Origin of the sequence: Corynebacterium sp. KPL2734 (assembly GCF_040225595.1) — a bacterium.
Lineage (GTDB): Bacteria > Actinomycetota > Actinomycetes > Mycobacteriales > Mycobacteriaceae > Corynebacterium > Corynebacterium rhinophilum.
This window is the reverse complement of the sequence record NZ_JBEHFO010000010.1, coordinates 1-55855: the sequence shown is the minus strand read 5'-3', so window position 1 is coordinate 55855 and position 55855 is coordinate 1. Positions and strand designations below refer to the sequence as shown.

The window sequence follows — 55855 nt, the reverse complement described above, 5'->3', positions numbered from 1 at the left end:
ACGCCAGGGCCGAAGCCCTCGGCCATCAGGTCGGCAGCCTTGCGCTGGGTGGTATCGGGATTCGAGGTGGTATCGGCAGGCAGCGCCAACTCCATGTGGAGCACGGGGGCGGTCATGGCGCCGAGGGAGAGGACGACGAGGGCCATCGCCAAGCCGGGCACCTTTTGTACCAGTCGTACCCAGCGATGGCCCATGGTTGGGCCGCGGCGCACCTTTCCCTTGCGGGAAGGGTTGCCGGCCACGCCGGGGATGCGGCCGCTAAACGCCTTGTCCCCCAAAAGCCCGAGCATCGCGGGGATCAGCGTGAGGGAGACAAGGACGGCGATAGCCACGGTTGCCGCGGCGGAAAGCCCCATGGCGGTGAGGAATTCGATGCGCGCAATGAGCAGGGCAAAGAGCGCGGTAAAGACGGTGGTTCCGGCAAAGACCACGGAAGAGCCCGCCGTTCCTGCCGCCATACCGGCTGCTTCTGGGGCGGACATGCGGGCCCGCTCGGCACGGTAGCGGGACAGGATAAACAGCGCATAGTCGATGCCCACCGCCAGGCCAATCATGATGGCCAGCACCGGCGTCATGTTGTTGAGCTCTATCCAGTGCGTGGTAATCAGCATGCCGCATGCACCCAGGCCGACCCCGATGACGGCGGAAATCAGCGGCATTCCAGAAGCGACCAGGGAGCCAAAGGTAAAGATGAGGACGAGGAAGGCCACGCCAAGGCCGATGATCTCGGAAGTGGAGTTAACCCGAATCTCATCGCCAAACCCGGCGCCGCCGGCCTCGACGGTAAGCCCCTGCTGCCTGCCGATGTCCATCGCTTCCGTCACGATGTCCTTATCGGCCTGATCCACGCTATAGGGCGATTCGGCATCGAAGTTGAAGGTGGTATAGGCAATGGTCTCGTCTTCGTTGACCATGGCGAGGTTATCGGCATCGGCACGCGCGGATGATTCCGGCAGCCCCATCTCCGTGAACTGATGGATAACCTCATCCTGCAGCCGCGGCGAAACCTCAAGCGGGTTGCCAAAGCGCATGGTATCGCCCATCTCCAGGTTGTCCTCGAGGTGGGAAATGACCGCGTTGATGGCCTTTTCATTGGCTGGATCCGAGAGCTTTTGGCCCTCCGGGGCCTGGAATACCAAGTTCACCGATGGGGAGTTGGCGGGGTTTCCGCCTTCCGGGAAAAGGTCCATCGTCTTGTATGTGGCATCGATGGACGGGGTGCCTTTGATAGCGAACTCGCTCGTCATCGGTTTCATCAACAAGGCGGTAGCGCCGCCGGCGGCAGCAAGCAGGACCACCCAGGTGACGATGACTTTCCATTTATTGAGGAATGACCAGCGCCCGAGCCGGTAGAGGAGTTTAGCCACGGGAAAATGTACCTTCGCATTCGCGTAGTCGGACGGATTTAACTTCGCCCTAGTGTAGTTGCCGTGCCCCTTATTCCCTATTACTTAGCCGCCGTGCAGCCCGTATTCACAGACGATGCCAAGGCGGCGGACCAAAAAGAACCGTGGCCATTTAATGTAGTCAAGGACTAGATCGGGTGGCCATGGCGGAGCGGCGTAGACAATGCAGCCGCGAGAGAGCGCTCGCTGTTTAAACGAACTTCGACAAGCTCAGACCAGGAAGGACGAGGTCAGAGAAGAAAGCGCTGATTTTCTTTACCCGCTCGATAATAGCCGCGATGGTCTCGCCTAGTGTGCCGAAGGAAGAACCGTGGAAAGAAGAACCATCGGCTGCAGTGTTGTCGCCCGAAGGCTTCTTTTCTGGGGTTACCTGGTCAGATGGTTTAGGGTTTTCGGAGGCACCGTCGAATGCCACGGTGAGATCCGAGTTGGCATCGTCAAGCGGTTGCCCCACCGGGTACTTGCCCAAGAAGATGTCGGAGCCCGTCTGGGTCAGCGAGGTGGGGGCATCAGTTGTGGCATAGGTCTTTCCGGTTTCCGGTACCAAGGACTCAGTTAGCGTGAAGGTAGAGATTGCGGCGTCATTGCCGGACAATTCGACCGGCTTGTTCTTAAGAGGGCCCGAGGCGCCCGTAAGCTTATAGTCCGCAGTGATGGTGGCGTTTTGGCCTGCTACTTCTACCTTGATATCCGAGAATGTGAGATCGACACCGTAGGAACCATTAGGGCCAAAGCCTGGATAGCCCTGAATGTGCACGGTTCCCTGAGTGCCAATAGTGCCGTTTCCCTCAGCATCCAGCGTGGTGTGGGCCGCATCGACCGGGAAGGTGAAGTCCTTTCCTATCTTCTCCGCACCGTCGGTGGTATTGATTACGCCTTTGGCAAGCGGGCTGGTGTCCACGTGGTGAATGAAAGACTCCTTGATGGGCCAGTTCAATTGGCCAGATTCCACGGCGGGGACAGTGGCTGGAGCCTCATCGGCAGAGGCTACTGGGGCGGTGACGGCGCCGAGTGCAACCGCTCCAACGGCGATGACGGATATTGTTTTCATGAATTTCTCCTCTTGAGAGCAATGGTGAAGCTTTACCTAAAGAATTAGGCGAGCCTTACCTTAATTGTAAAATTAGAAAAAGTAAATCAGTGGCGCTTATCAAGCTCGGCGAAGATCCCCGAGTTGAAAGCGAATGCGCGCTGCGCCTCCGAGAGCAAAGCCTCGCGCTGTTCCGCAGTCAGCATCAGGCCATCTAGGCGTTTGCGGTACCCCTTGCGATACGGCGGAATCTTGCCAATGGCACTGAAGTCATAAAAGTTCAGCGCCTCCTGTTCGATGTCATAAAGGGCGCCGAGGCGCGCGGCAATCACCTGACCGCCGGAGACGTCACCGAGATACCGGACATAGTGATGGGCCACCACTTCTACCGCGCTGCCGGATACCTCTTCTAGGCGGGCAACGTAGGATGCTGTCGCCGGCAGGATCCGGATCTTTTCACGCCAGTCGCCGCCGACGAGCTCCGCCAGATCCGCCTCCAGAGCAAAGCGCCGCTCAAGGCGTGGATCGGCCACCGCACCGGCGATTGGAGTATGTGCCACACTACGGACTGCGCGCTCCAGAGATTCATAGACAAACCACAGCTGACCGCTTAAATCGGCGGCGGCCTCAGCACTCAACTGGCCTGACATGAGTCGCTGCATAAACGCCGAGCCCTCCGCATTCTCATGGGCGTGGGCGGTCTCCTCGCGCAATGCGACGGATAACGGTTTCTTAAGCGTCACAGTCACTGACTTCCTCCAAAGTAATGATTACCTAATGTCTCAATATAAATTTAAGGTTAGGCAATCCTTATTTACAAGGTTTGTGGGAAGAAATCAACCAAAAGAACTAACTCCCTACCCCACCGCCTGCGGTGCGCGCGGCTTCGGGATGCGGCTGCCGACACCGCCCGCGCCGCTGACCCCCTATTATCGGATCAGCAGCTTGTTATCGGTGGAGTAGAGCACGCACGCTCTCAAGGGCGCCCGACTTTATAAACGCCTGCCCAAGGATGGCGAACATGCTGCCAATGGTTGCCACGCCCAAGATGTAGTTCCACACCTTAGCGAAGCTAGAACCGGTGGGAGTGTCCTTCTCTGGCTTATCAGTTCCCAGCTTCTTAGACTCCGAAGTCTCAGGGCTCTTCGGAGTCTCCGGCTTCTTCGGCGGTGCCGGGGTCTGTGAGGTCGCTGGTGGCTGCGGAGCTGGATTGTCCTTCGGTGGCTGACTTTGTGGCTGCTCTTCCTTTTCCGGCGCAGCTACCGGCGGCTGCGGAGCAGGTTCGTTCTGCGGCATTTCTCCCTTCTTTTGGCCACAACCAGGAGAAACCTTGAGGGTTAGGTGGGCATCATCAAGCTCAGGCTTGTTCTCTGAGCTATACATGCCCATGAAAAGTTGGTCTACGCTCTCGATTTTTCCATCTTTTGTCCCCTGCTGCTCCTTGTACCGCACATCGCTGGCGGAAAGGGTCAGCGTGTCTCCCTCCTTGGTCCATCGCGCCGTGCCGTGGCCAAAGATCCCATCCCCAGTGCGCTTATTAGCGTCGATGTGGTCGTCCACGGTGTATTGAAGCATATTCTTACCCTCTACGTGATAGACCTCGTAGCCGGAACCGAGCTGGGCTTCATTACCGGAGGTCTTGATGAAAGGTGCCACAACCGTGGAATGTAGAGCTCCGTGGTGACCGGTGAACGTTATCGAAGAGTCTTTGCTCTCGATATTGGACGACACCACATTGCCCTCCTCATCTACCGTTACCGTAGAGGTTTCAGGATCGACCTCGAAGCCGAAAGAGAAATCCTTCCCCTTAGGATCACCGGTTTGCGTCACTGGGCCGCTAGTGGACCAATCACCAGCAGCGAAACCGGTTTTGAGGTAGGACCGCCACGAGTGCTTAATACCCCAGTTCAAGGACCCGAATTCGATGGTGCAGGTTTCTTCCGCTGAAGCGTGTGGCACGGTGAGCACGGTCGCCGCGAGAGCGGTGACCACTACTTTCTTAAACATGGAAATCCTCCAATTTATGCGAGAAGAGTGGGTTAATGGTGGGCGTGGCACGCTGTGGATGTACCTGCAGCCCATCGACGGATATCGGCCAGCCATACACTTGAGACAATGTGGGCCTGGTAAAGACCTCATCTACGCGCCCTTGGGCTGCTACTCCCCCGCACGACAGACATACGAGATGATCGCAATATGCTGCTGCCGCGTTGAGGTCGTGCAGCACCACGAGGACGGCGACGCCTGCCTCGCGAGCAAGGGCTTTCACTGAGCCCAGCAGTTGTTCTTGGTGCCGGATATCCAGCGCGGCCGTTGGCTCATCGAGCAAGATAATCGGGGTGTTTTGAGCAAGCACCCGTGCGAAGGCCGCGCGGGCGCGCTCACCACCAGACAACGTGCTGATGTCTCGGCCCGCTAGGTGCGCGACGCCGGCGGCATCGAGGGCAGCGTCAATAAAGTCATCGTCGAGGTCTGCGTAGGCAGTTCCTTCCCACGGGCGGCGCCCCATCGCAACGACATCGCGGACAAGGAATTCGAAGGACACCGAGACGTCTTGGAGCATCACCGCACGCGTGCGCGCGAGCTCTCGCGCTGGCGCCTTGGGCGATAACCCACCCACGGTGATCTCACCGGAATAGTCGATGTCCCCAGCCACGGCAGCTAGGACGGTGGATTTGCCGGCGCCGTTCGGACCGATAAGTCCTGTAACTTCGCCCGCTTGAGCGGTGAAGGACACCTGGTCCACGAGGGTGTGCTCCCCCGCGCGAACGGTTAAGTCTTTAGCGTTTATCATCAGTGCACCCCTTTGCGCATCATGCGGCGCAGCAAGATGAAGAACGTTGGCCCACCCACCAGGGCGGTGAAAATGCCGATGGGAAGATCCGCAAAAGGAATCATCGTGCGCGCTGCCACGTCGGCGAAACCTATGAGTACAGCGCCGCCAAGGGCGGAAGCCGGCAACAGGATACGGTTTTCTGGTCCGACGATGCTGCGCAGCAGGTGGGGAACGATAAGTCCCACAAAGCCAATGAGGCCGGCGAAGGAAACGGCCGCGGCGGTCAGCACTGCCGATGCCACGATCGCCACGATGCGCAGCCGCGGCACGTTCACGCCGGTATGTGCGGCGGCGCGCTCGCCGAGCGCGAGGACGTCCAACTGCTTGCCTAGGCGCAATGCCACTGCGAGGCCAACCACCACGATGGGCAGTACCGCCCAGACGTGTTTCCACTGCGAGCCGTTGAGGGAGCCCATCTGCCAGAAAATGATCGCTTCGCGGTTGGCGGTCGGCGCCAAGTACACCATGAAAGAGATGATGGCGTTGCATACCGCATTGATGGCGATGCCGGTGAGAATCAGGTGCACCACGGCAACCCGTCCGTTGTGGCGCGCAAGCTGATAGATAATGAAGGTAACCAGCAGCGCGGTAAGGAAAGCTGCGGCGGGAACGGTAAAGGTACCGAAGAGTTCGATATTAAAGACGATGACCACGGCCGCACCAACGCCCGCACCAGAGGTAACACCGATAATGGATGGTTCTGCCAAAGGGTTGGCGAACACCGCCTGCATCAGCGTGCCGGCCACGCCCAAGGCCGCACCCACCACGAGCCCCAAGACCAAACGCGGTAGGCGAATGTCCCACACCACGCTTGCGGTCAAGGAATCCTCCGCGTGCCCAGCTGCCAAAATGGGAAAGAGATCAGAGAGCGGTACATAGTACTGCCCCAGCACGACGGAGATGAGCGCCGCGAGCACGGTGAGGATCCCCAGAAGTGCGAATACCCAAGTGCGCTGCGTGCGTCGACGCGCGAAGGTGTCCGTGCCCTTACTCATTGTCCGGGTCATACACAGCCTTTGCCAGCTTCACCAGCGTTTGTCCTGTCATGGGACCAAATGCCAACGATTGGCCGTCCGGGATGGTCACGATGCGCTTCTTCTGGCCGGCGGTGGTCTGAGCAACGCCGGGCCGCTCCAGCAAGCCGTCAATGCCGCCGGTGGATTCCAGGCCATTAGTCATCATGATGATCACCTCTGGATTGATGCGCGCCAGCGCCTCAGCATTAGCAGGTTCTGCATGGGAAAGGTTGTTTTCTGCAGCCAGATCCACGCCGCCGATGCCTTCTATCAGGTCTTGCGCACCGGTACCGTCACCCATGATGAAGAAGACGCCGCCGTTTCCGCGCGCATAGAGAAACGCCATGCGCATCGGATCATCGGGAACCAACTCTTTGATGGCGTCCTTTGCCTCGTCGATTTCCTTGGTAGATCGTTCGGCTAGCTCGCGTGCTTCGTCGGGCAAGCCGAGGGCATCGCCAAGCGTGGTGATGTCCTCGCCCACCGAACCGATGGTGCGCTCAGGTTCCATCACCACGGTGGTGACACCCGCCGCGCGGATTTGATCGATGGCATCGCGCGGGCCAATGGAGTGATCCACAATGACGAGCGTCGGCTGCAGCTCCAGCACCGCCTCCACGTTGATATTGTGGCCGCCTTCGGTCACCACCGGGAGATCCGCCAAGTTGGGCTCGGTAGAAGAAACTGTGCGGCCGACGATATTATCCGCAAGCCCCAAGCCGCTAAGAGTCTTGGTATAGGTGCCATAGATATCCAACGCGAGGATGCGGGAGGCATCGGTGACAGTGACGTCATTACCATCGGCATCGGTAAGCTCCACCGGAAGCGCCGGCTCTGCCTTATCAGTAACCGACTCGATATCGTCAAAATCCTTGACATCGCTGACACCTTCAAAGGATCTGGGGTCCGAGAGATCGGCGGGATCCGGTAGCTGATCGGTATAGCTTCCCTGCACACCGCACGCGGTAAGGCTGAAGATGCACAGGAATGGCACGAGGAAACGAAGAACGAGTTTCACGGCAATCTTTCTAAGAGTTGTTCATGACAAGCCGGCTGGTGGAGCCTCCGGCGATGATCAATCCGACGATGAAGAGCAGTAGATAGGTGGTCGGGTTATCTAGGCCCCCGCCGGGAGACGTCGCGGACTTGACCTTGAATTTGTTCGGTCCGTCCTCGTATCCCTGCCCCGAGTCACCGGCTAGCGCTGAGTCCCCGGCTGCGGCATGCGCGCCGCCTTTGGAACCAGAGCTGCCCTTTCCGTTTCCGCCCGCGCCTGATCCGTCGGATCCGGAACCGGAGCTAGAACTGCCGCCACCGGATACGGCGCCGCAATCAGCGCTTCCGCCCAAGGTGGCGTGGAAGCTCAGCGGATCCAACTGGGTGCCTGGTTCATAGAACTCAGCGAGTGCCTGGGCACCGGCTTCAGAAAGCGATACCGCAGCTTCACCGAACACTTCGTCCGTGCCGACGTCGAGGGAATTAAAACTCAAGGTGCCAATAACAGTGCGCCCAAAGTCTTTCTTCTTGCCTTCCATATTGGAAGAGCGCACGTCAGCGATAAGCTCGCCAGAATTGCCGTTGAAGGTGATTTCCAGATTGGCGATGTTGAGATCCAGCTTGCCGTGGTGCCCGGTGAACTGCATGCTTCCGCCATATTGCACGGAGCCCGCGCCATCTTTTACGGCACCGGAGTTACCCGTGAATTGGAAACGTCCATTGTCATAGCCAACACCAGAGAGATCCCATCGGCCTTGGGCAATGGATCCGGTGATATAGGACTGGAAGGATTTCTTTAACCCCCACTGAGCAGTGGCTTGCGTAACCCCAGTGGCCTCACAGACGGCATCGCCCCCGCCAGATGCTTCCGCACCTGAATTACCTGAGCCCGGGGCACCGGAGTTCGCAGTTCCAGAGTGCGCAGGACCAGATCCCGCTGCTTTGCCAGTTCCTGAGGCACCGCCGCCTCCGCCCGAACCAGAGTTGCTCGGTGATGAATTTCCCGCTGCAGAGTTAGTAGAAGCCGAGTTTCCTCCAGTGGAGTTCGACGTACCCGAAGCAGAACCATCCGAATTCGAGTTCGATCTCCCCCGATTGTTGAAAGACTCCAACTCATCCAGGAACGCCTGGGTATTGCCCATGAACGTGGTAATCCCGTTCATCGTGTCATTGGTTTCAGACAGGGTGTCCATGGCTTCCTTATTAAAGCCCGTGAAGGAACCCGTAATGGACGTCAAGGGACGCTTCTCACCGGAACCGGAGCCAGATCCGGAACACGAGCCATCAAGCGCAATGCTGCCAGAGGACGGATCTAAGGCTTCGCCCGGCTGGTAGAAGCCGGTAAATAGCTTGGCCCCGCCAGAGGTTAGAGCGGTAGATCCAGACAAATCAACCTTCCCGGCACCATCTTTGACGGGGTTGGCCAGATTAATGGTGGCGATTACCTCATCATTGCCTTGGATCTTTTTACCGCGGCTGAGTTCTTGGCGGTTCATCTCATAGGAGACGTAGTCCACGGAAATCTGCGCCTGCTTTCCAGAGGCCTTGACCTTGAAGTCCGACATCGTCATGTCCAAGACTCCATCGTGGCCGGTAAAGCTCAGCGTTCCATTGAACGGAATCGTAACGTTCCCACCAGACGCATCGGGCTTTCCTGGAGTAAAGACGAACGCACCATCGCCTCGTTCGTCGCCCGTGAAGCCAATGCCGTTGGCACCCCATCCACCGTGGGCGATATTGCCTTTGACGTAGCTGCGGAATGACTGCTTGATGCCCCATTTCCATGTGCAGGATTCATCTGCGTGGGCAACCGGGGCAGAAGACAAAAGTGGGGCGAATGCCGCGACGAGGAAAGCAGCGACGATGATGCCGAACGCCGACTTCCACAGTTTTCCAATCATGTTGAGAACCTTGTTTTCGTGCCTAAAAATGATATAGGCTAAGCTTGCCTAATTGAAGTAAGTGTATCCTGACCTAACTTCTATTGATTGTCAATAAACCACCCCCCTATAAGAAACAAAAATGCACAACGACCCCCGTAAAGACATCTTCAACAGCATCTATCCAGATGTCGATCCCACACAGAACTTCCCACTCACGATCGGTGAACGCTTATCCTTAGCGCTTTCCGTCGGCGTATTTATGTTCGGCGGCGTAAGCGGCAGCCTGCTCATTGCCGGTATTGGCTTGGCCTTTGTGGTCGCCTGTTCCTTGGCACTTGCACGTAAAACGCCGCGCCGCATCCGTGCGGAGGCGCGCAGCCGATTCCCCCGGGAACCGTGGGCCGAACAACCCAGCCTCCTCGTGCCCGCCGTATGGATCGTCATCGCAGTAATCGCTGCCCTGGCGTGGTGGTTCACCCCCGTGAAATACCTCGCGTGGAGCGCGGGCGCCATGGCCGTCATCGCTGCCGTCGTGACGTGGTTCCTCCCCACCCTACAGCGCCGCCGCACGCGGGCTGCGCGCGCAAAGCACGACGCTTAAGCCAACCCAAAGCCCAAAGCCACCCCGTTGGAGAAAACAAAAATAGGCCCCGACCTGCATTAACAGGTCGGGGCCTTGCGCGGTGGCGGCGGGATTTGAACCCGCGGTTGGGGGTTACCCAACAATCGCTTTCGAGGCGATCACCTTCGGCCGCTCGGACACGCCACCGCGTTCCAGATTACGGGAGGACCCCCGATGCAACAAAATCGCCGCGCCAGCATTAAGCCAGCGCAGCGATTTCGCTATGAAGGGACTATAAAATTAGTCCTTCTTCAGGCCACCGATGATGTCGTTGGCCTTGTCCTTGATGCTGTCAGCAGCATCGGACAGCTTGTCCTTAGCCTCGGAGGCGACCTGGTCGGCCTTGCCTTCGTTGGCTACGTCTTCGTTACCGGTTGCCTCGCCGAAAGCTTCCTTTGCCTTGCCTGCGAGGTCGTCCTTCTTGTTTTCCAAATCGCCCATTTTCTCTCTCCTTAAATGAGTCGGATACTGTGTGACTGCAACTATACTCACTTTTCGCGCAGTGTGGTGAAAAATTTTTCCAGCAACGCCACGCAGTCTTTTTCGAGGACGCCACCGCGGACCTGAGGGGTAAAGGGCGCGGTGGGGGCGCGCAGGACATCGATAAGCGAGCCGCACGCACCCGTCTTCGGTTCAAAGGCGCCAAAAACCAGCGAGCTCACCCGGGCGGATTGCAGGGCGCCGGCGCACATGGCGCAGGGCTCTAAGGTGACCACGAGCTCGCAGCCGGTCAGGCGCCAGCCATCGCCGTGGATGCGCACCGCCTGGCGGATGGCCTCGACCTCGGCGTGGGCGGTGGGATCGCGCAATTGCTCGCGGCGGTTGACACCGGTGGCGAGCTCGCGACCGGCGGCATCATAAAGCACCGCCCCAACCGGCACATCCCCGGCGGGGGTCTGGCGCGCCACCGCGAGGGCGCGCTGCATGCGTTTCTGCGCGCGCTGCAGGGGCTTAGGCGTTATCAATGACGTCTTCTAGCTCATCCCCAAAGCCCAGGTCGCCGGCGATGCGCAGGAGCATATCGGAGGGCCAATCGTCCTCATCATCGATGATGTAGCCCACCTGATCTTCGGATAGGCCCAGGTCAGCGAAAATATCGAAGTCGCCCTCACCGTAGGGGTCAGCCTCTTCCGGGTCCACGTCTGGAATCTCGTAGTCATTGAGTTCCATGAAATCCGCGGCAAAGTCATCATCAACGCCATAGGTGGCGTCTGAAATTAGCATTTTCACCCCGCCGGGCACGGGCCGCACGGCAATGAAGTAGGCGTCCTCTACGCAGAGAAGGGCGAAAGCTGCGCCTTCAGAGCGCAGGGAGCGCACCGCGGTGATGGAGGTTTGCGGGTCCTCAAAGTCATCATCGAAGCTGCGCACGACCCATTGTCCCTCGTTGCGGGCGACGGTAACCGCGAAAGAGTAATTTTCGTTGCTCATACCTCGTGAGATTAGTCGTGTTGTGCCACAATTGTCACCGTGAGTTCTCAAGATGTTCAACGCCCCATCTGCATTATCGGCCTCGGCCTCATCGGTGGTTCCTTGCTGCGCGATCTCGCGGGCTATAACCACGACGTATTTGGATACAACCACTCGACGTCCGCCGCTCGCACCGCAGTCAAGCAGGGCTTTGACGTCAATGATGACTTGCCGGCGGTGCTTAACCGCGCCGAGGTTGAAGAGGCGCTCATCGTGATAGCCGTTCCCATGACCGCGGTGGGTAGCGTCTTGGATGCTATTCAGGAACACGCCCCTAGCTGCGGCATCACTGACGTGGTCTCCGTAAAGACTCCCGTGCGCCAGCAGGTCTGTGACCGCGGCATGGAGGATCGCTACGTAGGCGGGCACCCGATGGCGGGTACCTCGAAATCGGGATGGGATCACTCCCAGACGGGGCTTTTCCGCCGCGCCGCGTGGGGAATTACCTACGATTACGCCGCTGAGTATGAGGCGCGCGGGGAAAAGATTCCTAAGAAATGGATTGAGACTTTTACGGACGTCGTGCGCATGACCCAGATGGTGCATGCAGAGGCCGTGCCCATCCGTGTGGCCAACCACGATGCGGCGGTCGCTCGCATTTCCCACCTGCCGCATATTTTTGCGGAGACTCTCGCCACGGTGGGCGATAATGGCGGCATTTTGGCGCAGTCTCTAGCCGCCGGTTCCTTCAAGGATGCGACCCGGGTGGCCGGAACCCGCCCGGATCTCGTGCGGCAGATGTGCGAGACCAATGCCCCGGCCCTGGTAGAGGCCTTGGATGAGGCGCTGGAGTTGCTTCACGATGCCCGGGAGAAGCTCGCCGCCCCCGAGCCTTCCATCGCCGAGCTTGCCGATGCCGGCTACCGCGCCCGCACCCGCATCGAAGCCAGGTCGGGCGCGCGCAAGGAATCGGTCTCCCCGGTCAAGATTTCCTCCCGCCCGGTGCTGCGCCTGCACCCCGGTGGCCCGAAGTGGGTGGCGCAGCTGCGCCAGACCGAATCCTTGGGCGGGCGCATCGAGATTTTTTAGCGGCGCGACGTGCGGGCGGCACCGTTGCCAGCACCGGTAGCGAAGGTGCGCGCAGCCGCCGCGGCACCGATAAGGCCAATGGCCGCTACCGTGAAGTAGATCCACGGGCGGTCGCCGCTGGTCTGCGGCGTTGCCTGCGGGGTAGGCGTGGTCTCCGCGGTCAAGATGGCGTCCTTATCCTTGCCGCTGATCACGCCGTCTACCCAGTCCTTAGTGCCGGCGAGCGTGGTGATAGCCGCGCTTGGGGAGGGCAAATCCGGGTCCGCATTGGAAGTACCCGCGGTAGCTAGGCCCGCAAGCTTTCCGCCCACGAAGAACGGTCCGCCGGAATCGCCACCCTGCATGCCGGCATTACCGGTGGAGTGGACATCGAGGATCGGGCTGCTGATCATCGGGGCCATGCCGCCTTGGCCAGGCTGCATTACTTCCCCACCGTTGCCGTCAGGCTTGACAATCTGCGGCTGCTCGGCGCCCGGCTTGGTGCCACCCGGCGAGACCACCTTGGGCTTATCCGATCCCGAACCAGATCCCGGCATCTTGAAGCCGGGCATGGCCTCTTCGGCGGGCACGGATTCGTAGCCTTCAGGGACCTTCATGCCGGCATCCGGCTTGGAGCCGCCCGGCATCTTGAGACCGGGCATGGCTTCCTCAGCTGGCACGGACTCGTAGCCTTCCGGGGCTTCCTTGCCGGCGCCTGGCTTCTGTGCGGCGTCATCGCTTGGCCCGCCGCCCAGGATTTCGGAGACCTTCATCTCTGTCATCGGCAGCTGGCCCTTGCGCGCCATGGAGGAGCTGCTGCTCCAGCCATATAGGGTGCCAAGGTCGCCGGTCTCGGGAATATCGGTGGAGATCTTGGCCGGTTTGATATCGGTTACGGGCTCGGTGAGGTGGAGCAGTCCGGCATCGGAAAGCGGGGATAGCGCCCACGAATCCGCGTCATAGACCTTGTCTCCCAGGCGGGCCTGGGTGCCTTCATTATTGACGGATTGCAGGCAGTGGCGGGCGGTAAGCACCCACTGCTTATCCACCAGCGTGCCGGTGCAGTCGCCGAAGTTGCCTATCCGGCCCATCTTGAGCGCGGCGACGGTCCGGGACTCGGCGTTATCGGGGGCGGGTTCGCCGTGCTCAAGGGCGCTGGCGGGGGCCGCCAACATCCCGATGATGCCGGCGGTGGTCAAAGCGGTAGCAAATTTACGCGACATGTTAGTCCTTCTTTCCAGCAGGAACGGCGAGTTTAACGGCGGAGGAGACGGCCTTTTCGAGGGGGCCTTGGCCCAGGAATTTCCGCCAGATGGTGGCGAGCACGAGGAATAGGCCAATAAATGCCCATGCCCACGCGGTGTTGTGCAGTGAGATGTTGCTTTGCCAGTAATAGGCGGAGAGCACGTGCAAGACATAAACGGTCAGGGACATCGTGCCCATTGCGGCCAAGGGGTAGACGAGCTTGGGTACCGCGCTGCCGATGAGCAGGCACAGGTGCAGCACCACTGCTGCCACTGCAACGGAGAGCAGGATTTCGCCCGCTACGCCGGTGTGGCCGGTAAAGCGCAGCCAGCTGGGAATATCCGGCTCGAAGCGGAAGTAGGTGCCAACCGCGGCAATCACCGCGCTGACTGCGGTAACAATCCACTGCAGCGCCGTGCGGAAGCTACCTGGGCGGATGTAGACCTCAAAGAGCAGCATGCCGGCGATGAAATACGCGATCCATGCCAGCAGCGGATAGACCTGCGGCAGGGTAAACGGCGCGTAGTGCACGGTTGAGGCGATGGCGGCGACGAAGAACAGGGCCAGCTTCCACCACATGTTCAGCGGTGGCACCCAGGAGACCACCATCATGGTGATACCCATAGCAACGAGCACGACCTGAATCTGCCCGCCAACCGGGAGCAGTGCCAGTCCGATAAGCGTAATGATGGCGCCACGGGCAATCAGGCGCAGCAGCGTCTGTACGGAATAGTTCTTGCTAATGAGCATCATCGTCACGCCGGCGACGATGGCAAATAGGGCGGCCGGAAGGCCCGACAATATGACCTTGGTACTCCATACCAACGAGGCCATGTGCAAAATAATCATGCCAATAATGGCAAGTGAACGAGCCAAATCCAGCCCGACGATGCGCGATGATGTACTCACCTAGCACTCTCCTTCACGATGTGATGGGACGCAGCGGTCTCCACCACGGCCCATGTTTTTAACGACTCTCTTTTTCTACAACGGAAGTCTGGGAGGTTGCTGTATCAACACTTTACATGTTCTGTACCTTATAAATGCCATCATTGGCCTGGTCAATCCCACGGGCCCACTTTCCTGCGAACCACGCAGGATCGCACCCAATCTCCCGGCCTCAACGCGCTCCGGAGGAGCCCGCCGTAGCTCGCATCACTGGCGACTACGCGCAATTAATTCACCCCAGAAACCCGCACCTACCTGCTATTTTGCTATAGCTAATCGATTGCCCCTCCATACTTATACCCTGATAATTTCTTTCCTGCCAGGACGCTTCCTGGCACCTATGAAAAGCGCACAAACTGTCTGGCAAATGAACACGAAGTTGAGCCACTCTTCGTTTCTCCCTTCTAAGTCAACCGAGGTTCCATCCACTAGTGTGGAGTATCTGTAACCCGTGGTAGGGCCTGACCCTCAGAAAGTGGAGACACCACGCTACCGGACGCAACCTACTGGGAGAGGAGCTTGAGGTTTGGAAGATAAAGACCGCGAAAACCGGGCCTCCAATAAACAACCGAGCCGAAAAGCCACTAACCGGATTACTCTCCCTTACGGAGGTTATTGGCCTTGCGCCAGACTGCGTAAGTTCCCGCAAGGAAAATAACCGCTAAAACTCCGGCAACCCTAAAATAAAATAAGCCGTTTTCTAGCCTGCAGAAGATGTCTGACGATGAGGTAGAATCCGTCTCAGCCAAGGTCTTAGCAACATATATCGCATTCAACCCGCCGATAGCATAACCGAGACAGAGCAACAGTGATACACAAATCGTAATCTTTAGCAGAACCTCTAAGGATGAATTACGTGACACTGTTCTCCTTTATATTCTCCCATTACAAGTAGACGTGCACATTCGGCATTGCCCTTAACGTCAAAATTTTGAAATCCGTCATCGTGCGCATGACCGAAGGAACAATCATTGTGAGTTTTACCTTTGCGCGCCACATGGATCCCGTTTTCGTCCCTGTTTTGGCAGTTCCCACCAAAGACAGTTTTGGCCCCTTCTTGTACCCCCTATACTGTTTCCGCTTGAGCCATTCCGGACAAGGCAGGAAGTAGCAGCAGAGAAGACAGAAGAGAAGCGGCAGTATATAAAGTTTTGTCCACAACTACCCTTTCTGTACGCGATAACTTACTTAAAGTAACATAAATTGACTTTCGTGGTAATGATTGTCATTATCTAGATTCTGGCGCACATTACGTTATTGGCAGTTCAGGTCTAGGCTCGGATAATGGACACATCGAAGCTCGGGCCTTTTGCCGCTTAGGCTACATGCCTCGCCCACCCCCGAAAATAAACCTGGAAATAAAAAATCTCGAGGCACCGCCTTGGGAACGATGTCTCGAGATTCGAAATTTTGTGCGCCCGGAGGGATTCGAACCCCCAACCTTCTGATCCGTAGTCAGATGCTCTATCCGTTGAGCTACGGGCGCAGTCCGTTGTGAAGCAGTGCGTATGCTCTGCTGTGCAACGAGAATTTACTATACCCACGGACCCGAAAACTAACAAATCGCCTGTACAGAGCCGTGTTCGGCGGGATAGCCAGGGGCGTATTGTTCACCCACCGTTCACGCTTTAGCTCGGTGTGGAGGGCAGGAAGGCTATACGAGGGCGGAGGCTTCGGCATCGGAAAGCAGGGCGTCTTGAAAGGCTTGCAGGGTGGATTCGTGATCGAAGTCGATGCCGATGAGCACGAGCTCCGTGCCGGGGGTTACGCCATTGGCGGCCCATAAAGAGGCGGGCATGATCTGCAGGTTGGGTCCGGCCTGCTGCCAGGCGTGGGCCACGCGCAGGTCGGTATCGATCCAGCAGTACCCTTTGGACCGCACGAGGCCCGTGCTTGCCCGGAGGGCGGCGATGAGGCGCTCGCGATTAAACGGACGATCGGCACGAAAGACGACTGATGAGATGCCGTATTCCTCGGTTTCTGGCGTATGCGGGTTCGCAAGCTCTTCGGCGTAGCCGTGATAGGCGGCTGCGGTTGCGGCATTGAACAAATGCGCATCGAGAACTAGCCCCGGTTCGATTACCCCGTGGGTCACCGGCACCACGCGAGCCCGCGGATTCATGACGCGGACTGCGGCGATGACGCGCTCGGTTTCGGCAGCATCGACAAGATCGGTTTTGGTAATGAGGATAAGGTCGGCGAATTCGACTTGATCCACTAAGAGATCGGAAATGGTGCGGTCATCTTGGGGCGTAGCCTCGATGCTTTCGGAGACGAGGCTGCGGCCGCGGCGCAATTGGTTTAAGAAGGCAGAGGCATCGACGAGGGAGACCATGGTGTCGATAGGGGCGGCATCGGCAAGCGTGGTGCCATCGGCAAATTCCCACTCAAAGGTGGCAGCCACGGGCATGGGTTCGGAAATGCCGGTGGATTCGATGACAATCTGATCAAAGCGGCCGGAGCGCGCCAGCTTGTCCACGGACTCGATGAGGTCTTCGCGCAAGGTGCAGCAAATGCAGCCATTCGACAGTTCCACGAAGCGATTCTCGCCGCGCTCCAGATGGCCTTCGCCAGCGACGAGGGCGGCATCGATATTGACCTCAGAAAAATCGTTGACGATGACCGCCAGCTTGCGCCCCTCCCGGTTTGCGAGCAGGTGGTTAAGTAGCGTGGTTTTTCCGCTGCCTAAAAATCCGGACAGCACGGTAACAGGTGTAGCCATCCTTTAATGGTAACGTTTTTCATTAAAGGATGGCTATTGAGGGGTTTAGCGCCTAGACCGCCAGCCCGAAGATCGGTACCGCCAGCAGGAAGACGGTAAGGGTGATGAGGAAGATACCAATGACGTTGAGGCCAACGCCGCCCTTGATCATCTCGCCAATCTTGACGTAGCCGGAACCGTAAGCGATGGCGTTCGGCGGGGTTGCCACCGGCAGCATGAAGGCGCAGGTTGCGGCCAAGGCGACCGGGATGGTGAGCAGCAGGACGTTGATATCGCCTTCGGTGGTCAGGCCCACGCCCACGGCGACACCACCCATGATGGGGATGAAGGTGGCCGCGGTGGCGGTATTGGAGGTGATCTCCGTCAAGAAGAGGACCAGGGCGGCCACGGCTGCGACGATGAGCACGATGGGCAGGGAGCTGAGCCCCTTGGCCATCTCACCAATCCACAGGGACAAACCGGAAGAGTTGAAGGCCGAGGACAAGGAGAGGCCACCGCCGAAGAGGAGGAGGACGTCCCACGGCATTTCATTGGCGGTCTTCCAATCCAGCAGGCGGATGCGGCGCTCCGAATCGGCCGGCAAGATGAACAAGAGAATACCTGCGGCGATGCCGACGATGGCATCGTCATAGTTATCAAAATCGCCAAGGACGATGGGCAGGGATACCCAGGCCAGGGCGGCCAGGACGAAGATGATGCCGGTCATGATCTGCGGGCGGGTCCATGGGCCCAGGGCCTTGATTTCATCGTTGATGAGCTCGCGGCCGCCGGGAATTTCGGTCATTTCCGGCTTGAAGATGGTAATCAACAGCACCCATGCGATGAGCAGGAAGGTTAGCGCCAGCGGCACGCCGACGGCCATCCAGCGGCCAAATCCGAGGGTAACGTCCCAGGTATCGGCCATGTACGCATTCAAGAAGGCGTTGGGCGGGGTACCAATCAGGGTACCCAGCGAACCGATGGAGGCGGAGTACGCGATGCCCAGCATGAGGGCGGTGGCGAATTTCTTCTGCTTATCCCAACCGCCAACAGTCTCTGCGGTAAGTGCCAGCACGGAAGTACCAATCGGCAGCATGACCACGGCCGTTGCGGTATTCGATACCCACATGGACAAAAAGCCGGTGGCCAGCATGAAGCCCAAAATGAGGCGGCGCGGCGAGGTACCGATGAGCTTTACCACATAAAGTGCAAGGCGGCGGTGCAGGTTCCAGCGCTGCAGCGAGAGCGCGATAAGGAAGCCACCCATGAACAAGAAAATGGTGGCAGAGGCATACGGTGCGCCGACTTCCTTAATGGTGCCCACGCTTGCGAGCGGGAAGATGACCAGCGGAATCAGCGCGGTGGCCGCCAGCGGGATGGCTTCAGTCATCCACCACACACCCATGAGGATGGTCACCGCCGCAACGGTGCGGATGGCGCTTAGCGTGTAATCGGCCTCCTCATCCACACCGGTGGACTGCTGGACAGTCTCGATGGCATTTGAAGGGAAGATGAAAAATACAAGGATGGCTAGGGCGAGGCCGATGAAAAGGCCAATGAACTGGCGGCGCCATTCATTGCGCGGGGCACCGGGATCCTCAGCGCCCTCTGATTGGGCGGTAGATTCGTGAGTATGCGGGGTGGTCATGCCGCGAACTCCTTCGCTAGAGAGACTTTTAGCAGGGCGGGGGTGTGAAAGCTCTGTCAATTACCAGCAATCGAGCCGGATCCTTGGTGCATCCCGAACATCATTCAGTCCGTGCAGAGCATGCTAAGACCCTACAAAACATTTGCATCAGAAACCACAAACTTTACTGAATTCACCCCCACCACTTTCAAAATTCACACACCGCAGCTACTCAAAATGTGAAATCTTCCCCACCGATCTGCCACCCCCGCCCGGCAGATCAGGCTCCATGGGTAAGGAGCCCCTATAAGCCGAGCACCGACTTGGCGATGAGGAAATAGATGATAAGGCCCGTGGCATCGCAGAACGTGGAGATAAACGGATTGGAAAATACGGCAGGGTCCGCGCCAATGGTCTTTGCAACGATGGGCATCAGCCCGCCCACCGTGGCGGATATGGAACAGATTAGAAACAGCGTCGAGCCAATGACTAGGCCAATATCCACGCCGTAGACCACCGTTGCCAGGCCAAGTCCGGCCAAGCCCAATACGGCGCCAAGCAGCATGCCCACGCGGAGCTCGCGCCAGAGGACGGCGAGGAGGTCGCGCCCGCGGACATCGCCAAGCGCCAGCGCACGGGTCACCGTCGTTGCCGCCTGATTTCCCGTATTACCGCCGGTACCGGTCAGCAGCGGGATAAACAGGGATAGCACCACGGCCTGCGCCAAGGTGTCCTCGAAGGCGTCTAGGACCCGCACGGTGAGCAGCGCGGACACCGCCAGCACCAGCAGCCACACGATGCGGGACTTCACCAGTTTCAATAGCGGCGTGGACAGGTAGGGCTGCTGCAGGGCCTCGGTACCACCGGCGCGCGCGGAGTCCTCGCTATCCTCTGCCTCGACGATGTCAATGGCATCGTCCCAGGTCAAAAGGCCTACCAGGCGGTCTGAATCATCCACGATGGGCAATGCCAAAATATCGAGCGGCAAGAACCACCTGGCGGTGGCTTCCGCATCATCATTGGCATTGGCGTAGATGGGGCTTTGCATGATGTCCCCAATCGTGGTGCCGGCCTCCGCGGTAAAAATCTCCCGCAGCGTCACCACACCCACCAAGCGGCGGTCCGCGCGGGTAATGGGCACCGCATAAATGGTTTCTAGCTCATCGGCCTTCGCGCGCAGGGTCCGCAGCGCTTCCTCCACGCTCATTTCTGGATGGATGCCGGGGACCTCGGGCGACATGCGGCGGCCCACAGAGCCCTTGGTGTAGCCCAGGACAACCCCGGTGACATCCCGCTTCGATTTGGTAAGCGAGCGCAGCAGCCGATCCGCAATCTCCGCCGGCAGCTCATCCAAAAGGGCCACGCGGTCTTCCGGCTCGAGTTCATCGAAGAACTCATAGACATCAGCATTGCCCAGCTCATCGATGATATCGGCCTGGTGCTTGGCGTCCAGGGCATCAAATACCACGATGGATTTACGCCGCGGCAATAAGCGCAGGGCCAGCGCGGCGCGGATGGCATTTTGCCGCTCGACGATGGCGATGAGCTCCTGCAGCGGCACCTCATCAAGCAGCGCCTGCAAGCGGGGCGCTTTTTGCGGGTCAATGGCAGAATCCTGCTTCAACCATGCCTCGACCGTATCGCTGGCCTGCTCAGTAGTATCCGCCATCGCCGTCACCTTGCCCTTCTCGCCCCTCATACAGCGGCGCCGGTGGCCACAGTAATTGATATAGCCTCACATAGATTACGCGTATCCCCCATCAGCACACAGCACTGCGGCGGAAAACTTTGTCTTTAGGCAAAAACACCCCACAAAGCAAAGGCTGCGAGCAGGGAGACCAGCCCCGCACCACCGGCCAGGACGGCGGCGCCGGGGAGGTGGCGGTGGGTGCGCAAGGAGGCATCGACAAGCGATGCCCGCTTCCGCACCGCCACGATCAACACCAGTACGCCCGCCGCGAGCACCAGCAACGGAAGAAACACGCTGACGCTGACCACCCGCATAACCCCCAGGAGGATTACCGCCAGCGCGAGGATGGTGCGCTGCCACGATAGGCGGGTGCGCTCGGGCTGCAAGCCGGGGTCAAAGAGTTCCCCATGTGGCTGCGGGCTAGACAAGTAGCTCGCCTACCAGCAGGACAGCCGCGATAACGACGATGGTGCCCACAAGCACTGGGATGGCGATGCTGAAGGGCAACGGACGCTGCTGCCGCAAGGCGCGCTCGGCCCGCTTCCATTGCACCCACGCGACTATCGGCAGCACAATCGCCACTACCAGCATGAATGCGGAGACCACGGTGCGCAGGGTCGCCGGCAGCGGCACATCGAAAGCTTCCAAGGCCACTCCCCCGGCAATCAGCGCGAGCGAGGTGCGAATCCATGCGAGGAAGGTGCGCTCATTCGCCAGCGTAAAACGCGGATCAGGGTCGCTTCCCACCCCAAATACCGAGCGGGGAAACCTCGAATCGCTCATGCCTTCCTACCTTATATTCAATGCGCGGCCTTAGCGCGATAAGCCCGCGCCCCTACCCGCCGGCCGCGGCCGCCTCGTTATGATCGGGGCCATGATTGAAGTCGCAGCCATCGTTTTCCGCAATTCCTTTGGCCATGTGCTTGGCGTACGCAAGGCCACATCCACAAAGTTCCAGCTGCCGGGCGGCAAGCTAGAAGAAGGCGAAAGCCCAGTCCAGGCCGCTGCGCGCGAGGCGGAAGAAGAAATCGGCGTGCAGGTACGCCTACCTGAACTTACCGAGCTCGGCACCTTCACTGCCCCCGCCGCCAATGAACCAGGCCACACCGTCCGCGGGCATATCTTTACCTACCCGCGCCCCGTCATCGCCCACGCCACGGCCGAAATCGCCGAAACCGCTTGGATCGATCCCGCCGACCCGCAGTGCGAGCTCGCTGACTTACTGCGCAACGAGGTTTTTCCGGCGCTTTAAAGTGGTCAAGCCCTCGCATCGGCAAAGGAAACCACACCTACTCCCCGCCACCTGCGCCAGGGCAGAATCGTGAACCAGTGATCACGTAACAGTCACCCTGGGGTAAACGGGGTGCGGTGTACTACCTATTTCGACTGACGCCCTGCATTCTCAGCCCACACGCGCACTCCCACAGAAGCAGCAGTCAGAACAACAATGAAGATGGTTACTAAGCCGATGCCTATTACATCAGTCAGCCACAAAATAAATACCACCAAAGAGGCGACTGCTAAAGCGAGCAAAACTCCGATTTTTATTTTCTTTGCTTTATCCATAACTCCATTATCCACGATTGGAGTTTCTCCTTTTTAAAGAAACCTCCTTGATCTCCAAAAGTGCCCGCGGAGAATACTCGTATCCCCGCGTGCAGGATAGGGGCCTAGCTCCAGTTTGGTGGCCACCATATTTTTTCATTTAAGCCGCTAAGTGGACAGTCCGTCAAAGCGACAAAACAACGAAATCCCGAGCGCAATTGCCCGGGATTTGTGTGGCGGAGATGAGAGGATTCGAACCTCCGGACCCCAGAAGGGTCAACTCCTTAGCAGGGAGCCCCATTCGGCCGCTCTGGCACATCTCCAAGTTCAGAAAGAACCGTAAAAGACAATACCTGCCGCATGCGCCACGGCCAAACTAACCCCCTGGTTTTGTCCCCGGTTTTCTTCCACGCGCGCAGGAAAGACGACCTAGAGTAGTAGCCATGATTCGCTCCGACTTACTCGCCATCCCCGGCTACGTGCCCGGCGCGCGCCACGATGATGCCCCTCAAGCTCTCTTCTAATGAGGCCACGCAGCCACCGCTGCCTGAGGCCGCGGAGGCTATGGCCCGCGCCGCTGCCGAGGCCAATCGCTACCCGGATATCGCAGCCACCGAGTTGCGTGAGGATCTGGCCGAGCACTTAGGCGTGAGCTTTGACCAGGTTGCGGTGGGCACGGGTTCTTCCGCGCTGTGCCAGCAATTGGTGCAGATAACCACCGCGCCCGGTGAAGAAGTGATTTTCCCGTGGCGTTCTTTCGAGGCTTATCCCATCTTTGCCCAGGTGGTGGGCGCACGCCCCATTCCGGTTCCGCTCGATGCGGATCAGCGTGTGGATTTGGCCGCGATGGCGGAGAAGATTACCGCGGATACGCGCCTAATTTTCGTCTGCAATCCGAATAATCCTTCCGGCACCACCGTAACCAAAGCGGAGTTCGCCGAATTTATGGACGCGGTGCCAAGCGATGTCCTCGTTGCCCTCGATGAGGCCTATATCGAATACAACCGGAATGCCGATACCCCGCTGGGCACCGAACTTTTTGGCGCTTATCCCAACGTGGTTTTCCTGCGGACCTTCTCCAAGGCCTATGGTTTGGCCGGCGTGCGCGTGGGCTATGCCTATGGCCCAGAAGACGTCATCGCAGCGCTGAATAAGGTAGCGATTCCCTTTTCCATCAATGCCGTGGCCCAGGCCGGTGCCCGTGCCGCGCTAGCAGCGCAGGATTCGCTGCGCGAGCGCACCGAAGAGACCTGTGGCCAGCGTCAGCGCGTGGAAAAGGAACTGGCAGAATGGGGCGTTCCCCACTCGGAAGCCAACCACGTATGGCTGCCAGCAGCGAATATTGAAAAGCTAGGAACACCACAGGAAGTGGCCGCGCGCCTGGCCGCACACGGCGTGCTCGTCCGCGCCTTTAGCGAAGGCATACGCATTACCATTACAACCGAGGAAGAAACTAACACCCTGCTGCAGGCATGGAACGATACCGTAGGAGGCTAAATGCGCTCGTTGACCAATTTTGCCCTCAACGTGGTCGCCATCGCGATTGCGCTCTGGGTCGTAGTGGGTATTATTCCCGGGATTTATATCACCCCGGATAAGCTGGGCAATTTCATTGCCGTGTCCATTGTTTTCATCATCATTAACGCGGTGGTCATGCCCGTGCTGCGTTTTATCGGCGCCCCACTGACCTGCCTCACCCTCGGGCTATTCGCGCTCGTCATCAACGGCGCCGCCCTGCTGATCGTGGAGTGGACGCTTAATACCTTTGACTTAGGAATTGGTCACCTCGTGGTCAATTCCTGGGGCTCTGCAATCTTCGGCGCCATCGTCTTGTCCCTGGTCAGCAGCCTGGTCAATTTCTTTACCAGCCCCCTGCGCAAGCCGGTCTAAGGCACCGGCTGGTCTAAAGGCACGGGTTATCCCCCAGCGAAAGGTGGCAGCACGTCAACGCGGGTCACGCCCATCAGCGGCGAATCCGCTTGGGTGTTCCCGGCGCCATCGATAAGAAAGTTGCAGCGCCCCAGCACCTCTTTCATGCTCATGCCGGCTTCGGTGGTGCCGGTGTGGTCCTTGCCCAGCTGTTCTATGAGCTGGCCCAAGGTGGTGGGCGCTTTTACCTGCTCCGAAGCTACGCCAGCCGCGGCACGGGCGGCGGCGAAATAGTGAACGGTCAACATGCTTCCTACTATGCCCGCAGGCTTCGAACGTGTCGAACTCGCGGGTAAACTTGGCTCTATGCGCACTCCCGAAACCCACGCACATGAGGTCGCGGCAGCCCTCGGCCCGCGCGAAGCCATCTCCCAGCCCCTAGGGCAGGCACAGGAGATGGTCCTTGCCGCCGATGTCTATACCGCCTTCCCCTCGCCGCGCTTTAGCAATTCCCAGATGGATGGCTACGCGCTGCCCGCTACCGCAGCCGGCTCGTACGAGGTGGGCCCCACCATCGCCGCAGGCGCGGATCCCGCCGAGCTGCTGGATGGCCCCTTGCGCGCTGCCTGCCCCATCATGACTGGGGCTAAGGTCCCAGAGGGTACGGCAGCTATCGTGCCGATTGAAAAGTGCCAGCCGCAGGAGTTCCTCCAGCCGGGCGAGACCATTACCGTCCCCGCCACTGAAGAGGGCCAATTCATCCGCGGGACGGGTACGGATCTTGAGCAGGGCGCTCTCCTGGCCGCCAAAGGCCAAAAGCTCACCCCGGTGCGCCTGGCCGCGCTGGCCTCCCAGGGCATTGAGGAGGTCAGCGTTTATCGTCCCGCCCGCATCCTCGTGTGCACCGGCGGCGCGGAAATTGGCACGGGTATAGCTGCTATTCCCGATGCCAATGCGCCGCTCATCTCCGCTATGGCCCAACGTGCCGGCATCGAAGTCGCCGGTTATGTCACCACCGATGATGATCCAGAGGTACTCACCCGCGCGCTGGAGGAGGCCACGCAGGACTACCGCCCCGATGCGATCGTCACCTCCGGCGGGATTTCCGCGGGCAAATACGAGGTCATCCGGCAGGTGCTCACCGGCTGGTTCGGACACGTGGATCAGCAGCCCGGCGGACCGCAGGGCATCGCCAGTTTCCACGGCACCCCGGTCATCTGCTTGCCCGGCAATCCGATTTCCACCATGGTGAGCTTCCGCCTCTTTGTTGCCCCTACCCTGGGCTGGGCGCCCGCGGCATATCGCGTGCCAATCGCGCACGCCATCGAGGGGCTGCCCCACAAGGATCAATTCCGCCGCGGGTACGCCGATGCGCAGGCCCACGTTACCGGCGGCGCTAGCTCCCACCTGTTAGCCCAAGCCGTCGATGCCACCCACCTCATCCGCATTCCTGCCGGTAAGAACCTCAGCGCAGGAGAAGAAGTAAAGGTCTATCCCCTATGAGTTCTGCTCGCACCGCCATTGTTTTAGTCGCCTCCACCCGCGCCGCCGCCGGGGTCTACGAGGATCGCTCGGGCCCCATCGCGGTAGATTTCTTGCGCCGCAAGGGCTTCGACTGTCCCGCTGCCCGCGTGGTGTCTGATGCCGATATCGCCGCAGCGGTGGATCAGGCCTTCGCCGAAAAGCCTGCGGTCATCCTTACCTCCGGCGGAACCGGCCTGACCCCGGATGATCTCACCGTTGATGCCGTCCAACCCCACCTCACGCGGGAGCTTCCGGGCATCGCCATGGCCTTTTGGAATAAGGGCCTGGAGACTATCCCCACCGCGGTGGCCTCGCGCGCGGTCGCAGGCGTCAATGACACCACCTTTGCCATGACCTTGCCCGGTTCTACCGGCGGGGTCAAAGATGGTTGCGCCGTGCTAGATGAATTAATCGTCCACATCGTCGATATGTTAGAAGGAAAACATGAGCACTGATCCTTCTTATGTCGCCGCGCAAACTGGGCTTACTGTCGGCGCTATGCTGACCGAGCAACCCCTCGAGCCCCTCCTTGCCACCGCCAAAGCTGAGGTCATCACCCCAGCCATGGGCGCGGTGGTCACGTTCGAGGGCATCGTGCGCGATCACGATGGCGGCCGGCCCGATGTCACCCAGCTAACCTATACCGCACACCCCAGCGCCCCAGAAAAGCTGCGCGAGATTGTCGATGAAGTGGCAGGCCAACACCCCGTGCGCTTGTGGTCGGCCCACCGCACCGGCGATCTACAGGTGGGTGATCTGGCTTTTACCGTCGTCGCCGCCTCTGCCCACCGCGGCGATGCCTTCCGCGCTGCGGAGGCCTGCGCCGATCGCGTCAAGGCCGAGGTGCCCATTTGGAAAGAACAAAGCCACGGCGATGGCTCCGTCAACTGGGTGGGCCTCGAATGAGCATCCGCTATGCCCGTCAGGAGGCACTGTGGGGTGATAAGGGCCAGCAGAAATTGGCTGACTCCCACGTCGCGGTCATCGGCGCGGGCGGGCTTGGCTCACCGGCGCTGCTCTACCTTGCAGGGGCCGGGGTAGGCAGCATCTCGCTTTTCGATGACGACCTCGTCTCCCCCTCCAACCTCCACCGGCAGGTCATTCACACCACCGCCGCCATTGGCACCGCAAAGACTGGGTCAGCCGCAGCGGCGGTGCGGGCCCTCAACCCTGAGGTGGAGCTCATCTGCCACGGCCGCCTGGAATCCGCCACCGCCCTCGAGCAGCTGCGCGGCTGCGACGTGATCCTCGATGGGACGGATAATTTCGACGCCCGTTACCTGTGCTCATGGGCCGCCCACAGCCTAGGCATTCCTCATATTTGGGCTTCTATCCTGGGCTTTGATGCGCAGATGAGCGTCTTTTGGTCCGGCAAGGGCCCTGTGTACGAGGATGTCTTCCCCACCGCCCCTGCCCCAGGCGAGGTTCCCTCGTGTTCCCAAGCCGGCGTCCTGGGCCCCATCGTCGGCACGGTAGGATCCGCGATGGCCCTGGAGGCTTTGAAGATCATTACCGGCGTCGGCACCCCACTTATCGGGACGCTCGGTTACTATGAAGCGCTATCCGGGGCCTGGGAGTATATCCCCATCCGCCCCACCGGCGCACAGCCTACCCAGCCAGCCGATGCCCCCGAGGTCCGCGAGATCCCCGCGCACGCCCCGCTTATCGATGTCCGCACCGACGCCGAACGCGCCCGCGCCACCATTCCTCATTCAACGCATCTGCCCCTCGACCGCATCCTCGCCGGCGAGAACCCGGACATCGGCCAGGCCGATGCCGCCATTATCTACTGCGCCAGCGGCATCCGCTCCGCGCAAGCCGTCCACGCGCTGCGCGGCCGCGGCTACGAGCAAGTTGTTTCCCTGCGCGGCGGCATTAACGCGTGGTTGGAACAGCACAATATATCCTAAACCAGCCGGGCGATGGCCCTTCTAGCGCCTTTGCTTGTCTTCCCTGCCGCGAACAAAGATGAACCAGATGAGCGGCCCCAAGAAGGGAAGGGCAAAGGTAGCGGCGATAAAGAGCACCTTGGCCGCAATCGTGTACCCAGAAGCGATAATAGAAATGACCGCCGCAATCAAGAACGCGACGAGCAAAATAATGGGAAGGAACCCAAGGAACCACCACGTGTCATTAGGGTTAGTGGATTCTGCTGCTACATAAAGTTCCGAGGTACTCATGATGTCCTTTCGTCGAGCATTTTTATCTCTGGGACAAAGCCAGCATCACAACCACACCTGACTTGCCCTGTACGTTTCCAAGATTAATTCTGCGCCGCACTAGGCTCGTCATCCCCCGGTATGAAATACCGCAGCAAAATCAGACGGATCTAAGAGGTCTTCCGGTGCCCCGTCATTTCTAGATTCGCGTTGTCGCCGTCCAAGGTGAGGTTTCCCGTCAGTTCCTGCGTGGCCACAGCACCCGATTCGCCCTCCCCATGGGCACGCCACGTTACGGTCACGGTATTGTCAGTCCACTCCAGCTGATTAATATGCCTGCGTGCTGGCTCCATTCCATTACGAGTCCAGTCTTCTACCTGGGTAATGTAATTCAGGTCATTGTCATAAATGAGCAAATTATCTGGCCAGGCCACCCCGCCTTGATCGCAGACATAGGTAATGACAGCTTCGTCTTTGCCATCGCCGTTGATATCGGCGTAAGCACCCTTAGGGGTTCCATCCTTGTTGAGCTTTAGCCCGGCGGCAGCATTGGGATATCCAGTCTTTAAGTGCTCGGGCAAAGTCCCATCCACCAACGTGCCGGCGCCATGGTCACACAACGCTGGTACCCACAGCGAGTACAAATCCTCGACTGGGATGATCTTATTCTCCCCAGAACCTGCTTTTTCCTGGGCCTTTTCCGTCACTGTCGCGGTGCTCAGTTCTTTCGCGGAATCCCCGTCTCCAGCACCTTTATCATCCGTGTCTGAAGGGGCGGTTTCTTCGCTGGCATCTGAAGTTGCGCTAGATCCGGTGAAATTCGGCTTGCTATCGGCATTATTAGACTCATCGGAATTAGAACAACCGGAAACAAAAACGACAGCAGTCACTGCAAGGATCGCGCAAGGAGAGGTGAGAGATTTAGGCATAAATGCAGCATACAGTGCTAGGGCGGCTAGGTTCGCGGCAATAGAGGTAAAAATGAGAATTGAGCAATCTGACCGTAACCAGAAGCTACCTAACTATCGCCTTGTTGTGAGTGACTTTTGTGGAGGAAGTAGAGGCTGACTACCGGTCAACACTGGCGAGACAAACCGCTCCACTACCGCAGCAACAGAATCCCGTTCTGTTCCTACACAAGTTTCTAATGCATATTAGTTTTCCACCATCGCTAGAAATCAAGATGGGTCAGCACATGAATGAACCCCGAGACCATTTGGTCTCGGGGTTCATTCTCTCGGTTCTTAAATCTTAGAAGCCGAGGATGGAGCGGGTAAACTCGTTAACAGCGTCCGGAACCAAGTAAGGCACCTGACGGAAGAACAGGCTTGCCTGCTCAAGAGCGTCCCAGCCGGTGGAGACTGCGGAGTGTGCTGCTTCCTGTACGTTGGATACGATGTCAAGAATCATTTCAGAATTCCTTTCGAGGTTGGAAAACTCTTATACGCGTTTCCGCGCGCAATAATCATTGTATGCGGCAAGGTGCGGTAATGTGCAACTTTTCAGAAGGCGGTTTATAGATTTGTTAGAAAATAATCGTCCTGGGATTTAAACGATCTGCGTTACATATTCTTTCTTTCTAAAACTTTCGCGCAATAAATTTTAGTTTCAAAGATAATCAGGGTAGCAGGAAAAGCGTTCCACGATTTTCGCGTTCTAGACAAAAATGAGCCATACAGACAAGACAAAACCCCTAGTCAGTCAGGACTAGGGGAATGCTCTCTGCGGAGACGGCGGGATTTGAACCCGCGGAGGAATAAACCTCGCCGGTTTTCAAGACCGGTGCATTCGGCCGCTCTGCCACGTCTCCATCGTGCCGAAGAGGCAACTTGGTTAGCTTACTAAACAGTCCCGCGCGAATCACATTGCCCCACGAGGAAATGGACGTGGCGCACACCACACCTCCTCCATTACATTGGCGGTATGAGTGCTACACAGATGAAGGCAATCGTTCAGACCGATCCTGATACCCCACGGTCGCTAGAGCTGCAGGACGTAGACGTTCCTGAGCTGCGATCCGGCGAGGTACTGGTGAAGGTAAAAGCCGCGGGAGTCAACCGCGGCGATATTCTGCAGACGATGGGCGCGTACCCGCCGCCACCAGGGGCATCGGAAATCATCGGCTTGGAAGCTGCGGGCGTGATTGAGGATGCCGGCGATACGAATTGGGAAACCGGCACCGAGGTGGGCTGTTTGCTTGCAGGCGGCGGCTATGCGGAATACGTCGCCGTCCCGCAGGGTCAACTGCTTCCGCTGCCCAAGGGATTTAGTTTGGAAGAAACCGCGGCCGTGGTTGAGGTCGGCTGCACCGTGTGGTCCAACCTGGGCATCGAGGCGGGCCTGCACGAGGGCCAGCGCGTGCTCATCCACGGCGGTGGCGGTGGCATCGGCACCTTTGCCATCCAGGTAGCAAAGGCGCTGGGCGCTGAGGTGGCGGTTACCGCCGGATCGCAGGAAAAGCTGGAGCGCTGCCGCGAGCTCGGCGCGGATATTCTCATCAACTACAAAGAGCAGGACTTCGTCAACGAGCTCAAGGGCAGCTGCGATGTCATCCTGGATATCATCGGCGCAAAGTACCTGGAAAAGAACATGAAGTGCCTGGCCAAGGACGGCAAGCTCATCATCATTGGCATGCAGGGCGGCACCAAGGCGGACATCAACCTGGCCCCCATGCTGCCGAAGCGCCTGACCATTCAGGGCACGACGCTGCGCGCGCGTGACTTGGACGATAAGGCGGAGATCGTCGCCGGCACCATCAAGAATGTGTGGCCCATGCTGGAGGATGGACGCGTCAAGCACGCGCTGCATGGCACGTACCCGCTTGCCGATGCCGCCCAAGCCCACACCGACCTCGACAGCGGCGAGGTCACCGGCACTCTGGTCCTCACGGTGTAGTTTCCCCAGCGCGCCTTGCTTAGGCGAATTTAGGCGAGCGAGGCAACGACGCGCACGAGGTGCTCGATATCGTGGTGGGTATTAAACGGACCTAATGCCACGGTAACGGCACCACCGATCTCTTCCACGCCCATTTCCGTCAGCAGCGGCGTTTGCGGAGCCAGGGTGGTGACGAGCCCATTATCAAAGAGGCGCTTGTACACCGTCTCCGCGGGCACGCCCTGGACCGCAAAGGTAAGGCGCGGCAAGCGATTATCGGAAGCGCCCGCCGCCGCCTCGCCGGTAACACCCAGGATGTGTACGGCGGGAAGCGTGCTCAAAAATGAGTACAGATCCGCGCGCAAGTCCTCGAGGTAGGCGCTCAAGGCAGTCATGGACTTATTAAGCCGCACCCGGCGCGACCCCTTATCCCCACCAGCCAAGGCCGCAAGGTGGTCTACCAGTGGCCCCACGCCACCGGCCAAGCCAGAAGAAACCGGGGTCTCTAGCTTGCGCCCATCTTCCTTGGAATAGATGGGGTTTAGGGCATCCAAACGGCGGAGCATGCGCGTATCGCGGAAGACCAAGGCGGCCATTTGCGGCCCACCAAGCAGGCCGATGTCGATGCCTACGATATCCGCGCCCAGCTCATCGAAGCGGATGGGGCGGTAGGGCGCGATTGCGGAGACATCGAGAAGCGTCCAAGCACGCGAGCGCCCCCGCACCGTGTCAATGATCTCCTCTGCCGGGGATACCGTACCCAACAGCTCATGCGCGGCGGAAAAGGAGACGAGCCTGGTAGAGCCATCGACAAGCTCCGCGAACTGGAATCCCGGCAATTCGCCGGTGCCAAGATCTGGCTGTGCCCAGCGAATATCGGCGCGCACCTCAGAAAAAGCCGAATACAGCGTAGGCGGATCCAGCTTGGACAGCACCACCGAGGAATTGCTGCCCAATAGCGGGCGTGCCGAGCGCGCTAAGGATTGGTACAGCACGGGCAAAGATGGGCCAAGGACCACGCGGTCCGCCTTGGAACCGGTGAGATCCGCAATTGCCATGCGCGCTGCCGCATAATTGCCATCGCCTGCCAGCCGGCCCGGCTCCGGCGCGGCCGAGTGGGCGCCGCCTGGGCCTTCTTGCGTCGCTACAGCCGTCGCCATCCTGAAGGACCGGGCAACGCCGGAGGTCACACGCTCCGAAATTTGGGGCACCGCGTGCGCGTTGAGGTACGTCCAGCCATCAGATAGCCCGGTGTACAAACCTCGCGCACTAAAGACGTCATAGTGTGCCGAAGCTGCTGGCATTAGGTCCCCTTCTTCATCGCACTGAACAACTGCCACCACGTGGCCGTCGATTCCCTACTGTATACGCGTTTGGCTTCAGTTTCCCAAATCTGAATTTTCCCTGGGCATCACTGTTTTCGCAGGCTAGCGGCGTGTAGTTCCCCGTTTGCCCAGCACGCGCGCTAGGGTGTTGGGCGTGCAAGATAACAATCAACTGCGCGCTGATATCGCCCGCATGACCTCCCAGCCAGAAGGCGAGGCCGTTCCAGCGTCCCAGTCCATGACTCTCAAGGCTGCTTTCGCGGACCTTACGCGGGGTGCACAGCAGCGTGAGCTGTGGTTCAAGCTGGGCCTGCAAGATATCAAGCAGCGCTACCGCCGCTCTGTCCTTGGTCCGTTCTGGATCACCATCGCCACCGGTGTGATGGCGCTTGCCTTGGGCCTGCTGTATTCCATGCTTTTCCAGATTCCCGTCGCGGAATTCCTTCCCCACGTCACCGTGGGCCTTATTATGTGGACCTTTATCTCGGGCTGCATCAAGGAAGGCGCCACGGTCTTTATTGAAAATGAGGGACTGATTAAGCAGCTTCCCGCCCCACTTTCGGTGCACGTGTACCGCCTGGTGTGGCGCCAAACGCTGTTTTTAGGCCATAACCTCATCATCTGGCTCTTGCTCATCATGATCTTCCCGCGCAACCTGGGCTGGGAGTTCTTCCTCTTTATCCCCGGGCTGCTGCTCCTGCTCATTAACGGTGTGTGGGTCACCATGTTCTTTGGCATCATCGCCACGCGCTTCCGCGACGTTGCCCCGCTGCTAGAAGCCCTGACGCAGCTATTGTTCTACGTCACCCCGATTGTCTGGATGACCAATACGCTCAAGGACCAAGGCGGTGCGGTGGCAGACCGCGCCCGCATCGCGGAAATCAACCCGCTGTATCACTACCTGGAAATCGTGCGCGCCCCAATGATTGGTGAGCCCGTTGCCGCCTACCACTGGTGGATCGTCATCGGCTGCACCGCCATCGGCCTGTTCATCGCCGGGCTAGTCATGCGCAAGTGGCGCTTCCGCGTGAGCTACTGGGTATAGCTTCCCTTCCTTTACTCCCATCCCCACCATGAGGCTCGTTGAAAGGATAAAAACTGATGGTCTCAATCGATACGTATAACGCGTGCGTGGACTTTCCCATCTTTGATGCCAAATCCCGCTCCCTAAAAAAGGCCATGCTTTCTACCGCGGGCGGTGCCATTGGGAAAAATGACCACAACACCGTGGTGGTTGAGGCGCTGCGGGATATTAACCTGCACCTGCGCGAAGGCGATCGCGTCGGGCTCGTTGGCCACAATGGCGCCGGCAAGTCCACCCTGTTGCGCCTGCTTTCCGGCATCTACGAGCCCACACGCGGTACTGCCGATGTCCGTGGGCGCGTTGCCCCCGTCTTTGACTTGGGCGTAGGCATGGACCCGGAGGTATCCGGCTACGACAACATCATCATCCGCGGGCTGTTTTTGGGCCAGTCCATCAAGCAGATGAAGAAAAAGATGGATGAAATCGCGGAGTTCTCCGAGCTGGGCGATTACTTATCGATGCCCCTGCGCACCTACTCCACCGGTATGCGCGTGCGCCTGGCGCTCGGCGTGGTGACCTCCATCGAGCCGGAAATCCTGCTGCTGGATGAGGGCATCGGCGCCGTCGACGCCGCCTTCATGGCCAAGGCCCGCGTGCGCCTGCAAGAGCTGGTTAAACGCTCCGGCATCTTGGTCTTTGCCTCCCACTCCAACGACTTTTTGGCGCAGCTGTGCAATACCGCGCTGTGGATCGACCACGGCGAAATCCGCTCCGTGGGCGAGGTATCTGAAGTCGTGGGCCAGTACGAGGGCCCAGAAGTAGGCGAATACGTCCGCGATCTGCGCCAGCGCTTTGAGGGCGAAGAGGCGGCTGGGTAGAAGCTAGCGCAGCATCCCCAGCAGCTGCTGGCTCAGCCCGGAAACCTCCACGTGCAGGTCATCCGGGCGCTTGTAATTGGGGGCCTCCACGCGCGCAGTCACGTGCCGCTGCGGACTATTCTCCGGCCCCGCCTTTTCTTCTCCTTCAGAAACCACCTGGTAGCCCAGCTTCTGGCTCACCCGCGCCGAGGCCTCATTCTGTGCCACCCAGCTCGTGGTCATCGCCTGCGCGCCTAGGTAATCCAGCCCAAAGGCCACTACCGCGTGCCGGATGAGCGTGCCCACACCCTGGCCTTGGAACCGGTGAAAGACCCAGGAGCCCGTCGCAATTTCTCGCGTTGCAGCAAAGTCCTCCGCCCGCGCATCGATGGTGCCCAGGATTTCTCCCGAATCTGCGTCGCGCACGATGAAATCCAAGGACCATTTCTCTGGGCGCAGCTGCGCCCGGTTGCTCCACCGGAACTGGGCCGCCGCTGACGGAGTATTCATCCTGGGATTAAAGAGCCACGGAAAGGCGTAATCCGGAATGTCTGCGCCGTAGATATCCTCTGCCGCCACACCGGCGATTGCCGCAATATCCTCATCGCGCATTACGCGCAACTCCACGCCAGGGTGGGTTGTATTGCCCGCGCGTATCGTCGGCCCGAACGGTGGCCACATGCTTTCCATAGGCAGTCAGCTTAGCCCACGCGGAGTGTTTATCCGCGGCAGATCCATTCCCCGGTGGCAAGATGGAACGCATGACTGCCACCCTTGATTCCACCGGTACCACCGCTGCCGTCATTGTCACCCACCAGCGCGCGGACTTGCTGCGTGCCTCGCTCGAAAAGGTAGTCAACCAAACCCACCCCGTGCAGTGGGTCATCGTAGTGGATAATGGCGCCGAGGATGCGGTCCGTGACGCGGTGGAATCCCTGGCAGGCGATCGCGCGGTCTACGTGCCGTCCAAGACCAACCTAGGTGGTGCGGGCGGATTCGCCCTCGGTTTCCTTACCGCGCTATCACTCGGCGCCGACGCCGTGTGGTGCGCCGATGATGATGGCCGCCCCGCCGATTACGGCGTATTAGAAGAGCTCTACCGCGTGGCAGGGAATAATAACCTGCACGAGGTCTCACCTGCCGTGTGCAATATCGACGATCCCGGCCGCTTGGCCTTCCCGCTGCGCCAAGGGCTGGTGTGGCGCCGCCGCATGGAGGAACTCGAGGGAGACTTCCTGCCCGGCATCGCTTCTTTGTTTAATGGCGCTCTGATTTCCGCCGCGGCGATGCAGACCATTGGCGTTCCGGATTATCGCCTCTTCATCCGCGGCGATGAGGTGGAATACCACCGCCGCCTGGTCAATTCCGGGCTGTCTTTCGGCACCGCCTTGACCACCAGCTACCTGCACCCGGACGGTTCGGATGAGTTCAAGCCCATCCTGGGCGGCAAGATGCATACCCAGTACCCGGAAGGCGAGTTCAAGCGCTTTTTTACCTACCGCAACCGCGGCTACCTGCTGTGGCAGCGCGGCATGCGCAAGCTTTTGCCCCAGGAATTTGCTCGCTTTGGCTGGTTCTTCTTGGTCCAACGCCACGATCCGGCCGGCTTCCTGGAGTGGCTCAGGCTGCACAACCGCGGGCGCCGCGAGGATTTCCGCCGCCCCCGGTAATCGCTCCTAAGGCGTGCCGCTGGCCTATTTTTCCTTAAAGATAAAGACCCGCTGGATGGCAAAGTTGGTCACCGTCGCCACGCCTTGGGCAATGACGAAGGCGATGGTGTCTTTCACCGCGCCCTCAAAGCCTAGGGAAATCAGCGGCTCATTGAGTACCCAGTACAAGAAATTCTGCACGGCAAAGGTGGATACGTATAACACGCCCACCGTTGCGGCCGTGCGTCCGGACACCTTTGTGCCAAAGGTCCAGCGCGCATTGGCCAGATAGGCAGCGATGGTGCCAAAGACCCAACCAATCGCCTTCGCCCCAGAGCGGTGCAGACCTAAGTGGGTCAATAGCAGCGTCAACCCATAGTCAATGACGGCGGCAAAAACACCCACCGCAATAAATCGCACCAGCTGCTGCTTCAAAGAGCTGGAGGGGCGCTTTACTTCTGCAGCATCTTCAAGTGGATTAGTCACAGGCAGTTAGCTTACCCGCGCAGCAGCGCTCGGTACATGTCTAGGCGGTACACCGGCGCGGCGGCGTCCTTGCCGTAGGCACCAATCTGGGATAGCTGGTGCAAGGAGGCATCGCACAGCGCGCGAATCTCCGCACCTTTCAAGGTGTTGCCATCATCGTTGACCCAGCCCAAGGCATCCATGGTGGTTTCCACCACGGAATCGGTCAGCTCGTCACCGCCCATGCAGGATAGCGCCAAGGCCATGGACCAAAAGGCATCTTTTCCCTCATTGGTGACTTCACGCGGCAGGCTAGCCAGCGCCTCAGCCGTGGCCGCCGGCAGATCACTTCCGCGGTTTAAGTCCATGGCCTGTAAGAGCGGAACAAAGTCATAGAGCTTGGTGCGCTCGATAAGCGCCCTTACCTGGGGTTTAACCTGTGCCAGAACTTCATCGGTGATTTTTTCACCGGTCAATTCCCGGTTCACCGCAGTAAGTTCAAAGGGCGCGAAGAGGTTGCCCGAGCCGCCCACGCACAGCGCGCTGGGGGTGCCATTATCGCGGGGATAGATTTCCGCGACCACCAGCTCAAAATCCCAGAGGCCCCACACAAAATCGATCTGATCGCCCTCGCGCCAGAGGAATTCGGATGCCTGGCGCTCTGGGTCAAGGCGCGGGCCGTGGGCATCACTGTGCTCGTAAAAATGCCACGGGGAGTTTTCATCTGGCAGACCGAAACAGATGTGCAGTACTTTCTGCAGCTCATGCAAGGTAAGCGCATCGCTAAAACCGATTTGGCGGTGGACTTCCCCATCCGCACGGATATTGGAGGCTTGGCAGATGACGGTGAGCGGTTCCCGCTTTAATGACAGCAGCGGGTCGGCACGGCGAGCCCGTGCCTGTGAAATATCGGTGACCCCTGCATTCATAGGCCCCACCATACGCAAATTTTAAGAAGCCAGTTTTTCTATATCGCGCGCTTCCAGCTCACTGATGATAAACGTAGTTGCTGCTCCGATTGCTCCCAACAGCGTCCACGGGCGCTTGACGCCGCGCTTGCGCAGGAAAGACACCGCCTTGCGGGATACGGCTACATCGGCCCACAAAGCAAGGCCCACCAAAATGAGCACCGCTGCCAAAATGGCCCAGAGCTTCAGGCCCTTATCCGCAAATTCCTGCGGTGAGCGCGGTTCATCGCCGTCCTCTTCGGCCTGGGCATTGGTATAGGCCACCAATGCGCCAAAACCAATCGTGGACAAAACGTAGGCGGTGATAAGGCCCTTTGTGGATTTAATCCAGTCCGGGTAGGAGGTGACGATGCCCTGTGCGGCCGCTTGGGTGATGCGGCCTGCCAAGGTGTCATCGAGGGCGTAATTATCGCGGGATTCTTCTGCTGCTTCGCGGTTGTTTGTCATAGCGACCACTCTAAGCGGCGGTAAGCTATTGCGCATGTACTCGGAAAAGACAGAGCATATGACCCCCGCCCAGCAAGCCGCTCAGGATGAGCGGGCCGAGGACGATAAGCGCAACGGGCACTTTGAAGCAACAGAACACACCAATCTGCCGCTTAGCCCCTTTATGACGCGCCTGATGGCAGAGGAAATGCCGATTTTGGATTCCACTTCGCGGCGCCGCGTGTACGAGATTTTAGGCACCTACGAAGGGCCCACGATTGAGTCCCAAGCAGGGCTGCCGGAAGAAATCCGCGAGATCATGGATCTCTAAAGCGCCGCATTCGGGGCAGTCTGTGTGCCCCAAGCTGTTTTAAATATCACGAACGTCACTCCAGCCACCGCACTATGAGCTAGGTAGGCTGGTACATCGATACAATCCGTCGAGCAAAGAGTAAGAGATGGAACTACATACCACCGAAAAGTCCCTGCACGGCTGGGGCCGCACCGCCCCCACGACCGCCCATGTGCTGTCCACAGAAGACGTGGACGTCATCAAGAATGCAGTGGCACAGGTCGCGGACGATAACTCGGACAAGCCCGCCCACCTGCGCCGCGGCGTCATCGCGCGCGGCATGGGACGCTCCTATGGTGACCCCGCCCAAAATGGCGGCGGCCTGGTCATCGACATGCAAAAGCTGAACAAGATCCACTCCATTGACCCGGAGTCCGCGCTTGTTGATGTCGATGGTGGCGTCACCCTTGACCAACTCATGAAGGCCGCGCTGCCCTACGGCCTGTGGGTTCCGGTCCTGCCGGGCACCCGCCAGGTCACCATCGGCGGCGCCATTGGCCCCGATATCCACGGCAAGAACCACCACTCCGCCGGTTCCTTTGGCAACCACGTAGTTTCCATCGAGCTGCTGGTTGCTGATGGCCGCGTTCTCCACCTCACCCCAGAGGGCAGCGAGGATGACCCGAGCGGTGAGCTCTTCTGGGCCACCATCGGCGGCATGGGCCTTACCGGCATCATCCTGCGCGCTACCATCCGCATGACCAAGACGGAGACCGCCTACTTCATCGCGGATACGGATCGCACCGATAACCTGGAAGAAACAATTGCCTTCCACTCGGATGGTTCGGAGCACAATTACACCTACTCCTCCGCCTGGTTCGATGTCATCTCCCCAGAGCCAAAGCTAGGCCGCTCCACCATTTCCCGCGGCTCGCTGGCCACCTTGGCGCAGCTCGAGGAATTGGCCCCTAAGCTGGCGAAGGATCCGCTCAAGTTCAACGCGCCGCAGCTGATGACCGTGCCGGATATCTTCCCGTCTTGGACGCTGAATAAGCTCAGCCTGTCTGCTGTGGGCTTGGCCTACTACACCATGGGCGCGCCGGCGAAGAACCAGGTCAAGAACTTGACGCAGTTCTACCAGCCGCTTGATCTCATTGGCGAGTGGAACCGCGGCTACGGTTCTAAGGGCTTCCTGCAGTACCAGTTCGTCGTTCCCACGGAGGCCGTGGAGCCGTTCAAGGAGATCATCCGCGATATCCAGCGCTCCGGCCACTACTCCGCGCTGAACGTATTCAAGCTCTTCGGCGAAGGAAACCGCGCGCCGCTGTCGTACCCGATGCCGGGCTGGAACGTCTGCGTGGACTTCCCCATCCGCCCGGGCTTGGGCGAGCTTCTCGATGACCTGGATCGCCGCGTCATGGAGTTTGGCGGCCGCCTGTACCTGGCAAAGGAATCGCGCACCTCTGCCGAGAACTTCCACCAGATGTACCCGGGCCTAGAAGGCTGGCTCAAGACCCGCAATGACATCGACCCCACCGGGGTCTTTGCCTCCGATATGTCCCGCCGCCTCGAGCTGCACTAATCACTGGACTCATCACCACCCTCATGAAGGAGACTTTTTAAACCATGCTTAATGCAGTAGGCCAAGCCCAACACATCCTGCTTTTGGGCGGTACCTCTGAAATCGGCCTCGGCGTCGTCGCTGAGTTCCTTGAGCGCGGCCCTGCCAAGGTCACCCTGGCTGCCCGCGCCCAGTCCCCGCGCATCGAAAAGGCGCAGGCTGACCTGGAGGCCCGCGGCGCGGATGTCGAGGTCGTGGACTTTGATGCCACTGACTTTGCCTCGCACCCGGCGGTCATCGAGAAGGCCTGGGAGCGCGGCGATGTCGATATCGCCATCGTGGCCTTTGGCACCCTAGGGGATCAAGAAGAGCTGTGGCAAAACCACGACAAGGCCGTGGCTTCTGCCCAGACCAACTACACCGCGCCCGTATCCTTCGGCGTGCTGTTGGCCGAAAAGTTCAAGCACCAGGGCCACGGCACCATCGTGGCTATGTCCTCTGTAGCGGGCATGCGCGTGCGCCGCTCCAACTTTGTCTACGGCGCCTCCAAGGCCGGCGTGGATGGTTTCTACATCAACTTGGATGAAGCACTCCGCGGCACCGGTGCCAACGTGCTCGTCGTCCGCCCGGGCCAGGTTCGCACCAAGATGTCGGCCGAGGCCGGCGATGCCCCACTGACCGTTAATGTCTCTGACGTGGCCAAGGCCACCGTGCAGGCGGTACTGGATGGCAAACAGTCCATCTACGTCCACCCGCTGTTCAAGTACGTCTCGCTGGCATTTAAGTTCATTCCGCAGCCCATCTTCCGCAAGCTGCCGTTCTAACCAGTTCCTGCGCGCAAGGTATGCCGGGCTCCTCAAGGCCCGCGGCCCTGCGCGCTTTGCTAGTTAATAAGCCAGCTCACACCGCGCCTAATCCCAGAAGAGTGATTAAGGTATGCGAAACTAAAGGGCATGACAAGCCCAGCTACGCCTTCCCAAGCAGTTCCCGTGAGCGAGGAGAAACGCACCACCGCCTACCACGCCGATGCCATGTCGCACCGCAGCATCCTGCTGGGCATTATTTTCGCAGCGCTGGGAGGCGGGGCAATTACGCTTTTCGGCTGGTATGCCTTCAAAACCGTCTCCCTGCCGTCCTTTAATACCTCCATGGTCACCCGCGCGCTGTGTACGGTCGGCGTGATCTTGACGTTGGCCTTGGCAGGTGGCTTTAGCGCGTGGTGGCTCTATGACCACTACAAGGAGAATTTCTCTCGCCCGCGCTGGCGCACGTGGGTGACCTACGCCATCACGTATCTCTCCCCCGCCTTATTGATCCTTGCCACCGTGGGCCTGCCGCTGTCCGCCTCGCGCTTATGGCTCGATGGCGTGCAGGTGGACCAGGCATTCCGCACCCAGTTCCTTACCCGGTCGGTAGATCAAATGGGCTATGCGGACATGAACTACCTAGACATGCCCACGTTTTACCCGCTGGGCTGGTTCTGGCTAGGCGGACGGCTCGGCTCCATATTGGGTATTCCCGGCTGGGAGGTTTATCAGCCTTGGGGCCTGATTTCCATCGCGGTTGCAGGCTGTATCCTCGTTCCCATTTGGCAACACCTCACTAAATCCCTGCCGGTGGGAACCGCTATTGCGCTTACCACCACCGCCATTACCTTGACCATCGCGGCGGAAGAGCCTTATTCCGCGGTCATCGCCATGGGTATGCCCGCCATCGCGGTGTTAAGCGCGCGCGCATTCAAAGGATCGTGGTTGTCTACCGCCGCGGTCGCTATCTACCTCGGAATCTCCGCTACCTTCTATACCTTATTCACCGGCGCGGCAGCGCTGACCGTGGTCAGTCTGATCGCCGTTTTCACCGCACTGTGCGAGCGGACGTGGCGACCCATCATGCGCCTAGTCATCATCGCGGTGGGATCGCTTGCCATCGCAGCCATCGCTTGGGCCCCATACCTCTGGCAGGTTCTGCATTCGACCGCACCCCTGCAAGCCACCGCGCAGCACTACTTGCCGGAAGAAGGCACGCAAATTCCGGTGCCGTTCCTTTCCTTGAGCATCGTGGGATTCCTCTGTCTTGCCGGTCTGATCTTTATTATCGCCCGGTTGCGAGACGCGGAAGTCCGCGCGCTGGGGTTGTCCATCATTGGCATTTATGTATGGACGGTGCTGTCCATGGTGATGACCTTGGTCGGCACCACCCTACTGAGCTTCCGCCTTGAGGTCATCGTGGTGCTGTTGTTCGCGACGGCGGGCATCCTTGCCCTTGCGGAAGTCCGCACAGCCGGTATTCACCGCCTGTACCCCGCTAGTTTCTCCCACACGGCCAATAAGCGGATTACGGCAGTTTTTGGCATTTTCCTCGCCTTGGCTGGAGTCCATTATGCCCAGCAGATTCCCGAAGCAAACGAAGATGCCATCGACCACGCCTACAGTGATACCGATGGTTACGGCGAGCGCGCGGATCGCTTTACCAGCGATTCCGCCCATTATTATCTGGATATCCACAACTTCATCCAGGATCAGGGCTATACGGCCAACGAAACGGTAGTCCTCACGGATGAAAAAACCTTCATGGCTTACTACCCATACTGGGGCTTTAACGCCTTTACCAGCCACTATGCAAATCCCCTCGGGGAATTCAAACACCGCAATGACCAGATTGAAGCCTGGGCGGATCAATCTTGGGACTCTACTCCTGCAGAGTTCCAAAAATCCCTCGATTCCGCACCGTGGCGCGGGCCGGATGCCATCATCTTCCGCGGCGACCTCGACAATAAAGATGATGGGTTCAAGGTGCACTTGGCTGAGGATATCTATCCTAACCAGCCAAATATTCGCTACCGCGCAGTCTTCTTCAACCCCGAGGTCTTTGCGGAAGGCTGGGAGTTGGAACAAACGGGTCCATTCGTAACGGCGGTGCGAACCAAGTAAGTTCACCCACACTTCCCCGGGGTTATCGGGGCGTGCACACGGGAACTTGGGCCAGACTGACGTACACTAATCGCCGTGTCAGATAGCCTTAAAACGAAATCGAAAGAAGCACGCCCCTCCGGGCTAAGTATCGCCACAGCCCCTGCCGGGTTGCGCTGGACCGCGATCATCGCCGGGTTAATTGGTTTCCTGTGTTTTATTGCCACCCCGCTATTGCCAGTGAACCAAACCCAGTCTTCCTTTGATTGGCCGCAGAATGATTCGCTGCAATCTATCAATGCACCGCTTATCTCCGTGGCGCCGGAAAACTTGGAGGCCACTATCCCCATGTCCGCGGTGGATGAGCTCCGCGATGGCCAAAACATGGTCTACAGCACCGTCCCACCCGAGTCTAAGAAGGCATCGAACCGCGGCCTATTTGTCCGCTCCGGTGATGACGGCCTGTCTGTGGTCTCGCTCGATGAGGTCCTACTGACCTTAAGCGCTAAAGAAGTTTCGCAGCTTTCCGATGACGCCCAGCTGCACATCTCCGCCACCGGTGACGGCACCACCGTCAGCATCGGCAAGCACAAAAAGACCACCGAGGATGACCTGCGCCCACAGGTCACCGGCGTGTATACCGAGCTCAAAGGTGATGCCAATGTGCAGAGCTTGGTCGATGACGGGCTGAATGTCCACGTCGATATCAACTCGCGGTTTACTTCTTCTCCCTCGCTGATTAAGTCCATCGCGATGTGGCTCGGCGTCGCTATGGTGATTGTCTCGCTGTTCTGCCTGTGGCGCATTGACCGCCTTGATGGTCAAAAGCTGCGCTTCATGCCAGAGACGTGGAAGAAGATTCGCCCCCTCGATGGCGTCGTCGCCGCCGTCTTGGGTTTCTGGTATGTCTTCGGTGCCAATACCTCTGACGATGGGTTCATCTTCTCTATGAGCCGCGTCTTCGATAACGCCACGTACATGGCCAACTACTACCGGTGGTACGGCGTGCCCGAGGCACCATTCGGCTCACCGTACTATGACCTCGTCGCGCTTCTATCGCAGATTTCCACGGCATCGGTCTTCGTCCGCCTGCCCGGACTGATTTCGGGGCTCATTATCTGGTTCATCCTTTCGCGGGAAATGCTGCCGCGCTTCGGGGACATCGTTGATGCCCGCCGCGTCAGCCACTGGACCGCCGCACTGATGTTCCTAGCCTTCTGGCTGCCGTATAACAACGGCACCCGCCCAGAGCCGATTGTGGCCCTAGGCGTGATGGTGACGTGGGCATCCTTTGAGCGCGCCATTGCCACCCACCGGTTGCTGCCGGCCGCCGTGGGCACCATCGCTGCCACGATTACGCTCGCCGCCGGCCCCACTGGCCTTTTTGCGGTTGGTGTATTCCTCGTGAGCCTGCCACACCTATTCCGTGCCATGGCCGCGCGCGTGCCCGCCATCGGCGGCGGCGCGACCGGTTGGCTTAGCCTGGTTGCCCCATTTTTGGCCTCCGGCACTGCCATCATCGTCGCCGCCTTTGGGGATCAAACCTTGGCCAGCGTTGCCGAATCCACCCGGGTGCGCTCGGAGGTCGGCCCGTCACTGTCGTGGTATTCCGAATACGCCCGTTATTCCACGCTCTTCCAAGAATCCGTGGATGGCTCGCTGACCCGCCGCTTCGCCGTACTCACCATGCTGTTTTGCTTGGTGCTCATCCTGGCTGCGTTTATCAAGGATCGCCGCGTTATTGGTGCCGCAGTCGGCCCCACCCAGCGCCTACTCATCATCGTGGCGCTGTCGATGTTCTTCCTCATGTTCACCCCGACCAAGTGGACGCACCACTTTGGTATCTATGCCGGTGTCGCCGGGGTGATCGCTGCGCTGGCTGCCGTAGTGCTATCCAGGTTTGCGTTGCGCTCCCCGCGCGCCCGCACCTTTAGCATCGCCGCGGTGCTCTTCTTGCTCGCCATCTCCTTCGCGGGTTGGAATGCTTGGTGGTACGTATCCTCCTTCGGCATCCCATGGTGGGACCGCACGGTGCAGTTCAAAGGCATTGAGGCCAACTCGATCCTACTCGCCATCTCCTTGGTCGTCCTCGCGGTCGGCGTGGCGCAATCCTTGCGCCACAGCCATCGCAAATTGCAGGCCCAAGAGGAGGGCACGGAAAAAGAATTCAAGCAAGAAGCTGCCGCGAAGGTATCGCGCTCGGCCGGCATCATGTCCGCGCCCATCGCGGTAGCCTGCGCCATTGTGGTGGCTTTTTCGATGGCTTCTTTTGCCAAGGCCACCGTCGCCCAGGCGGATTCCTACTCCGTGGGCAAGGGCAACCTAGCATCCCTGCGCGGTGATACCTGCTCGCTGGCAAATGAAACCTTGGTAGAAACCAATACCAATGACTCCTTCCTCACCCCAGTAGATGGTGACTTAGGCGATTCCTTGGTAGATAAGGATGAAACCAGCAATGGATTCGGGCCAAATAATATCCCCGAATCCATCGAGCCTGAGGATCAGGATTCTGCTTCTGTGGGTGCCATTGGAGATAGCTCCCAAGATTCCGACTCCACCAGCCAAGACGATGCCACCGCTGGGACGGATAAGGACTCCGGCGGGGATTCTTCTGATGATTCGCAGGAGACCCGCCGCGCTGGGAAAAAGGCTTCAGAAAGCACCGATACTTCTGAAGGCGGTGTCCGCGGCACGAAGGGCGTCAATGGCTCGACCATGCACCTGCCCTTCAACTTGGATTACACCACCGTGCCAGTCTTGGGCTCCTACACCGAAAGCCAAGAGTCGCTGTCCCAGGTAACCACGAAGTGGTATCACCTGCCGGAGACCACAGAAAATACCCCGGTTCTGGCTGTCAGTGCCGCGGGCAAGATTTATCACCACGATGTCAATGATGTGGAACAAGAGGGCATGGAGCTCACCTTGGAATACGGCATCATCGATGAGGATGGCAAGGTCACCGATAAGGGAGAAAAAGAGCTTTCCGATGTCGGCGCCACCCCCAAGTGGCGCAACCTGCGCCTGCCCATGGATGAATTGCCGGAAGAAGCCAATGTCGTGCGCCTAGTGGCCGAGGATGATTCCACCGATGAAGACGACTGGCTAGCCTTCACCCCGCCGCGCGTGCCGGAATTAGACAGCATCAATAACCAGTTCCCTGCGGAAAAGCCCGCGCTCTTGGACTGGGCTGTGGCTCTGCAGTTCCCCTGCCAGCGCACCTTTGACCACTACGCCGGCGTAACCGAGATTCCGGAGTATCGCATCCTTCCAGATGCGGCGGCACAAACCTCCCTGACGGATTTCCAATCCTTCTCCGGCGGCGGTGCCATGTCCACTGCGGAAGCGGTGAACTACTCCTACGAAATCCCGAGCTACCTCAATAACGATTGGGCCCGCGACTGGGGCGCCATTGAAAAGTACGAATTGCGTACCGATTCACAGGGCAATACCCCGGCCGACGCAGAGATCGATTATGAGGACGTTACTCGTTCTGGACTGTGGAAAGAATCCGAGATGAAGATCCGGCCAGAAGGCGAGCAATAGCGACCACCCTCTGACTGTGCAGCCAGCCGCAGCCGGTTTTATTGCGTTAGCTCACCGCGCAAAAATTCGGCTGCATCCTGTACCCGCTGGCGCGCCACGGCCGGGGTGGACACGCGGTGGGTCGAGACGTAATCGCGCTCTTTAGCTTGGGGGATGTGGACGCGATCGGCTATCTCATCCTCAGTCGCGGTCTGCACGAAGGTCTCAGGGAATTGTTTAGGCAGCTCATAGCCCACGCGGTAATCCTCCGGCAGGTTGGCCAGGGCGCCGAAATCGGGGAAGGTGAGCAAGAGGGCATCGGCAGGCGCGAGTGCTGCTAACGCACCTCCGGAAGAATATCCCCACGTGGTGACGTGGGAGGCGCCCTTCTCGCGGGCGTAATCAATGGCGCGGTCGACCGCTGTAACCATGTCTCTAACCGTATGCTCCGGCGCGAGCGGATAATCCACGTCAATGATCGTGGTGCCGGAAAGCTGCGCGGCGGCGGCGACCTCGGGGCGCCACTGCATTTCCAGTGCCTTGCCATCGCCGCGCCACCAGCCACCGGAATGCAGTGATACCGCCCACCGGCCGGTGGGCTCGGACGGGCGGAAAATGGTGCCGACCTCGGTGGAGTCTACGGTAATGCCGTCTGTAAACGCCGTGCCGGGCAGCGCATGATTAACGCCGGTGCCCAAAACCATCATGGCGGCGTGGGTGATGCGGTCTGGCAGCAGTGCGCAATACTGGTCCGCCTCCGGCGAGCCACCACCGGCCCAGGGCGGGCGGAAATCCGGCGTCTCATAATGGGCGTCAATATAAGAAACCAGCTGCTCTAGCTGTTCTTCCTCGCTCATCTGGCGGTCTTGCCCGCCGATGTGCCATTCTTGGCCGGGCTCTAGCGGCCGGTGCGGATCTTTATCGTGTGCATCAGTCATATCCCCGAGCCTACGCGTGCTCAGGGCACGTACAAGGCGTCTCGGGGAAGAACTGATTTACCAGATGGTGACGCGGTCTTCTGGGGCCAGGTACATCGCGGAGTCTTTGTCTACGTCGAAGGCCTCGTAGAACTCGGCGATATTCGCGGCGATGAGGTTGCAGCGGAACTCCGCGGGCGAGTGCGGATCAATGGCCAAGTACTGGGTCGCCATCTCCGGGCGGATGGCCGTGCGCCAGACGCGGGCCCAAGACAAGAAGAAGCGCTGCAGGCCGTTATAGGTATGCTCGGCCAACTCCGGCTCGGCGCCGTCGACCACAAATTCTTCTTCTTGGCCCAGCAGGTCAATGCCCTTATCGGCGCAGTAATTCTTGTAGGCCACCACGGAAATGCCCAGTCCGCCCAGGTCACCAATGTTTTCACCCAAGGTGAATTTGCCGTTGACGCCGGAAGATTCGGTGCCAGCATCCTTTAGCACCGTGGGGACCTGGCCATCGAATTGCTCCACCAGCTTTGCCGTAAGCGCCTCAAAGTCCGCGCGGTCTTCATCGGACCACCAGGAGTTCAGGTTGCCCTGGCCATCGAATTGCGAGCCCTGGTCATCAAAGCCATGCCCGATTTCGTGCCCGATGACAGAACCAATGGCGCCGAAGTTCTCTGCGGCATCCGCATCAGGGTTATAAAACGGCGGGCGCAGGATGGCGGCCGGGAAGGTGATGTCATTGACCACCGGGTTATAGAAAGCATTCACGGTCTGCGGAGTGGTGACCCACTCATCGCGGTTGGCGGGTTTGCCAATCTTTGCCAGCTCATAGTCGTGGGAAAAGGCGGACCCGGCGCGGGCATTGGCAATCAGATCCGCTCCCTGGTCAGAAATCTCCAGCCCGGAGTAATCACGCCAGGTATCGGGGAAACCAATCTTGGCCTTGAACTGGGAAAGCTTTTCTAGGGCGCGCTCGCGGGTCTGCGGGGTCATCCACTCCAACTGGGAAATGCGCTCGCGGTAGGCGGCGATGAGGTAGTCCACCAGCTCATCCATCTCGCGCTTGGAGGATTCTGGGAAGTGCGCGTCTACGAACTCTTTGCCAATTTCCTCTCCTACCAGGCTTTCTGCCAGGCCCACCGCGCGCTTCCAGCGGTCGCGCTGCTGGGTGGCACCAGAAAGGCGGGTGCCATAGAACTCGAAGTTCTTGGCGCCTACTTCTTCCGGCAAGAGGGCCGCGCGGGAGCGCAGAATGTGCCAGGTAGCCCACAGCTGCCAATCGGCCATGCGGTCAGCGGTAAAGAGCTTTTCCAGGTGCTCCAGGTAGGACGGCATCATATTGACCACGCGGTGCTCCGGCAGCTTTCCACCAGCGAGCAAGGCTTGGGTGATGGAAGGCAGCTCAGAAAATTCGCACGGGTTATTGGTCTTTACCGCATCGCGGGTAGAAACCACATCCCAGTGACCCGCCGCCAGTTCCTTTTCCAGGCCCACGATGCGCTCGGCGGCTACCTCGGTGCCGAGGCCAAATAGGCGGGTGGGCTCGATAAAGCCCAGCATCTCCGCCACGTGCTTTTCGTAGGCGGCCAGCGTTTCTGCGTGCGCTTCTTCGCGGTAGTAGGCCTCATCCGGCAGGCCCAGCCCGGATTGCACGATATAGGCAACGGCCTCTTCCGAGCCGGAATCCTTTTCTACCCAAAACGTCGCCGGCGCCCCCACGCCCTCGCGCTCGAGCTCGCCCAAGCGGTGCGCCAATTCCGTGGGATCGGCCGCACTCAGGCGGTCAAGGTCCGCATCCAGCGGGGCCATGCCGGCATTGTTGACGCCCGCGGTATCCATGAAGGATGCATACAGCTTGCCGGGGCGACCATCGTTGTCTTTAACGATGTCATGAACTAGTTCTTCTGCTTCATCGCGCAGGGCGTGGAAGGTGCCATCCACACCGCGGTCATCTGGGACAACGTGATTTTCTACCCAAGGTCCATTGACTAATTGATAAAGATCTTTCATGGTTGCCACTGTAGGCCAAACCTTCCAGTTAAGGTATGGACTATGGAAAAATTCCGCTTTCCACCAGCCCGGCCGCGCGTCCTATTTATCGCTGTCCTTGCCTTTGTGACGTTGGTCCTTGCCTTGCCCGCCATCGTCCACGCGGTGCTACCGCCACACCACGCCGATGTGGAGCAGGTAACCCTGTCTGATCCCAGCCAGGACTGGGATATTACCGTGTCCGATCTGTACTGCGAGCGCGACTATACTTCGCTGGCTAGCGTTGGCTGGACCTGCGGTGACGCCTCCGTGCAGGCGGTCATCGTGGAAGATACTGACGACGACGAGCACACCCTGCGCCGTATGGTCCGAGCCTATGGCATGGCTCCGGGCCTTCCAGAGGGCGAGGTATATGAAGGAAAATATGGTGCCCTCGCGCTTGCCGATGCCCCCTCCTCCACCGCCGCCATCTCCATCAACGGCACCGGTGCGGACGAGAATAAGGACTGGGTGGTCACCGTCACCGGAGATTCCGCGGCAACGCGCACGACCACTGAACGCATCTGGAAAGCCTTTGGGCAAGAGGAACTACCAGAAGAATTCACTGCTGATATCGCGGAGTTTTCTGGAAAGGCCTTGGTATAAATGTCTAAACTTTTTCGCACCGCGCTGTGGATTTTCTCCGGCCTGGGACTTATCGGTTTTATCTCCCAGACGGTCATCACCCTATTGATCTCACCGCTGATGGGCATTATCAGCATCCTCATCGCAACGGTTCTTGTGGCAATTGTCATCGCGGTATTGCAGCTGAGCCCCATGTGGGCGCGCCCGGCGCGCGTATGGGCACCACTTGCCTTTTTATGGGGTTCTGGCATGGCCATTAGCTTGGCGGCTATAAGCTCCACACCGGTCATGCAGCTCGCCATCAATTCCGGGTGGGTCGATTCCTTCATGTCATGGAGTGGTGCCTATCCTGAAGAGATTTCCAAGGCCGCAGGTATTTTATTCGTCCTGATGTCCTTCCGCCAACTCAACCGCCCCTGGCACGGGTGGATGGTCGGCGCCGTCGTTGGCCTAGGCTTTGAAGCCAATGAAAACATCCTCTACGGCTCCATGGGCGCTACCACCCACCCGGATAGCGATTTCGCCGGGCTCATACAGATGTGGGGCCTGCGCCTTATCGCCGGCCCTGGCCTGCACGTCTTGCTCACGGCGCTGGCCGGTTGGGGCATCGGCTGGGCCCTCTACGCGGCGGCCAAGCCGCTCTGGTGGCGCATCGGCGTGGCACTCGGCTGCCTCGCGGTATCCTTCCTTCTGCACTTTGGCTGGAATTACCTGCAAGATTCCGATATCGCGGCCGTCATCCAAGCCCTCTCCGTGGCAATCATCTTGTACCCGCTGAGCGTCTGGCTCATCCTGCGCGGCAATAAATACGCACACAACGATGACAGCTACAGCCACAGCACCGCAGAGGAGGCGCTAGCCTTCACCCGCTAACCCCAAGCCGTGCTTGTTTCTCCCAAAATGTCCAAAACAACCGCATTCCGCCAAAATTTCCCTCGATTTTTGGACAAACGCGGTTGCTTTGGACGCCTTAGCCTTCCGAAGCTCTCCCGGGCGCATAAATATGTGGTTTATGGCACATGTTAGTAGTGACATTCGCTACACTCGCTTCAAGGCGCTTTTGCCACCTATCCTCCACTTAAAGGACTGAAGACCTTCATGAATGCCCCAACTTACGAGTCCCGCACGGATAACAGCACGGAAAGTACAGAGGGGGCAGCTCCCGAAAACTCCGCAGAGGAAGCCAACCGGCAAAAGGCAGTGGGCTCCACCCTGTCTTGGGTCATCGCGCTTTTTGGCACCGGTGTTGGTGCCGGCATCCTCTTTTTGCCGCTCAACGCAGGTGCCTTCGGATTTTGGCCGCTCGTCTTCGCCACCGTCTTCATCTTCCCGTTGGTGTATTTTTCCCACCGGACCTACGCCCGCATAGTTAGCGGCGCGCCACCAGAACAGCACGGCAAGGACGTCCTGGAGCTGGTGCGTTACTACCTGGGCCGCAATAGCGGCCTATTCATCGCAGTATTGTACTGTCTGGCCATCGTGCCGACGGTGCTCATTTACGGCATCAGCATCACCAACGTGGTCGATAGCTTCATCGTCAACCAGCTCGGCGGGCCGAGTATCAATCGGTGGATATTGTCCATTGCCTGCGTAGGCGTCATGACGGGCCTTTTTGCCATCGGCCGCCGCCCCATGCTGTGGCTGGCCCAAATGCTGGTCTACCCGCTCATCATCGCCCTGGCGGCAACCTCCATTTACTTGATCCCCAAGTGGGATTTCGAAAGCTTCCTTAACGTTGAATACGAAGGCGGTATCTGGGGAATCCTTAAAGGTATTCTGCTCATCCTGCCGGTTCTGGTCTTTTCCTTTTCCCACATGGCCGCGCTATCGCAGTTCTCCGTAGACGTGCAGCCGGCCTACGGCAAGAAGACGGAGAAATTCGTCTCCCGCGTGGAGCTCTATACCGCCGCAATGCTCGTGGTATTTACCATGTTCTTCGTCTGGTCCTGCGTCCTCGCGCTCGGCGCGGACGGATTGAAGGAGGCAGCCGATCAAAACATCCCGGTGCTGTCTTATTTCGCCAACGTCACGGGCACGCCGTTCATTGGTTATATGGCACCGCTAATTACCATGTGCGCGATCATCTCTTCCTACTTCGGGCACATGCTTGGTTCCGAGGAAGGCACCGAGTACCTCCTGCGCATTGCCGTTCCCCGCATGGCCAATAAGCTCTCGCGCCGCGCGCTGCTCAACACCATTTATGTCATCGTATTCGTGGCAACGACCCTCGTGTCAGTATTCAACCCCTCCATCATGGACATGATTTCCGTGGTCGGCGGCATCTTCGTGGCATTCTTGGTCTATCTGCTGCCGGTCTACATGTTTAAAAAGGTCGATGACTATTCCCAGTTCAAAAACGACATCTGGAATTACTTCGTCTTCGGCATGGGACTTGTCATCATGGCCGTGACCGTCTGGAACCTGATCTAAAAACCAGTCCCTCGGCGCTTATTGGCACACCCGAACTTGGCTTACCTGTGCTAGGGCTTGATTAACGTTTGCGCACGCTTGGCGCTCAAGGTCGGCCGCGGTGCGGGTGGCATCGCGAAGCGCCTGCTGCGCAGGTCCTTGCAGGTTGAGGTCGTTTTCAATGCGCGCGCCGATGGCTTCACTGGATCCGCCGACTGGGGCATTGTTGACACCGCGCATGACATCCGCGGTATGGGTCTGCGCATCGCCGTACGTGTTGGCGGCTACGGTAAACCCATGCCCAGTAGATACGGAGGCGTGGATGGTGCGATCATCAGACCAGCCGAATTTGGTGCCCCATACTCCGGGAATGTGATCGGTGCCGAAATCCTGTCGGTACCCATCCGCAGCAACGGGAGCTGCGGTAGCCATTCCCGCGAAAATGGGCGCCGCGATGGGATCGTGCTGGATCTCCGCGGTAAACCGCGCGATATCTTCGGTTGAGGTCTGCGTGGTTCCCCAGTAGCCGGTGTAGTGAGTCTCGCTCAGCCCAAATTCCTGGATGATGCTGGGAATGGCCTGCGGGTAACGCCGGTCCAGGTCGCTGGCCACGGCATCGTCGCTATAGCGAATCATATGTTCTACCTGGGCCTTATCGCCGACAGAACCGTACTTGAGCACCCAATACCCCAGGTAGATTTTGCTCAAGGACAGCGCCGGGCGGGACTCGTGGCTATTGGCAGTCGAGACCGTGGCTCCAGAATCGTGCCTAACGGTGATTTGTGTACGATCAGGCACGGAATGGGGATCAAGGCTGACCGCTTGGGCAGCAGGAACGGTCACGAAGGAAAGTGCGGTAACGAGAGAACCAATAGCTAATTTTTTCATAACGCATTTAGCGTAGCTGGAGAGGTGCCGCACCGCAGTCTATAACTGCAAAAAAGTTTTCCTACCGCACTATCTATGGCATCAATACCGCTAGGTCCCGCGCATCCATGCCGTGCTTATGCATGGCGACCCGCCCGTGGGAATGCTCGATGCCCTCGCGGTCCCAGTATTCTTCCGCGCGAACAGGATCGTGGGAGGCGCCATTAGCGCGGACCACGCGCCACCAAGCGGCATTACCACCGTGCCTATTCATGACGGTGCCGACATTGCGGGCCCCGCACCCGGCGAGTTTTGCCACCTCTCCGTAGGAGGACACATTGCCGGGCGGGATGACGGCCACGATGGCTAGCACGCGCTGTGCCAAATCAGAGGAGTCTGACATAAACGCCTCTCCCCGCGCTTAGTCCCTGGTGGGGTTGAGCACGTCATCGGATTCGGTGGGTTCATCCTCGGGCGCATCTTCCACCTCAGTCAGGGTGATGGTGGCCCCGGTGGAATCCGCGAGCAAGCACATGCGGCCAAAGTGGGAATCCCACGGTTCACGGATGATTTCACCGCCGAGCTCTACCGCTTTCTTGGCGGCGGCATCGATATCGCGCACCCCTAGGTAGGTCTGCCAGAAGCTTGGCACCTGCGGTGGGAACTGGCCTTCGGCATTCCACAAGCCCGCAAACGGTGCGCCGTCTTCTTCCGCGGTGGCGTAAATGAAATTCTCGTCCTCGGACTCCATAGCGCGAATTTCCCAGTTGAATAGCTCGCCATAAAAGTCCATGGCCTGCTGGAATCGCGTTGTGGCGGTCAGCTCGTGCCATACCGGGGTGCCGGGTTCGCCACCGGCAACGAAGTGCTCGGGGCCGGAGGGCTGGATGAGGCCGAACATGCCACCGGCGGCATCGGCAAGCAAGGCCATGTGGCCCAGTTCTACGGGCTGGGGCGCGGCCAAGATGCGCCCGCCGAGGTTCTCCGTGCGCTGGCAATCGCCGTCGATGTCCTTGGAGAGGAAATAGGTCACCCACGTATCCGGCATGGGTGCTTCGTCCGGCTGCGGGATGAGCCCAGCAATAGGCAGGCCCTGTAGGCGCGCCATCTGGTAGGGGTTATCCTCCTGGGACTCGGCCGAGATTTCCCAGCCCAAGACCTGCTCATAAAAGTGGGCGGACTTACGCGGATCCGAGGTGGTCAGATCGATCCAGTAGGGCATGCCTACTTCGGCTTCAAATGCGGGCATTTATAGATTCCTCCACTTTTCCGGATCAAAGTCATCGTCTGCGGTGGCTTCATCAAAATAGTCATCATCATCGTCAGGCTCGCCCACGCGCGCGCAGGTACCTTCGATGCACACCTCATCGCCAATCTGCAGCGTGGCGCCACGGCGGGTTTCGGTGTCACCGTTGACCGTCACCGCGCCTTCTGCGATAAGTTCCTTGGCTTCACCACCGGTGCCGACCAAGCTGGCCAGTTTAATAAACTGGCCCAATTTGATGGACTCGCCAGAAATTGCAACCTCAAGCATGCCGCCCAGCTTACCCAGAGCCCGTTCCCGAGCGGCTATGGGTGGGGGTGCAAGGGCTTAGTCATGCGCGCGCAGCGAGACCGCCGTGCCCGTTGCGGTGACCAAGAGCATGTCATTATTGGTGCCCATTGGGGAATAGTCGAAGGCGATGCCCACCACGCCATCAGCGCCTAATTCCTGGCCGCGGCGCCACAACTCATCCAGCGCCGCCTCGCGGGCCTTGATGGCTTCGCTTTCATAGCCAGAGGCGCGACCGCCGGTGATATTGCGTATCGATGCCCCGAAGTCTTTGAGCATACTGATACCGGTAACGGTCTCACCAGCGATGATGCGCAGGTATTTGGTGATTTCATAGCCGTCGACGGTATTCGTGGTAGTAAAAATCATAACTTCAGGCTACATCGCAATGAGCCCGCGGATGCCTTCAAAGAGGATAACCACGCCGAGGAGCAGGAAGACGATGCCACTGACGATGTCCACCCACGCCGAGTTCTTGGCCATCCACTTCGATACCGCGCGCGTGCTCAGACCGACGCCAACGAAGAGAACCAAGCTTTCTAGTACCAATACCGCGGCGACGACGACGTTTCCGCCCACCCCCATGCCTGGGTCGATGAAATTGGCAAAGATGGCGCCGAAAAAGATGACCACCTTGGGGTTTGAAAGGTCGCAGATTAATCCCATGCGGTAGGCCGTCTTCGCCTTGATGATGCCGTCCGGGGTAAACCCGCGCGGTTGTGGTGCCTGCTTCTCCGTGCCCACGACGGTGGCGGGCGCGCGCCGCTCCCGCAGGCCGGAGGAAATCGCGCTATAGGCCATCCACAGCAGATAGCTGCCGCCGAGGACCTGCAGGAGCACCAAAATGCCCTCATGTGTAGAGATCAATGCCGAAAGCCCGGCGAGCGAAGCGATGGTCCACAGGGCAAGGCCCGTCGTGCTGCCAATGGCCACCCACACCGCCGCGCGGGTGGACCGCGCACCCAGGCGGATAATCTGCACTACATCCGGCCCCGGCGAAGCCATGGCCGCGAACCATACGCCCATCAGGGTCACAAGGGCACCTATAGCCACCTAACACCTCCACATTCATATGCATTTTTACTAACGCAAACAACTGTAGGAAGTGTCTCACCTGCAGCGAAACAGGTAACTACTGTGACTTCAGCAGCGCGGTGGCGCCTTCCCCGGCCATCACCACACCAAGCAGCCCAAAGACGAGGCCTGAGACCATATCGATGCCGGCGGAATACCGCGCCGTCCACCGCGCGGCCGCGCGCACGAGCAGCGCGAAGGAAGAAAACCACACGAAGGACATGGCAGCAAGAATCAACGCCACGGCGATGGTCCACCCCACAGACATTTCCGGGCGGATGAATTGGGCGAATACCGCCCCGAAAAATACCAATGCCTTGGGGTTCGACAGGTTAGTCACCAGCCCCAGCTTGAAGGCCCGCCAGTTGGTCATGTCTTCGACGTCGGCATCGCCAGCCGCCCGCGCCTGCTCCGCGTAGTCTTCCGTGTCCACCTCGCGCGCGGGTGCGCGCCGCGCGGCTAACCCGCTGCGCAGGGACGATACGCCCATGTACAACAAGAAAAGCCCACCGAGCAATTGCAAGATGCTCAGCACGCCCGGCCGCGCCGTAATCAGCGCCGATAAACCGGCCAGGGAGGCGACAATCCAAAAGACCGTCCCGCTAAATACCCCCACCGCGCACAATAGCCCGGCGCGCGTGGATCGTGGGGCCACGCGGATGACCTGCACGATATCCGGGCCCGGAGACACCAAAGCCGCGAGCCAAATCCCCATCAGGGTAAGAAGTGAGGAAATGGTCATGAACTAGATCCTTGTACCAGATAGAGGTTTCAGTCTGTAAATAATAGTAGTGAAGTGTCCCGAGTTTTGTTCCTAGGCATTTGCCTTGATTTCTATTATTCCCTGTTGCGGGTTTTTCTTCCACAATTCGGTTTCCGCCTCGGCCGGGGTTCGATATCCCAGGCTTTGGTGGAGCCTTACCTCGTTCCACCATGACACCCACTCGAATGTCGCGATTTCTACCTCGACAAC

The 55855-nt window shown here is 59.2% G+C and carries 58 protein-coding genes, 4 tRNA genes and 1 pseudogene (1 of these 63 cut by a window edge); 21 read left to right on the top strand and 42 right to left on the bottom strand.

From position 1 onward, the window contains the following. The 8 genes from ABRP88_RS07935 to ABRP88_RS07900 all read right to left on the bottom strand — a co-directional run. Positions 1–1367: the 5' portion of an MMPL family transporter gene (locus ABRP88_RS07935; protein ID WP_284785509.1), read on the bottom strand. The gene continues 1321 nt to the left of window position 1, outside the view; 1367 of the gene's 2688 nt are visible here — the first part of the coding sequence; it begins with the start codon at positions 1365–1367; the stop codon falls past the left edge of the window. 229 nt (positions 1368–1596) lie between these two features. After that, a complete protein-coding gene (locus ABRP88_RS07930; RefSeq protein ID WP_284785507.1) occupies positions 1597–2457 on the bottom strand; it encodes an HtaA domain-containing protein in 861 nt (286 codons plus the stop codon). 86 nt (positions 2458–2543) lie between these two features. Continuing rightward, complete coding sequence (locus ABRP88_RS07925) at positions 2544–3185, bottom strand: biliverdin-producing heme oxygenase (RefSeq protein WP_349836877.1); 642 nt, start codon at positions 3183–3185, stop codon at positions 2544–2546. A gap of 199 nt (positions 3186–3384) precedes the next feature. After that, positions 3385–4443: an HtaA domain-containing protein gene (locus tag ABRP88_RS07920; protein ID WP_284785502.1), complete on the bottom strand. Its 1059-nt coding sequence runs from the start codon at positions 4441–4443 to the stop codon at positions 3385–3387. After that, positions 4436–5230, bottom strand: a complete 795-nt coding sequence (locus ABRP88_RS07915; protein ID WP_284785500.1) for a heme ABC transporter ATP-binding protein — start codon at positions 5228–5230, stop codon at positions 4436–4438. Before ABRP88_RS07915 ends, ABRP88_RS07920 begins: the two co-directional genes overlap by 8 nt. Continuing rightward, complete coding sequence (locus ABRP88_RS07910; protein ID WP_410762138.1) at positions 5230–6279, bottom strand: FecCD family ABC transporter permease; 1050 nt, start codon at positions 6277–6279, stop codon at positions 5230–5232. The genes ABRP88_RS07915 and ABRP88_RS07910 overlap by 1 nt, the downstream gene beginning before the upstream one ends. Further along, the gene (locus ABRP88_RS07905) at positions 6260–7306 is read right to left on the bottom strand and encodes a heme/hemin ABC transporter substrate-binding protein (protein WP_284785495.1); all 1047 of its coding nucleotides are present in this window, start codon (positions 7304–7306) and stop codon (positions 6260–6262) included. Before ABRP88_RS07905 ends, ABRP88_RS07910 begins: the two co-directional genes overlap by 20 nt. 10 nt (positions 7307–7316) lie before the next feature. Further along, positions 7317–9185 (bottom strand): HtaA domain-containing protein, encoded by a 1869-nt coding sequence (locus tag ABRP88_RS07900; protein WP_284785493.1) that lies wholly within the window; start codon positions 9183–9185, stop codon positions 7317–7319. A gap of 121 nt (positions 9186–9306) precedes the next feature. Here ABRP88_RS07900 and ABRP88_RS07895 point away from each other — a divergent pair, with 121 nt between their 5' ends. Further along, positions 9307–9768 (top strand): hypothetical protein, encoded by a 462-nt coding sequence (locus tag ABRP88_RS07895; RefSeq protein ID WP_284771144.1) that lies wholly within the window; start codon positions 9307–9309, stop codon positions 9766–9768. Positions 9769–9848: 80 nt separating this feature from the next. On the opposite strand, the gene ABRP88_RS07890 is transcribed toward ABRP88_RS07895, so the two are convergent. From ABRP88_RS07890 to ABRP88_RS07875, 4 genes are all read right to left on the bottom strand, one after another. Next, positions 9849–9936 (bottom strand) — tRNA-Ser (locus tag ABRP88_RS07890). Between the two features lie 93 nt (positions 9937–10029). Next, positions 10030–10230 carry a CsbD family protein gene (locus ABRP88_RS07885; RefSeq protein ID WP_005276418.1) on the bottom strand — a complete coding sequence of 67 codons (201 nt, stop codon included), beginning with the start codon at positions 10228–10230 and terminating at the stop codon, positions 10030–10032. Between the two features lie 47 nt (positions 10231–10277). After that, the gene (locus ABRP88_RS07880) at positions 10278–10754 is read right to left on the bottom strand and encodes a nucleoside deaminase (RefSeq protein ID WP_284771145.1); all 477 of its coding nucleotides are present in this window, start codon (positions 10752–10754) and stop codon (positions 10278–10280) included. After that, positions 10741–11220, bottom strand: a complete 480-nt coding sequence (locus tag ABRP88_RS07875) for a tRNA adenosine deaminase-associated protein (RefSeq protein ID WP_023024959.1) — start codon at positions 11218–11220, stop codon at positions 10741–10743. The genes ABRP88_RS07880 and ABRP88_RS07875 overlap by 14 nt, the downstream gene beginning before the upstream one ends. A gap of 39 nt (positions 11221–11259) precedes the next feature. Between ABRP88_RS07875 and ABRP88_RS07870 the strand changes: the two genes are divergently transcribed. Further along, positions 11260–12288 (top strand): prephenate dehydrogenase, encoded by a 1029-nt coding sequence (locus ABRP88_RS07870; protein ID WP_284771147.1) that lies wholly within the window; start codon positions 11260–11262, stop codon positions 12286–12288. Here ABRP88_RS07870 and ABRP88_RS07865 read toward each other — a convergent pair. The 8 genes from ABRP88_RS07865 to ABRP88_RS07830 form a co-directional block, all read right to left on the bottom strand. Beyond that, positions 12285–13490 carry a trypsin-like serine protease gene (locus tag ABRP88_RS07865; protein ID WP_349836876.1) on the bottom strand — a complete coding sequence of 402 codons (1206 nt, stop codon included), beginning with the start codon at positions 13488–13490 and terminating at the stop codon, positions 12285–12287. The genes ABRP88_RS07870 and ABRP88_RS07865 overlap by 4 nt on opposite strands. Before the next feature lies 1 nt (position 13491). Then, a complete protein-coding gene (locus ABRP88_RS07860) occupies positions 13492–14421 on the bottom strand; it encodes a DUF418 domain-containing protein (RefSeq protein WP_284771149.1) in 930 nt (309 codons plus the stop codon). Positions 14422–15873: 1452 nt separating this feature from the next. Beyond that, a tRNA-Arg gene (locus tag ABRP88_RS07855) sits at positions 15874–15946 on the bottom strand. 168 nt (positions 15947–16114) lie between these two features. Next, positions 16115–17182 (bottom strand): GTP-binding protein, encoded by a 1068-nt coding sequence (locus ABRP88_RS07850; RefSeq protein WP_349836875.1) that lies wholly within the window; start codon positions 17180–17182, stop codon positions 16115–16117. A gap of 52 nt (positions 17183–17234) precedes the next feature. Further along, entirely contained in the window at positions 17235–18809 is a 1575-nt protein-coding gene (locus ABRP88_RS07845) for an SLC13 family permease (protein ID WP_284771283.1), read from the bottom strand. A 283-nt stretch (positions 18810–19092) separates the two neighbouring features. Beyond that, the gene (gene mgtE, locus ABRP88_RS07840) at positions 19093–20457 is read right to left on the bottom strand and encodes a magnesium transporter (protein ID WP_284771282.1); all 1365 of its coding nucleotides are present in this window, start codon (positions 20455–20457) and stop codon (positions 19093–19095) included. A 125-nt stretch (positions 20458–20582) separates the two neighbouring features. Continuing rightward, a complete protein-coding gene (locus ABRP88_RS07835; protein WP_284771281.1) occupies positions 20583–20906 on the bottom strand; it encodes a DUF202 domain-containing protein in 324 nt (107 codons plus the stop codon). After that, positions 20899–21261 carry a YidH family protein gene (locus tag ABRP88_RS07830; protein WP_284784888.1) on the bottom strand — a complete coding sequence of 121 codons (363 nt, stop codon included), beginning with the start codon at positions 21259–21261 and terminating at the stop codon, positions 20899–20901. The genes ABRP88_RS07835 and ABRP88_RS07830 overlap by 8 nt, the downstream gene beginning before the upstream one ends. Positions 21262–21352: 91 nt before the next feature. On the opposite strand from ABRP88_RS07830, the gene ABRP88_RS07825 reads away from it, so the two are divergent. After that, positions 21353–21730 carry an NUDIX hydrolase gene (locus ABRP88_RS07825; RefSeq protein WP_349836874.1) on the top strand — a complete coding sequence of 126 codons (378 nt, stop codon included), beginning with the start codon at positions 21353–21355 and terminating at the stop codon, positions 21728–21730. Positions 21731–21855: 125 nt separating this feature from the next. On the opposite strand, the gene ABRP88_RS07820 is transcribed toward ABRP88_RS07825, so the two are convergent. Together ABRP88_RS07820 and ABRP88_RS07815 are read right to left on the bottom strand one after the other, a co-directional pair. Then, positions 21856–22059 (bottom strand): hypothetical protein, encoded by a 204-nt coding sequence (locus tag ABRP88_RS07820; protein WP_296090786.1) that lies wholly within the window; start codon positions 22057–22059, stop codon positions 21856–21858. A gap of 198 nt (positions 22060–22257) precedes the next feature. Continuing rightward, positions 22258–22346: transfer RNA gene (locus tag ABRP88_RS07815), tRNA-Ser, on the bottom strand. 120 nt (positions 22347–22466) lie between these two features. Between ABRP88_RS07815 and hisC the strand changes: the two are divergent. Together hisC and ABRP88_RS07805 are read left to right on the top strand one after the other, a co-directional pair. Beyond that, positions 22467–23520: pseudogene (gene hisC, locus ABRP88_RS07810) on the top strand (histidinol-phosphate transaminase). Further along, the gene (locus ABRP88_RS07805) at positions 23521–23913 is read left to right on the top strand and encodes a phage holin family protein (RefSeq protein WP_284783664.1); all 393 of its coding nucleotides are present in this window, start codon (positions 23521–23523) and stop codon (positions 23911–23913) included. It abuts the pseudogene before it with no gap. A gap of 26 nt (positions 23914–23939) precedes the next feature. Here ABRP88_RS07805 and ABRP88_RS07800 read toward each other — a convergent pair whose 3' ends face one another. Next, positions 23940–24200, bottom strand: a complete 261-nt coding sequence (locus tag ABRP88_RS07800; protein ID WP_023016533.1) for a MoaD/ThiS family protein — start codon at positions 24198–24200, stop codon at positions 23940–23942. Positions 24201–24258: 58 nt separating this feature from the next. Here ABRP88_RS07800 and ABRP88_RS07795 point away from each other — a divergent pair, with 58 nt between their 5' ends. The 4 genes from ABRP88_RS07795 to ABRP88_RS07780 are packed head-to-tail and all read left to right on the top strand — an operon-like array spanning position 24259 to position 27326. Then, entirely contained in the window at positions 24259–25395 is a 1137-nt protein-coding gene (locus ABRP88_RS07795) for a molybdopterin molybdotransferase MoeA (RefSeq protein WP_349836873.1), read from the top strand. Further along, positions 25392–25871, top strand: coding sequence for a MogA/MoaB family molybdenum cofactor biosynthesis protein (locus ABRP88_RS07790; RefSeq protein WP_284783666.1), 480 nt, complete (start codon positions 25392–25394; stop codon positions 25869–25871). Before ABRP88_RS07795 ends, ABRP88_RS07790 begins: the two co-directional genes overlap by 4 nt. Further along, positions 25861–26322 (top strand): molybdenum cofactor biosynthesis protein MoaE, encoded by a 462-nt coding sequence (locus tag ABRP88_RS07785; protein ID WP_284771273.1) that lies wholly within the window; start codon positions 25861–25863, stop codon positions 26320–26322. Before ABRP88_RS07790 ends, ABRP88_RS07785 begins: the two co-directional genes overlap by 11 nt. After that, the gene (locus ABRP88_RS07780; RefSeq protein WP_349836872.1) at positions 26319–27326 is read left to right on the top strand and encodes a ThiF family adenylyltransferase; all 1008 of its coding nucleotides are present in this window, start codon (positions 26319–26321) and stop codon (positions 27324–27326) included. The genes ABRP88_RS07785 and ABRP88_RS07780 overlap by 4 nt, the downstream gene beginning before the upstream one ends. Positions 27327–27347: 21 nt before the next feature. Here the strand turns inward: ABRP88_RS07780 and ABRP88_RS07775 are convergent, their stop codons facing one another. The 4 genes from ABRP88_RS07775 to ABRP88_RS07760 form a co-directional block, all read right to left on the bottom strand. Next, on the bottom strand, positions 27348–27596 hold the full coding sequence (locus tag ABRP88_RS07775; protein WP_349836871.1) for a hypothetical protein: 249 nt from the start codon (positions 27594–27596) through the stop codon (positions 27348–27350). A gap of 149 nt (positions 27597–27745) precedes the next feature. Further along, entirely contained in the window at positions 27746–28465 is a 720-nt protein-coding gene (locus tag ABRP88_RS07770; RefSeq protein ID WP_349836870.1) for a hypothetical protein, read from the bottom strand. A 361-nt stretch (positions 28466–28826) separates the two neighbouring features. Next, on the bottom strand, positions 28827–28985 hold the full coding sequence (locus tag ABRP88_RS07765; protein WP_296090758.1) for a hypothetical protein: 159 nt from the start codon (positions 28983–28985) through the stop codon (positions 28827–28829). Between the two features lie 315 nt (positions 28986–29300). Next, positions 29301–29385 (bottom strand) — tRNA-Ser (locus ABRP88_RS07760). A 128-nt stretch (positions 29386–29513) separates the two neighbouring features. On the opposite strand from ABRP88_RS07760, the gene ABRP88_RS07755 reads away from it, so the two are divergent. Then, entirely contained in the window at positions 29514–30470 is a 957-nt protein-coding gene (locus ABRP88_RS07755; RefSeq protein WP_349836883.1) for an NAD(P)H-quinone oxidoreductase, read from the top strand. A gap of 29 nt (positions 30471–30499) precedes the next feature. On the opposite strand, the gene ABRP88_RS07750 is transcribed toward ABRP88_RS07755, so the two are convergent. Beyond that, a complete protein-coding gene (locus tag ABRP88_RS07750; protein ID WP_349836869.1) occupies positions 30500–31753 on the bottom strand; it encodes an aminotransferase class V-fold PLP-dependent enzyme in 1254 nt (417 codons plus the stop codon). Between the two features lie 214 nt (positions 31754–31967). Here ABRP88_RS07750 and wzm point away from each other — a divergent pair, with 214 nt between their 5' ends. Together wzm and wzt are read left to right on the top strand one after the other, a co-directional pair. After that, positions 31968–32819: a galactan export ABC transporter permease subunit Wzm/RfbD gene (gene wzm / locus ABRP88_RS07745; RefSeq protein WP_042404151.1), complete on the top strand. Its 852-nt coding sequence runs from the start codon at positions 31968–31970 to the stop codon at positions 32817–32819. 56 nt (positions 32820–32875) lie between these two features. Beyond that, positions 32876–33676 (top strand): galactan export ABC transporter ATP-binding subunit Wzt/RfbE, encoded by an 801-nt coding sequence (gene wzt / locus ABRP88_RS07740; protein WP_237792304.1) that lies wholly within the window; start codon positions 32876–32878, stop codon positions 33674–33676. Positions 33677–33679: 3 nt separating this feature from the next. On the opposite strand, the gene ABRP88_RS07735 is transcribed toward wzt, so the two are convergent. Continuing rightward, complete coding sequence (locus ABRP88_RS07735) at positions 33680–34345, bottom strand: GNAT family N-acetyltransferase (protein WP_349836868.1); 666 nt, start codon at positions 34343–34345, stop codon at positions 33680–33682. A gap of 62 nt (positions 34346–34407) precedes the next feature. Between ABRP88_RS07735 and glfT1 the strand changes: the two genes are divergently transcribed. Next, complete coding sequence (gene glfT1, locus ABRP88_RS07730) at positions 34408–35325, top strand: galactofuranosyltransferase GlfT1 (RefSeq protein WP_349836867.1); 918 nt, start codon at positions 34408–34410, stop codon at positions 35323–35325. Between the two features lie 24 nt (positions 35326–35349). Here glfT1 and ABRP88_RS07725 read toward each other — a convergent pair whose 3' ends face one another. Genes ABRP88_RS07725 through ABRP88_RS07715 form a run of 3 tightly spaced genes read right to left on the bottom strand, consistent with a single transcriptional unit; the run spans position 35350 to position 37184 of the window. Continuing rightward, positions 35350–35790, bottom strand: coding sequence for a GtrA family protein (locus tag ABRP88_RS07725; RefSeq protein WP_005280656.1), 441 nt, complete (start codon positions 35788–35790; stop codon positions 35350–35352). An 11-nt stretch (positions 35791–35801) separates the two neighbouring features. Next, positions 35802–36710 (bottom strand): plasmid pRiA4b ORF-3 family protein, encoded by a 909-nt coding sequence (locus tag ABRP88_RS07720; protein ID WP_349836866.1) that lies wholly within the window; start codon positions 36708–36710, stop codon positions 35802–35804. 9 nt (positions 36711–36719) lie between these two features. After that, a complete protein-coding gene (locus tag ABRP88_RS07715) occupies positions 36720–37184 on the bottom strand; it encodes a hypothetical protein (RefSeq protein WP_349836865.1) in 465 nt (154 codons plus the stop codon). Between the two features lie 34 nt (positions 37185–37218). On the opposite strand from ABRP88_RS07715, the gene ABRP88_RS07710 reads away from it, so the two are divergent. The 5 genes from ABRP88_RS07710 (at position 37219) to ABRP88_RS07690 (ending at position 45468) form a co-directional block, all read left to right on the top strand. Further along, the gene (locus ABRP88_RS07710; protein WP_349836864.1) at positions 37219–37494 is read left to right on the top strand and encodes a hypothetical protein; all 276 of its coding nucleotides are present in this window, start codon (positions 37219–37221) and stop codon (positions 37492–37494) included. Positions 37495–37621: 127 nt separating this feature from the next. Next, positions 37622–39037 (top strand): decaprenylphosphoryl-beta-D-ribose oxidase, encoded by a 1416-nt coding sequence (dprE1, locus tag ABRP88_RS07705; RefSeq protein WP_126317991.1) that lies wholly within the window; start codon positions 37622–37624, stop codon positions 39035–39037. Between the two features lie 44 nt (positions 39038–39081). Further along, positions 39082–39840, top strand: coding sequence for a decaprenylphospho-beta-D-erythro-pentofuranosid-2-ulose 2-reductase (dprE2, locus tag ABRP88_RS07700; protein ID WP_349836863.1), 759 nt, complete (start codon positions 39082–39084; stop codon positions 39838–39840). A gap of 129 nt (positions 39841–39969) precedes the next feature. Beyond that, positions 39970–41946, top strand: coding sequence for a galactan 5-O-arabinofuranosyltransferase (locus ABRP88_RS07695; protein ID WP_349836862.1), 1977 nt, complete (start codon positions 39970–39972; stop codon positions 41944–41946). A gap of 75 nt (positions 41947–42021) precedes the next feature. Beyond that, positions 42022–45468: an arabinosyltransferase domain-containing protein gene (locus ABRP88_RS07690; protein WP_349836861.1), complete on the top strand. Its 3447-nt coding sequence runs from the start codon at positions 42022–42024 to the stop codon at positions 45466–45468. Between the two features lie 38 nt (positions 45469–45506). Here ABRP88_RS07690 and ABRP88_RS07685 read toward each other — a convergent pair whose 3' ends face one another. After that, positions 45507–46385, bottom strand: a complete 879-nt coding sequence (locus ABRP88_RS07685) for an alpha/beta hydrolase (protein WP_349836860.1) — start codon at positions 46383–46385, stop codon at positions 45507–45509. 57 nt (positions 46386–46442) lie between these two features. Then, entirely contained in the window at positions 46443–48377 is a 1935-nt protein-coding gene (locus ABRP88_RS07680; RefSeq protein WP_349836859.1) for a M13 family metallopeptidase, read from the bottom strand. Positions 48378–48419: 42 nt separating this feature from the next. Here ABRP88_RS07680 and ABRP88_RS07675 point away from each other — a divergent pair, with 42 nt between their 5' ends. From ABRP88_RS07675 to ABRP88_RS07665, 3 genes are all read left to right on the top strand, one after another. Further along, positions 48420–49001 (top strand): hypothetical protein, encoded by a 582-nt coding sequence (locus tag ABRP88_RS07675; protein WP_284783318.1) that lies wholly within the window; start codon positions 48420–48422, stop codon positions 48999–49001. Next, positions 49002–49853, top strand: a complete 852-nt coding sequence (locus ABRP88_RS07670; protein WP_349836858.1) for a PrsW family intramembrane metalloprotease — start codon at positions 49002–49004, stop codon at positions 49851–49853. It begins immediately after the preceding gene. Positions 49854–50078: 225 nt separating this feature from the next. Next, positions 50079–51410: an amino acid permease gene (locus tag ABRP88_RS07665; RefSeq protein WP_284624794.1), complete on the top strand. Its 1332-nt coding sequence runs from the start codon at positions 50079–50081 to the stop codon at positions 51408–51410. Between the two features lie 18 nt (positions 51411–51428). Here ABRP88_RS07665 and ABRP88_RS07660 read toward each other — a convergent pair whose 3' ends face one another. The 8 genes from ABRP88_RS07660 to ABRP88_RS07625 all read right to left on the bottom strand — a co-directional run bounded on the left by ABRP88_RS07660 (position 51429) and on the right by ABRP88_RS07625 (position 55840). Further along, on the bottom strand, positions 51429–52277 hold the full coding sequence (locus tag ABRP88_RS07660) for a hypothetical protein (protein ID WP_349836857.1): 849 nt from the start codon (positions 52275–52277) through the stop codon (positions 51429–51431). 73 nt (positions 52278–52350) lie between these two features. Then, a complete protein-coding gene (locus ABRP88_RS07655) occupies positions 52351–52659 on the bottom strand; it encodes an MGMT family protein (protein WP_284784910.1) in 309 nt (102 codons plus the stop codon). 18 nt (positions 52660–52677) lie between these two features. Next, positions 52678–53505, bottom strand: coding sequence for a VOC family protein (locus tag ABRP88_RS07650; RefSeq protein ID WP_349836856.1), 828 nt, complete (start codon positions 53503–53505; stop codon positions 52678–52680). After that, positions 53506–53790 (bottom strand): RNA-binding S4 domain-containing protein, encoded by a 285-nt coding sequence (locus ABRP88_RS07645; RefSeq protein WP_023016489.1) that lies wholly within the window; start codon positions 53788–53790, stop codon positions 53506–53508. A 57-nt stretch (positions 53791–53847) separates the two neighbouring features. Continuing rightward, the gene (locus ABRP88_RS07640; RefSeq protein ID WP_284783308.1) at positions 53848–54177 is read right to left on the bottom strand and encodes a YbjQ family protein; all 330 of its coding nucleotides are present in this window, start codon (positions 54175–54177) and stop codon (positions 53848–53850) included. Between the two features lie 9 nt (positions 54178–54186). Continuing rightward, positions 54187–54834, bottom strand: a complete 648-nt coding sequence (locus ABRP88_RS07635; RefSeq protein WP_349836882.1) for a LysE family translocator — start codon at positions 54832–54834, stop codon at positions 54187–54189. 106 nt (positions 54835–54940) lie between these two features. Further along, complete coding sequence (locus ABRP88_RS07630; RefSeq protein WP_237800044.1) at positions 54941–55624, bottom strand: LysE family translocator; 684 nt, start codon at positions 55622–55624, stop codon at positions 54941–54943. Positions 55625–55696: 72 nt separating this feature from the next. Next, positions 55697–55840: an integrase core domain-containing protein gene (locus ABRP88_RS07625; protein ID WP_502879883.1), complete on the bottom strand. Its 144-nt coding sequence runs from the start codon at positions 55838–55840 to the stop codon at positions 55697–55699. Positions 55841–55855 lie beyond the last annotated feature (15 nt).

Excerpts from the sequence above, each read along its gene's own strand:
- ABRP88_RS07930 (WP_284785507.1), bottom strand. The coding sequence starts at position 2,457 with ATGAAAACAATATCCGTCATCGCCGTTGGAGCGGTTGCACTCGGCGCC.
- ABRP88_RS07845 (WP_284771283.1), bottom strand. The coding sequence starts at position 18,809 with ATGACCACCCCGCATACTCACGAATCTACCGCCCAATCAGAGGGCGCT.
- ABRP88_RS07875 (WP_023024959.1), bottom strand. The coding sequence starts at position 11,220 with ATGAGCAACGAAAATTACTCTTTCGCGGTTACCGTCGCCCGCAACGAG.
- ABRP88_RS07785 (WP_284771273.1), top strand. The coding sequence starts at position 25,861 with ATGAGCACTGATCCTTCTTATGTCGCCGCGCAAACTGGGCTTACTGTC.
- ABRP88_RS07665 (WP_284624794.1), top strand. The coding sequence starts at position 50,079 with ATGAATGCCCCAACTTACGAGTCCCGCACGGATAACAGCACGGAAAGT.
- ABRP88_RS07895 (WP_284771144.1), top strand. The coding sequence starts at position 9,307 with ATGCACAACGACCCCCGTAAAGACATCTTCAACAGCATCTATCCAGAT.
- ABRP88_RS07900 (WP_284785493.1), bottom strand. The coding sequence starts at position 9,185 with ATGATTGGAAAACTGTGGAAGTCGGCGTTCGGCATCATCGTCGCTGCT.
- ABRP88_RS07680 (WP_349836859.1), bottom strand. The coding sequence starts at position 48,377 with ATGAAAGATCTTTATCAATTAGTCAATGGACCTTGGGTAGAAAATCAC.
- ABRP88_RS07695 (WP_349836862.1), top strand. The coding sequence starts at position 39,970 with ATGACAAGCCCAGCTACGCCTTCCCAAGCAGTTCCCGTGAGCGAGGAG.
- ABRP88_RS07635 (WP_349836882.1), bottom strand. The coding sequence starts at position 54,834 with ATGGGCGTATGGTTCGCGGCCATGGCTTCGCCGGGGCCGGATGTAGTG.
- ABRP88_RS07660 (WP_349836857.1), bottom strand. The coding sequence starts at position 52,277 with ATGAAAAAATTAGCTATTGGTTCTCTCGTTACCGCACTTTCCTTCGTG.
- ABRP88_RS07630 (WP_237800044.1), bottom strand. The coding sequence starts at position 55,624 with ATGACCATTTCCTCACTTCTTACCCTGATGGGGATTTGGCTCGCGGCT.
- ABRP88_RS07910 (WP_410762138.1), bottom strand. The coding sequence starts at position 6,279 with ATGACCCGGACAATGAGTAAGGGCACGGACACCTTCGCGCGTCGACGC.
- ABRP88_RS07765 (WP_296090758.1), bottom strand. The coding sequence starts at position 28,985 with ATGATTCTTGACATCGTATCCAACGTACAGGAAGCAGCACACTCCGCA.
- ABRP88_RS07640 (WP_284783308.1), bottom strand. The coding sequence starts at position 54,177 with ATGATTTTTACTACCACGAATACCGTCGACGGCTATGAAATCACCAAA.
- wzt (WP_237792304.1), top strand. The coding sequence starts at position 32,876 with ATGGTCTCAATCGATACGTATAACGCGTGCGTGGACTTTCCCATCTTT.
- ABRP88_RS07915 (WP_284785500.1), bottom strand. The coding sequence starts at position 5,230 with ATGATAAACGCTAAAGACTTAACCGTTCGCGCGGGGGAGCACACCCTC.
- ABRP88_RS07850 (WP_349836875.1), bottom strand. The coding sequence starts at position 17,182 with ATGGCTACACCTGTTACCGTGCTGTCCGGATTTTTAGGCAGCGGAAAA.
- ABRP88_RS07775 (WP_349836871.1), bottom strand. The coding sequence starts at position 27,596 with ATGAGTACCTCGGAACTTTATGTAGCAGCAGAATCCACTAACCCTAAT.
- ABRP88_RS07720 (WP_349836866.1), bottom strand. The coding sequence starts at position 36,710 with ATGGTGGGGCCTATGAATGCAGGGGTCACCGATATTTCACAGGCACGG.
- ABRP88_RS07790 (WP_284783666.1), top strand. The coding sequence starts at position 25,392 with ATGAGTTCTGCTCGCACCGCCATTGTTTTAGTCGCCTCCACCCGCGCC.
- ABRP88_RS07830 (WP_284784888.1), bottom strand. The coding sequence starts at position 21,261 with ATGAGCGATTCGAGGTTTCCCCGCTCGGTATTTGGGGTGGGAAGCGAC.
- mgtE (WP_284771282.1), bottom strand. The coding sequence starts at position 20,457 with ATGGCGGATACTACTGAGCAGGCCAGCGATACGGTCGAGGCATGGTTG.
- dprE2 (WP_349836863.1), top strand. The coding sequence starts at position 39,082 with ATGCTTAATGCAGTAGGCCAAGCCCAACACATCCTGCTTTTGGGCGGT.
- ABRP88_RS07675 (WP_284783318.1), top strand. The coding sequence starts at position 48,420 with ATGGAAAAATTCCGCTTTCCACCAGCCCGGCCGCGCGTCCTATTTATC.
- ABRP88_RS07780 (WP_349836872.1), top strand. The coding sequence starts at position 26,319 with ATGAGCATCCGCTATGCCCGTCAGGAGGCACTGTGGGGTGATAAGGGC.
- ABRP88_RS07755 (WP_349836883.1), top strand. The coding sequence starts at position 29,514 with ATGAAGGCAATCGTTCAGACCGATCCTGATACCCCACGGTCGCTAGAG.
- ABRP88_RS07650 (WP_349836856.1), bottom strand. The coding sequence starts at position 53,505 with ATGCCCGCATTTGAAGCCGAAGTAGGCATGCCCTACTGGATCGATCTG.
- ABRP88_RS07795 (WP_349836873.1), top strand. The coding sequence starts at position 24,259 with ATGCGCACTCCCGAAACCCACGCACATGAGGTCGCGGCAGCCCTCGGC.
- ABRP88_RS07735 (WP_349836868.1), bottom strand. The coding sequence starts at position 34,345 with ATGGAAAGCATGTGGCCACCGTTCGGGCCGACGATACGCGCGGGCAAT.
- ABRP88_RS07670 (WP_349836858.1), top strand. The coding sequence starts at position 49,002 with ATGTCTAAACTTTTTCGCACCGCGCTGTGGATTTTCTCCGGCCTGGGA.
- ABRP88_RS07645 (WP_023016489.1), bottom strand. The coding sequence starts at position 53,790 with ATGCTTGAGGTTGCAATTTCTGGCGAGTCCATCAAATTGGGCCAGTTT.
- ABRP88_RS07885 (WP_005276418.1), bottom strand. The coding sequence starts at position 10,230 with ATGGGCGATTTGGAAAACAAGAAGGACGACCTCGCAGGCAAGGCAAAG.
- ABRP88_RS07750 (WP_349836869.1), bottom strand. The coding sequence starts at position 31,753 with ATGCCAGCAGCTTCGGCACACTATGACGTCTTTAGTGCGCGAGGTTTG.
- ABRP88_RS07825 (WP_349836874.1), top strand. The coding sequence starts at position 21,353 with ATGATTGAAGTCGCAGCCATCGTTTTCCGCAATTCCTTTGGCCATGTG.
- ABRP88_RS07655 (WP_284784910.1), bottom strand. The coding sequence starts at position 52,659 with ATGTCAGACTCCTCTGATTTGGCACAGCGCGTGCTAGCCATCGTGGCC.
- ABRP88_RS07805 (WP_284783664.1), top strand. The coding sequence starts at position 23,521 with ATGCGCTCGTTGACCAATTTTGCCCTCAACGTGGTCGCCATCGCGATT.
- wzm (WP_042404151.1), top strand. The coding sequence starts at position 31,968 with ATGACCTCCCAGCCAGAAGGCGAGGCCGTTCCAGCGTCCCAGTCCATG.
- dprE1 (WP_126317991.1), top strand. The coding sequence starts at position 37,622 with ATGGAACTACATACCACCGAAAAGTCCCTGCACGGCTGGGGCCGCACC.
- ABRP88_RS07865 (WP_349836876.1), bottom strand. The coding sequence starts at position 13,490 with ATGTCGCGTAAATTTGCTACCGCTTTGACCACCGCCGGCATCATCGGG.
- ABRP88_RS07710 (WP_349836864.1), top strand. The coding sequence starts at position 37,219 with ATGTACTCGGAAAAGACAGAGCATATGACCCCCGCCCAGCAAGCCGCT.
- ABRP88_RS07920 (WP_284785502.1), bottom strand. The coding sequence starts at position 4,443 with ATGTTTAAGAAAGTAGTGGTCACCGCTCTCGCGGCGACCGTGCTCACC.
- ABRP88_RS07715 (WP_349836865.1), bottom strand. The coding sequence starts at position 37,184 with ATGACAAACAACCGCGAAGCAGCAGAAGAATCCCGCGATAATTACGCC.
- ABRP88_RS07800 (WP_023016533.1), bottom strand. The coding sequence starts at position 24,200 with ATGTTGACCGTTCACTATTTCGCCGCCGCCCGTGCCGCGGCTGGCGTA.
- ABRP88_RS07685 (WP_349836860.1), bottom strand. The coding sequence starts at position 46,385 with ATGACTGATGCACACGATAAAGATCCGCACCGGCCGCTAGAGCCCGGC.
- glfT1 (WP_349836867.1), top strand. The coding sequence starts at position 34,408 with ATGGAACGCATGACTGCCACCCTTGATTCCACCGGTACCACCGCTGCC.